The organism is Halomonas sp. AOP7-E1-9, from assembly GCF_052376035.1.
Taxonomy (GTDB): Bacteria; Pseudomonadota; Gammaproteobacteria; order Pseudomonadales; family Halomonadaceae; genus Vreelandella; species Vreelandella citrativorans.
Genome location: NZ_JBQSVC010000024.1, coordinates 1 through 56730 on the forward strand (window position 1 = coordinate 1; position 56730 = coordinate 56730).

General features: G+C 56.8%; 52 protein-coding genes and 2 pseudogenes. 34 read left to right on the top strand and 20 right to left on the bottom strand.

The genetic code is table 11. The annotated features are described in order from the left end of the window. Positions 1 to 246, top strand: a 246-nt coding sequence (locus tag ACT3R4_RS12980; protein ID WP_496201868.1) for a hypothetical protein, incomplete at its 5' end; no start/stop codon positions are given. A 149-nt stretch (positions 247 to 395) separates the two neighbouring features. Next, positions 396 to 833: a hypothetical protein gene (locus ACT3R4_RS12985; RefSeq protein ID WP_441679264.1), complete on the top strand. Its 438-nt coding sequence runs from the start codon at positions 396 to 398 to the stop codon at positions 831 to 833. Positions 834 to 845: 12 nt separating this feature from the next. On the opposite strand, the gene ACT3R4_RS12990 is transcribed toward ACT3R4_RS12985, so the two are convergent. Continuing rightward, positions 846 to 1766: a hypothetical protein gene (locus ACT3R4_RS12990; RefSeq protein ID WP_441679265.1), complete on the bottom strand. Its 921-nt coding sequence runs from the start codon at positions 1764 to 1766 to the stop codon at positions 846 to 848. 123 nt (positions 1767 to 1889) lie between these two features. Here ACT3R4_RS12990 and ACT3R4_RS12995 point away from each other — a divergent pair, with 123 nt between their 5' ends. After that, positions 1890 to 2459: a putative glycolipid-binding domain-containing protein gene (locus tag ACT3R4_RS12995; RefSeq protein WP_441679266.1), complete on the top strand. Its 570-nt coding sequence runs from the start codon at positions 1890 to 1892 to the stop codon at positions 2457 to 2459. A 50-nt stretch (positions 2460 to 2509) separates the two neighbouring features. Then, positions 2510 to 2998, top strand: a complete 489-nt coding sequence (locus ACT3R4_RS13000; protein ID WP_441679267.1) for a GNAT family N-acetyltransferase — start codon at positions 2510 to 2512, stop codon at positions 2996 to 2998. A gap of 104 nt (positions 2999 to 3102) precedes the next feature. Here the strand turns inward: ACT3R4_RS13000 and pgi are convergent, their stop codons facing one another. The 4 genes from pgi to ptsP all read right to left on the bottom strand — a co-directional run bounded on the left by pgi (position 3103) and on the right by ptsP (position 10579). Beyond that, positions 3103 to 4767 (bottom strand): glucose-6-phosphate isomerase, encoded by a 1665-nt coding sequence (gene pgi / locus ACT3R4_RS13005; RefSeq protein ID WP_441679268.1) that lies wholly within the window; start codon positions 4765 to 4767, stop codon positions 3103 to 3105. Between the two features lie 213 nt (positions 4768 to 4980). Further along, positions 4981 to 6720 carry a PTS fructose-like transporter subunit IIB gene (locus ACT3R4_RS13010; protein ID WP_441679269.1) on the bottom strand — a complete coding sequence of 580 codons (1740 nt, stop codon included), beginning with the start codon at positions 6718 to 6720 and terminating at the stop codon, positions 4981 to 4983. Next, positions 6717 to 7685, bottom strand: coding sequence for a 1-phosphofructokinase (pfkB, locus tag ACT3R4_RS13015; protein WP_441679270.1), 969 nt, complete (start codon positions 7683 to 7685; stop codon positions 6717 to 6719). Before pfkB ends, ACT3R4_RS13010 begins: the two co-directional genes overlap by 4 nt. Next, on the bottom strand, positions 7685 to 10579 hold the full coding sequence (gene ptsP / locus ACT3R4_RS13020) for a phosphoenolpyruvate--protein phosphotransferase (RefSeq protein ID WP_441679271.1): 2895 nt from the start codon (positions 10577 to 10579) through the stop codon (positions 7685 to 7687). Before ptsP ends, pfkB begins: the two co-directional genes overlap by 1 nt. 208 nt (positions 10580 to 10787) lie before the next feature. Between ptsP and cra the strand changes: the two genes are divergently transcribed. Further along, positions 10788 to 11768 carry a catabolite repressor/activator gene (gene cra, locus ACT3R4_RS13025; RefSeq protein ID WP_441679272.1) on the top strand — a complete coding sequence of 327 codons (981 nt, stop codon included), beginning with the start codon at positions 10788 to 10790 and terminating at the stop codon, positions 11766 to 11768. A gap of 18 nt (positions 11769 to 11786) precedes the next feature. Here the strand turns inward: cra and ACT3R4_RS13030 are convergent, their stop codons facing one another. Together ACT3R4_RS13030 and pyk are read right to left on the bottom strand one after the other, a co-directional pair. Continuing rightward, positions 11787 to 12260 (bottom strand): methylglyoxal synthase, encoded by a 474-nt coding sequence (locus ACT3R4_RS13030; protein ID WP_172118287.1) that lies wholly within the window; start codon positions 12258 to 12260, stop codon positions 11787 to 11789. Positions 12261 to 12263: 3 nt separating this feature from the next. Next, the gene (gene pyk, locus ACT3R4_RS13035) at positions 12264 to 13742 is read right to left on the bottom strand and encodes a pyruvate kinase (protein WP_193055091.1); all 1479 of its coding nucleotides are present in this window, start codon (positions 13740 to 13742) and stop codon (positions 12264 to 12266) included. A 254-nt stretch (positions 13743 to 13996) separates the two neighbouring features. Here pyk and gap point away from each other — a divergent pair, with 254 nt between their 5' ends. The 6 genes from gap to ACT3R4_RS13065 all read left to right on the top strand — a co-directional run bounded on the left by gap (position 13997) and on the right by ACT3R4_RS13065 (position 20275). Next, positions 13997 to 15001, top strand: coding sequence for a type I glyceraldehyde-3-phosphate dehydrogenase (gap, locus tag ACT3R4_RS13040; protein WP_172118285.1), 1005 nt, complete (start codon positions 13997 to 13999; stop codon positions 14999 to 15001). 177 nt (positions 15002 to 15178) lie between these two features. Next, positions 15179 to 15349 carry a hypothetical protein gene (locus ACT3R4_RS13045; RefSeq protein ID WP_172118284.1) on the top strand — a complete coding sequence of 57 codons (171 nt, stop codon included), beginning with the start codon at positions 15179 to 15181 and terminating at the stop codon, positions 15347 to 15349. A gap of 179 nt (positions 15350 to 15528) precedes the next feature. Continuing rightward, positions 15529 to 17034: a glucose-6-phosphate dehydrogenase gene (gene zwf, locus ACT3R4_RS13050; protein ID WP_441679273.1), complete on the top strand. Its 1506-nt coding sequence runs from the start codon at positions 15529 to 15531 to the stop codon at positions 17032 to 17034. A gap of 1 nt (position 17035) precedes the next feature. Further along, positions 17036 to 17701, top strand: a complete 666-nt coding sequence (gene pgl / locus ACT3R4_RS13055) for a 6-phosphogluconolactonase (RefSeq protein ID WP_441679274.1) — start codon at positions 17036 to 17038, stop codon at positions 17699 to 17701. A gap of 34 nt (positions 17702 to 17735) precedes the next feature. Further along, positions 17736 to 18398: a bifunctional 4-hydroxy-2-oxoglutarate aldolase/2-dehydro-3-deoxy-phosphogluconate aldolase gene (locus ACT3R4_RS13060; protein ID WP_172118281.1), complete on the top strand. Its 663-nt coding sequence runs from the start codon at positions 17736 to 17738 to the stop codon at positions 18396 to 18398. A gap of 281 nt (positions 18399 to 18679) precedes the next feature. Beyond that, positions 18680 to 20275: a solute:sodium symporter family transporter gene (locus ACT3R4_RS13065; protein ID WP_172118280.1), complete on the top strand. Its 1596-nt coding sequence runs from the start codon at positions 18680 to 18682 to the stop codon at positions 20273 to 20275. Between the two features lie 139 nt (positions 20276 to 20414). Here the strand turns inward: ACT3R4_RS13065 and ACT3R4_RS13070 are convergent, their stop codons facing one another. The 8 genes from ACT3R4_RS13070 to edd all read right to left on the bottom strand — a co-directional run bounded on the left by ACT3R4_RS13070 (position 20415) and on the right by edd (position 28893). Continuing rightward, a complete protein-coding gene (locus ACT3R4_RS13070; RefSeq protein ID WP_441679275.1) occupies positions 20415 to 21299 on the bottom strand; it encodes an SMP-30/gluconolactonase/LRE family protein in 885 nt (294 codons plus the stop codon). Beyond that, a complete protein-coding gene (locus tag ACT3R4_RS13075) occupies positions 21299 to 21907 on the bottom strand; it encodes a 2-dehydro-3-deoxy-6-phosphogalactonate aldolase (protein WP_441679276.1) in 609 nt (202 codons plus the stop codon). Before ACT3R4_RS13075 ends, ACT3R4_RS13070 begins: the two co-directional genes overlap by 1 nt. Next, a complete protein-coding gene (locus ACT3R4_RS13080; protein WP_441679277.1) occupies positions 21904 to 22896 on the bottom strand; it encodes a 2-dehydro-3-deoxygalactonokinase in 993 nt (330 codons plus the stop codon). Before ACT3R4_RS13080 ends, ACT3R4_RS13075 begins: the two co-directional genes overlap by 4 nt. A gap of 49 nt (positions 22897 to 22945) precedes the next feature. After that, positions 22946 to 24094 (bottom strand): galactonate dehydratase, encoded by a 1149-nt coding sequence (gene dgoD / locus ACT3R4_RS13085; RefSeq protein WP_192527687.1) that lies wholly within the window; start codon positions 24092 to 24094, stop codon positions 22946 to 22948. Between the two features lie 69 nt (positions 24095 to 24163). After that, a complete protein-coding gene (locus tag ACT3R4_RS13090; RefSeq protein ID WP_441679278.1) occupies positions 24164 to 24880 on the bottom strand; it encodes a FadR/GntR family transcriptional regulator in 717 nt (238 codons plus the stop codon). A 150-nt stretch (positions 24881 to 25030) separates the two neighbouring features. After that, positions 25031 to 25993, bottom strand: a complete 963-nt coding sequence (locus tag ACT3R4_RS13095) for a carbohydrate kinase family protein (RefSeq protein ID WP_441679279.1) — start codon at positions 25991 to 25993, stop codon at positions 25031 to 25033. Between the two features lie 42 nt (positions 25994 to 26035). Continuing rightward, complete coding sequence (gene glk / locus ACT3R4_RS13100) at positions 26036 to 27004, bottom strand: glucokinase (protein ID WP_441679280.1); 969 nt, start codon at positions 27002 to 27004, stop codon at positions 26036 to 26038. After that, entirely contained in the window at positions 27001 to 28893 is a 1893-nt protein-coding gene (gene edd, locus ACT3R4_RS13105) for a phosphogluconate dehydratase (RefSeq protein WP_441679281.1), read from the bottom strand. The genes glk and edd overlap by 4 nt, the downstream gene beginning before the upstream one ends. A gap of 417 nt (positions 28894 to 29310) precedes the next feature. Between edd and cobT the strand changes: the two genes are divergently transcribed. The 8 genes and pseudogenes from cobT to ACT3R4_RS13145 all read left to right on the top strand — a co-directional run. Then, positions 29311 to 30357, top strand: a complete 1047-nt coding sequence (gene cobT, locus ACT3R4_RS13110; protein WP_441679282.1) for a nicotinate-nucleotide--dimethylbenzimidazole phosphoribosyltransferase — start codon at positions 29311 to 29313, stop codon at positions 30355 to 30357. Next, the gene (gene cbiB / locus ACT3R4_RS13115) at positions 30354 to 31319 is read left to right on the top strand and encodes an adenosylcobinamide-phosphate synthase CbiB (RefSeq protein ID WP_441679283.1); all 966 of its coding nucleotides are present in this window, start codon (positions 30354 to 30356) and stop codon (positions 31317 to 31319) included. Before cobT ends, cbiB begins: the two co-directional genes overlap by 4 nt. Next, positions 31316 to 32437 carry a threonine-phosphate decarboxylase CobD gene (gene cobD / locus ACT3R4_RS13120; RefSeq protein WP_441679284.1) on the top strand — a complete coding sequence of 374 codons (1122 nt, stop codon included), beginning with the start codon at positions 31316 to 31318 and terminating at the stop codon, positions 32435 to 32437. Before cbiB ends, cobD begins: the two co-directional genes overlap by 4 nt. After that, positions 32421 to 32957, top strand: coding sequence for a bifunctional adenosylcobinamide kinase/adenosylcobinamide-phosphate guanylyltransferase (locus tag ACT3R4_RS13125; RefSeq protein WP_441679285.1), 537 nt, complete (start codon positions 32421 to 32423; stop codon positions 32955 to 32957). Before cobD ends, ACT3R4_RS13125 begins: the two co-directional genes overlap by 17 nt. Then, the gene (gene cobS / locus ACT3R4_RS13130; protein ID WP_441679286.1) at positions 32954 to 33724 is read left to right on the top strand and encodes an adenosylcobinamide-GDP ribazoletransferase; all 771 of its coding nucleotides are present in this window, start codon (positions 32954 to 32956) and stop codon (positions 33722 to 33724) included. The genes ACT3R4_RS13125 and cobS overlap by 4 nt, the downstream gene beginning before the upstream one ends. Further along, complete coding sequence (locus ACT3R4_RS13135; RefSeq protein WP_441679287.1) at positions 33661 to 34314, top strand: histidine phosphatase family protein; 654 nt, start codon at positions 33661 to 33663, stop codon at positions 34312 to 34314. The genes cobS and ACT3R4_RS13135 overlap by 64 nt, the downstream gene beginning before the upstream one ends. Further along, positions 34266 to 34700, top strand: a complete 435-nt coding sequence (locus ACT3R4_RS13140; protein WP_441679288.1) for a bifunctional adenosylcobinamide kinase/adenosylcobinamide-phosphate guanylyltransferase — start codon at positions 34266 to 34268, stop codon at positions 34698 to 34700. The genes ACT3R4_RS13135 and ACT3R4_RS13140 overlap by 49 nt, the downstream gene beginning before the upstream one ends. Positions 34701 to 34907: 207 nt before the next feature. Beyond that, positions 34908 to 35261 (top strand): annotated as a pseudogene (locus ACT3R4_RS13145) (transposase); the annotation flags it as partial. On the opposite strand, the pseudogene ACT3R4_RS13150 reads toward ACT3R4_RS13145, so the two are convergent. Together ACT3R4_RS13150 and ACT3R4_RS13155 are read right to left on the bottom strand one after the other, a co-directional pair. Further along, positions 35258 to 36208 (bottom strand): annotated as a pseudogene (locus tag ACT3R4_RS13150) (IS481 family transposase). The pseudogenes ACT3R4_RS13145 and ACT3R4_RS13150 overlap by 4 nt on opposite strands. 109 nt (positions 36209 to 36317) lie before the next feature. Next, positions 36318 to 37208 (bottom strand): NAD-dependent epimerase/dehydratase family protein, encoded by an 891-nt coding sequence (locus tag ACT3R4_RS13155; protein WP_441679289.1) that lies wholly within the window; start codon positions 37206 to 37208, stop codon positions 36318 to 36320. A gap of 279 nt (positions 37209 to 37487) precedes the next feature. Here ACT3R4_RS13155 and ACT3R4_RS13160 point away from each other — a divergent pair, with 279 nt between their 5' ends. Continuing rightward, positions 37488 to 38099, top strand: a complete 612-nt coding sequence (locus ACT3R4_RS13160) for a Yip1 family protein (protein ID WP_192527669.1) — start codon at positions 37488 to 37490, stop codon at positions 38097 to 38099. A 75-nt stretch (positions 38100 to 38174) separates the two neighbouring features. On the opposite strand, the gene ACT3R4_RS13165 is transcribed toward ACT3R4_RS13160, so the two are convergent. Further along, positions 38175 to 38939 carry an ABC transporter ATP-binding protein gene (locus ACT3R4_RS13165; protein WP_087106105.1) on the bottom strand — a complete coding sequence of 255 codons (765 nt, stop codon included), beginning with the start codon at positions 38937 to 38939 and terminating at the stop codon, positions 38175 to 38177. Continuing rightward, entirely contained in the window at positions 38936 to 39991 is a 1056-nt protein-coding gene (locus ACT3R4_RS13170) for a FecCD family ABC transporter permease (RefSeq protein WP_441679290.1), read from the bottom strand. The genes ACT3R4_RS13165 and ACT3R4_RS13170 overlap by 4 nt, the downstream gene beginning before the upstream one ends. Before the next feature lie 407 nt (positions 39992 to 40398). On the opposite strand from ACT3R4_RS13170, the gene ACT3R4_RS13175 reads away from it, so the two are divergent. Genes ACT3R4_RS13175 through cobJ form a run of 9 tightly spaced genes read left to right on the top strand, consistent with a single transcriptional unit; the run spans position 40399 to position 52283 of the window. Beyond that, a complete protein-coding gene (locus ACT3R4_RS13175) occupies positions 40399 to 42111 on the top strand; it encodes an AAA family ATPase (protein ID WP_441679306.1) in 1713 nt (570 codons plus the stop codon). Continuing rightward, positions 42108 to 42701: a cob(I)yrinic acid a,c-diamide adenosyltransferase gene (cobO, locus tag ACT3R4_RS13180; RefSeq protein ID WP_441679291.1), complete on the top strand. Its 594-nt coding sequence runs from the start codon at positions 42108 to 42110 to the stop codon at positions 42699 to 42701. Before ACT3R4_RS13175 ends, cobO begins: the two co-directional genes overlap by 4 nt. After that, on the top strand, positions 42701 to 44089 hold the full coding sequence (locus tag ACT3R4_RS13185; RefSeq protein ID WP_441679292.1) for a cobyrinic acid a,c-diamide synthase CobB: 1389 nt from the start codon (positions 42701 to 42703) through the stop codon (positions 44087 to 44089). The genes cobO and ACT3R4_RS13185 overlap by 1 nt, the downstream gene beginning before the upstream one ends. Further along, entirely contained in the window at positions 44076 to 45188 is a 1113-nt protein-coding gene (cobW, locus tag ACT3R4_RS13190) for a cobalamin biosynthesis protein CobW (protein WP_441679293.1), read from the top strand. Before ACT3R4_RS13185 ends, cobW begins: the two co-directional genes overlap by 14 nt. Further along, the gene (cobN, locus tag ACT3R4_RS13195; RefSeq protein WP_441679294.1) at positions 45188 to 49018 is read left to right on the top strand and encodes a cobaltochelatase subunit CobN; all 3831 of its coding nucleotides are present in this window, start codon (positions 45188 to 45190) and stop codon (positions 49016 to 49018) included. Before cobW ends, cobN begins: the two co-directional genes overlap by 1 nt. Next, positions 49015 to 50190 (top strand): ferredoxin-like domain-containing protein, encoded by a 1176-nt coding sequence (locus ACT3R4_RS13200; protein ID WP_441679295.1) that lies wholly within the window; start codon positions 49015 to 49017, stop codon positions 50188 to 50190. Before cobN ends, ACT3R4_RS13200 begins: the two co-directional genes overlap by 4 nt. Continuing rightward, complete coding sequence (locus ACT3R4_RS13205) at positions 50174 to 50803, top strand: precorrin-8X methylmutase (RefSeq protein WP_441679296.1); 630 nt, start codon at positions 50174 to 50176, stop codon at positions 50801 to 50803. Before ACT3R4_RS13200 ends, ACT3R4_RS13205 begins: the two co-directional genes overlap by 17 nt. After that, on the top strand, positions 50800 to 51537 hold the full coding sequence (locus ACT3R4_RS13210) for a precorrin-2 C(20)-methyltransferase (RefSeq protein WP_441679297.1): 738 nt from the start codon (positions 50800 to 50802) through the stop codon (positions 51535 to 51537). Before ACT3R4_RS13205 ends, ACT3R4_RS13210 begins: the two co-directional genes overlap by 4 nt. Next, positions 51534 to 52283 carry a precorrin-3B C(17)-methyltransferase gene (gene cobJ, locus ACT3R4_RS13215; RefSeq protein ID WP_441679298.1) on the top strand — a complete coding sequence of 250 codons (750 nt, stop codon included), beginning with the start codon at positions 51534 to 51536 and terminating at the stop codon, positions 52281 to 52283. Before ACT3R4_RS13210 ends, cobJ begins: the two co-directional genes overlap by 4 nt. Here cobJ and ACT3R4_RS13220 read toward each other — a convergent pair whose 3' ends face one another. Beyond that, positions 52284 to 53021 (bottom strand): cobalt-precorrin-6A reductase, encoded by a 738-nt coding sequence (locus tag ACT3R4_RS13220; RefSeq protein WP_441679299.1) that lies wholly within the window; start codon positions 53019 to 53021, stop codon positions 52284 to 52286. On the opposite strand from ACT3R4_RS13220, the gene cbiE reads away from it, so the two are divergent. The 5 genes from cbiE (at position 53020) to ACT3R4_RS13245 (ending at position 56698) form a co-directional block, all read left to right on the top strand. Next, positions 53020 to 54228, top strand: coding sequence for a precorrin-6y C5,15-methyltransferase (decarboxylating) subunit CbiE (cbiE, locus tag ACT3R4_RS13225; protein ID WP_441679300.1), 1209 nt, complete (start codon positions 53020 to 53022; stop codon positions 54226 to 54228). The two genes, ACT3R4_RS13220 and cbiE, sit on opposite strands and share 2 nt — an antisense overlap. After that, positions 54225 to 54632: a cobalamin biosynthesis protein gene (locus ACT3R4_RS13230; protein WP_441679301.1), complete on the top strand. Its 408-nt coding sequence runs from the start codon at positions 54225 to 54227 to the stop codon at positions 54630 to 54632. Before cbiE ends, ACT3R4_RS13230 begins: the two co-directional genes overlap by 4 nt. Next, positions 54629 to 55426, top strand: a complete 798-nt coding sequence (cobM, locus tag ACT3R4_RS13235) for a precorrin-4 C(11)-methyltransferase (RefSeq protein WP_441679302.1) — start codon at positions 54629 to 54631, stop codon at positions 55424 to 55426. The genes ACT3R4_RS13230 and cobM overlap by 4 nt, the downstream gene beginning before the upstream one ends. Next, positions 55423 to 56187 carry a precorrin-6A synthase (deacetylating) gene (cobF, locus tag ACT3R4_RS13240; protein ID WP_441679303.1) on the top strand — a complete coding sequence of 255 codons (765 nt, stop codon included), beginning with the start codon at positions 55423 to 55425 and terminating at the stop codon, positions 56185 to 56187. Before cobM ends, cobF begins: the two co-directional genes overlap by 4 nt. A gap of 70 nt (positions 56188 to 56257) precedes the next feature. Next, positions 56258 to 56698: a YtoQ family protein gene (locus tag ACT3R4_RS13245; protein ID WP_441679304.1), complete on the top strand. Its 441-nt coding sequence runs from the start codon at positions 56258 to 56260 to the stop codon at positions 56696 to 56698. Positions 56699 to 56730 lie beyond the last annotated feature (32 nt).

Sequence of the window (56730 nt, forward strand, 5' to 3'; positions counted from 1 at the left end):
CTAGATCGAATTGACGGGAAGATCTACGCCGAGTTCGGCGACCAGTCGTTCTCGCTGCTGCGTGAAGATGGAGGTGTGGTCGCGCCAGACAGCTTGCGCCTGAGCTTTAACTACGAACCAGACAAGAACCCACGCGTAGGCACCTGGAAAGCCGATTTTGTCGCCCCCATGCACGACGTTAACGAAGTCATGCTGTTCATGCCTAATGTTGCGCCCATTGGTCCGATTGTCATTCGGGATCGTTAAACAACCGGTTCTACATCCGTCCGTTATACAGAGTGTAGCCGTACTGCTTCATTGCCTTGGTAAGAAATTACCAAGGCAATGTTGTATCGGGTACCAGGTTTTTGGGCCAAATTTGGCTTATGCTGGAGGTTTAAATGTAAGGTAAGCCTATGAAACCTTTCTCCATTCTTTTGATTCGATTACTCGCTATTTACCTCGCCATTACGCCTTTGCTAAGCGTATCGCCGCTGCTGTTTAGCCCCGGCTACGATGCGGAGCTAGCCCAGTGGCTGCCATGGCTCGCAGCCACTGCTGTTATTCCTATCATCGCGGGTATCGTACTGTGGTTTTCTGCGGTAACGCTGGCCAATAAATTTCTTGGAGATGAGCCTGCTTTAACGATTGCCGAGGAGGGCCTGGTACGCGCAGGCAGCTTCTTGATCGGTGTGTATCTTTTCGTTCAGCATTTAAGCACAGCGATAGGCCAATGGGCATGGGGAGGCATAGTGGCCTATGGTTCGCTAGCAGCGGTGGTGCTCAGCATTGGCCTAATAGTTGGCGCTCGCTTTCTAGCCAAGCTGTATAGAAGGTTGAAGTATTTCGAGTAATGGAGCGAATGGTCACACTTCCACGCTAATGCTACCCGTGACTACGCTGGCACTGTTCACGGTAGTAGGTAGCATTTGGCCTAGCGAAGAGTAGAGTGCATTGGAGGTTGACTGGGCCAGTGTCCGGTCAAGTTTTCTCATATCTTCTTCCGCCTTTTTTAGTTCTCGGCGGGCTTCTTTATCCTCTTGACGTAGGCGAATCTTTAGCTCATTCATCGCTTCCTGAAGCTCTTTTTTTGTGTCGATCAAAATACTGCGTAGAGCGTGTTCGCTGGCACTAATTCCTTGAGAACGGCGATCATCCTGCGGTTGCGAAGTGATGATTACGGCCGGCTCGTTTGGCGCGTTATTGGTCGTGGTGGCTGCATCTTGGGCATGCTCGCTCTGCTCATCCTCCTGGTTCACCATGGCCGCCTCCGCACTGGCGAGCGTCGCGTTGGCGGCTTGAGCGTCAGCTTGTGCATCGGCGCTGCCGTTTTCAGCACTGTCAGGAGAAGCGGTAGGGGTGACACTTGTTGGCTGGGCGCTCGTTACCGTAGGCGTGACAGAAGGGCCAGCGCTACCACCGCCGCTATCATTTAATTGCCGCGCTGCCACACCTAGCTCGCGGGCGATGCTTTTAAGCTCTTTAGCCATGGATTTGAGCTGTTCTGGTGATGCAAAGCGCATCATCGCTTTAAGTGTTTCCAGCCGCTGCTTTAAAAAGCCGACTTTCTGCGAAGCATTTTGCATCGCTGACTCTTTCGGGCTGGGCAGGGCCGCCAGTTGCTCAAACGCCTCTTTCTGCTTTTTAAGGCGTTTAGTCAGTGCATCGTCAGCATCCGGTGCTGCCACCATCGGGCTCTTTTGGCTCGCGACCCGAGACACCTTCAAAGCGGAAGACGATTCGTGACGGGTACCTATCAACATAAAATTGGAAAATCCGATCTTCATGGTCGATCCTTCGTTGTTATTAATAGACGTTATCGGCCATTTATAAGTTAACTTTAGTAAGGTTGAACTGGCTTGAGGGATACCGCCGCATAGGGTGATTGATAGGAGTAAGGTTCGGAATTTATGACGATGCCAACCAACGATACGATTGTCTGGCAGCGGTTGGACCTGCCAGGACATGAGTTATGTAGCGTGAGCAGCGGCGAAAAAGGCCACCTGCTGACAGGATCTTCCATCTTCGTAGCCAAGGGACACAAGTGCTTGCTCTCCTACAGAGTCGTGTGCGATGCGGCTTGGAAAACGCAAGAAGTGCATGTGGTCGGTAACATTAATGATGAGCCGATTGATGTGGTACTTATGGTCGAGCCTGGCAATGTGTGGACGTTGAACGGGGTTGAGCAACCTCAGGTTGAAGGGTGTATTGACGTTGATCTCGCCTTTTCACCAGCGACGAATTTGCTGCCTATCAGACGATGCAATATGGCTATAGGAGACTCCGAGCAGGCAGTCGCTGCTTGGTTAACATTTCCAGAGATGACGTTAGAAAAGCTCCCTCAACGCTACACACGGCTATCAGAATCAATATTTCACTACTCATCCAGTGGCGGAGCATTTGAAACGGAGTTAACGGTAACGTCATCAGGTTTTGTATCTAACTACCCGCTGTTGTGGCGAGAAGAGCATGGCGAATAACCATCGTAGCTTCAATGATGGCCGGGCCTGGACAATGAGCCTTCGGTATTGTGGCAGCAAGCTTATATTCAGCTTCCATAAATCGGTTTGGGCGGTATAAAGCAATGCACATTGCCAGGTTGAAAGCGGCACAGAGTGATCGTGATTTTATTTGGCGTGCTTATGAAAGCGCCTACCAGAATGTTGTCGAGCGTCAATTCGGCACGTGGGAGGCCGAGCTTCAAATGCCAGCTTTTGATGAAAAATGGCGCCAGGGTGGTTTTGAGGTCTTGGCGTTAAACGGTAAGTCTGTAGGTGCTGTATGGGTTACAAATGAAGGGGAATTTCTTCAGCTTCGGGATCTGTTTCTTTTAGCGGAATATCAAGGGCGGGGAGTTGGTGCACACATTGTGCGCCAGGAGCTTGAAAAGGCCAGAGTGCTGGGCGTGCCTTTACGGCTTCGTGTTTTAAAGCAGAGCTTGGCCATCGCCCTGTACGAGCGGTTGGGTTTTACAATATGCGGTGAGGCATCAACGCAGTACTGGATGGAAGCGAACTAACACGCTGTTTTCGTCGATACAGCATCAATACAGATTACGTATAAAAAGCCCCGGCTATTACGCCAGGGCTTTGAATAAACGCTTTCCTCTATGTCTAAAATCCGCTAACTCTTTTTCCTGGTCGATTTTTTGGCGTTTTCAGCTTGTTGACTGTTGGTGCTGGCGCCGTCACCCGGAAAATGCGCCCGCACCAACTCTAACAACCCTTGGGTCGAGGCATCAAAGTCGGCTGCGTTAGTGTCGATACGCTCGCTGATTTCACCGGCGATGCGCTTGCCTAGCTGAACACCCCATTGATCGAATGAGTTGATGTTCCAGATCACGCCTTGAACAAAGACCTTGTGCTCGTAGAGTGCGATTAGCGCGCCGAGATTGCGGGGAGTGAGTTCATCCAACAGTAACGTACTGGAAGGGCGGTTGCCGGGGCAGCTGTAGGGGTCGTGCTGGCTTAACTCTTTACCGTCGCCCTGGCTGCCTTCCATAAAAGCGTTAGCCTGGGCGAGCATGTTGGTTAATAGCGCAAAGTGGTGGTCTTCCATGCCAGGCTCCGGTTTGAGCGAGGCGATAAAGTCGATAGGTACGTAGCGCGTGCCCTGGTGCAGCAGTTGGAAGAAGGCGTGTTGACCATTGGAGCCGGTTTGACCCCATACAATCGGGCCGGTTTTATAGTTGACCGGGTGGCCGAAAATATCCACCGATTTGCCGTTGGACTCCATATCCAGCTGTTGCAGGAAGGAGGGCAGCTGGTTAAGCGCTTGGTCGTAAGGCACGATGGCTTGGGTTTCTGCGCCAATAAAATTGATATACCAGATGCCGATAAGCGCCATGAGCACCGGCATGTTCTCGGAAAAAGGCGCCTCAATAAAGTGGCGGTCCATCTCGTGGGCACCTTCCAGCAGCTCAATAAACCCTTCAAAACCGATAGATAACGCAATCGGTAAGCCGATTGAGGACCACATGGAGTAGCGCCCACCCACCCACGCCCAGAACTCGAACACGTTCTCTTCACGGATGCCGAATTCCATGGCCGCTTTGCGGTTGGTCGAAGCGGCGACAAAGTGGGCACCTACATCCGCGTCGCTTCCGGCGTTCTCCAGGAACCAGCGCCGCGCTGTTTTTGCATTGAGCAGCGTTTCCTGGGTGGAAAATGTCTTGGTCGAGACGATAAACAGCGTGGTGGCCGGGTCCAGGCGCGAAAGCACCTTCTGGATATGCGTGCCGTCCACGTTGGATACAAAGTGAAAGTGCATCTCCGGATGACGATATTTAAGTAGCGCGCGCACCGCCATATTGGGGCCAAGGTCCGAGCCGCCAATCCCGATATTAACGACATCCTTGATCGACTGGCCGCTGTAACCTTTCCATTCTCCGCTGCGTACCGTTTCAGAAAACTGTTTGATCTGTTCGCGGGTGCGGGTAATTTCCGGCATGACGTCTTCGCCGTCGACATACACCGGTTCGTCACTCAGGTTACGCAGCGCGGTATGCAGTACCGGGCGGTTTTCGGTAACGTTGATAATATCGCCAGAAAACATTTGTGCCCGGCGCTGCACCAGCGCGGAGTGGTCAGCAAGCTCTATCAGTTTGGTGAGCACTGCGTCGGAAACATGATGCTTTGAATAGTCCAGAAACAGACCGCCTACCTTGAGGTTCATCTTCTCAAAGCGCTTCGGGTCGTTAGTGAAGTAGTCCCGGATGCGGTCGTTATGGGTGTTGTCGCGCAGGCGTTCAAGCGCCTGCCACGTAACGCTACGGGTGAGTTGAAACATAGAGCGCGTATCCGTTGTTGTTGAGTGGCAAATATTAACTGGGGTAAATGGCGGTGATATCGATTATGTAAAAATACTACATAAAAAAGCGATAAGGGCAACTATCCGTTGAGCGTGGCGATAAAACAGGTAATAAAACAGCAATGACGTCAGCAGCCTTTATACAGGGCTAACCACGAGCAGGCATTGCGCCTGCTCGTGTTGAGCTAACACTTAGCTGGCGACGGCCACTTGAGCGGCGCCGCGTTTAATAAAGGCGTAGCTCAGGCCAGTGATGAGTGAGCCTGCCACAATGGCGCCCAGGTAGAGCAGTGGCGGGGTGATTGCATTAGGAATCAGCAGGACGAAAATACCCCCGTGCGGGGCCATTAATTGGGCACCCACCAGCATCGAAAGCGCACCTGTAACGGCGCCCCCAGCGATACAAGCGGGAATAACGCGCAGCGGATCTTTGGCCGCGAACGGAATCGCGCCTTCACTAATAAAGCACAACCCCAGTACGAACGAAGCCTTGCCGGCTTCACGTTCCGGCTCGGAGAATTTGTTGCGTGCCACGAAGCTTGCGATACCCATGCCAATGGCCGGTACCATGCCTGCCGCCATAATCGCGGCCATGGGGCCGTAGGTGCCTGAGGCCAAGAGGCCCACACCAAAGGTGTAGGCCGCCTTGTTAACCGGGCCGCCCAAGTCAAAGCACATCATGGTGCCCAGCAAAATACCCAGTAATACAGCATTGGTGGAGTCCATCGACGCCAGGAAGTTGGTTAACGCATTAAGCAGCGCGGCAACCGGTTCGCCCACGATGTAAATCATGACCAGGCCTGTCACAAGGCTCGCGATCAGCGGAATAATCAGGATGGGCTTAAGTGACTCGATGCTCGAAGGCAGCTTCACATGGCGAGTGACCGCAAGGGCTACGTAACCGGCTAGAAAGCCTGCCAGAATACCGCCAATAAACCCCGAGCCAATGTCCGCCGCCAGCATGCCGCCAATCATACCCGGCGCAATACCAGGGCGGTCGGCAATTGAGTAAGCGATATAGCCTGCTAATACCGGAATCATCAACGCAAACGCGGTGCCGCCGCCAATCTGCATTAACGCAGCGGCCAGGGTGCCTTCCTGCTCGAACGCCTCGATGCCGAACATAAACGACAGGGCGATTAGTAGCCCGCCCGCCACTACCATGGGCAGCATAAACGACACGCCGGTGAGCAGGTGTTTATACACGCCTTTCTCTTTCAGGCTTTTGCCATCGTTTGAAGCCGTATTAGCCGTGCCTGCACTTTCCACACTGGCCTGGGTTAGGGCGTTTTCAATCGTTGCCTGGGATTTTTTAAGCGCTGTACCGGTCGAGGTGCGGTACACGCGTTTACCGGAAAAACGCGTTGGATCAACTTCAATATCGCAGGCCAGAATGACAACGTCGGCGGCGGCGATTTCGTCTTCCGTTAGCTTGTCCTGGGCGCCGACTGAGCCCTGGGTTTCCACACGTATTGAGTGGCCCATGGCGTTGCCCGCCTCAGCCAGCGCTTCTGCGGCCATAAAGGTATGAGCAACACCGGTGGGGCAGGCGGTGACGGCCACAATGGTTTGGCCGCCGGCAGCGGCTGGCGCTTTTGTTTGAGAGGTAGCCGCCGGGGCGCTATACAACGGTGCTTCGCGTTTAGCGGTGGTTAAAAACGCGTCCGGGTCAGGCAACGCTTGAGCAATCGGTGCCTGGTAAAGGCGTTTGCCTTCAAATCGCTCCGATGCGGGTACGTGCTCGGCGGCTACGACAATTAAATCGGCATGGGCAATTTGTTCGGCATTGGCGGCCTCGACCGGTGCTAGTTCTCCGTGCATTTCTACATGCACTTTCCAACCCAAGCGCTGAGCGGCTTGTTCAAGGCGACGGGCGGCCAAAAAAGTCGTTGCCATGCCGCTGGGGCAGGCTGTAATTAGAATAATATTCATTGTGACGTTCCCTCGGTGCGGCTGGCGTGCAGGCGCTGGACCTGAGTATGTTGTAGGAGTACGGCAAAGTCGTCCGCGTGGGCATTGCCCACGCCAACATGGCGAACAGATTCGGTGGAAAGCGCCGTGGCAAAACGCAGTGTTTCTTCGTCACTTTGCTGGCTGAGCACGCCGTGGAGCATGCCAGCCACAAAGGTATCGCCGGCACCCACGGTATTGGCTGCCTGAACGCGGGGCGGCGTTGACTGCCAGGTGCCCTTGGCGTTCACCCAAATAACGCCGTCGGCCCCGGCAGAAAGTAGCGCTTGGCCAATACCTGCCTGATAAAGGCGGCAGGTGGCGCTTACTCGCTTGGCGTGATCATCCAGTGCCTCACCGGCCCAGTGGGCAAGTTCCAATTCATTGGGTTTAACGGCTTCGGGGGCTACCGCAATCGCGCACAGCAGGGCTTCGCCACTGGTATCCACCCATAACGGCACGCCGGTAGCTTTTAGTTCCGTCAGCAACGTGGCAAAGCTTGTCAGGCTTAAGCCAGGGGGCAGGCTACCTGCCACAAGAAGGGCATCGGCAGGCTCAGCGTTTAGCTGCTGTTTAATGCTGTTCAGAAGCGCGGTGACTTGTGTGGCGTCTACGCCGATACCGGGGCCGTTAATGTCGGTCACCCGGCCGCTTTTTTCCGCCAGCTTGGCATTAATACGGGTTTCCCCCGGCACGCGGACAAAGGCATCCGTAACGCCCAGCTGGGTAAACGCCCGTTGGAAGGGGCCATCGTTATCGCGCCCGAGAAATCCGCTCACCACCACGTGATGGCCCAGCGAGGCCAGCACTCGTGCAACGTTAACGCCTTTGCCCGCGGCTTCCAGCTGTGCGTTCCTGGGGCGGTTAACCGTGCCCAGCGTTAACTCTTCAAGGTCAAATGCCAAATCCAGCGCTGGGTTGAGCGTAACGGTAATAACCCGGGCCATTAGTGTGCCTCCAGCGCGTCGCGCACAGCGGCGCTGGTCGCCTGGCTTAGGGCCAGTTGCGCACTGGCTTGGGCATCGGCCAAGTCGAACTCGCGCAGGCGAGCTTTCACCAGCGGAATTTGCCGGGCGCTAACTGAAAGCTCATCAACGCCTAACCCCACTAACACGGGAATAGCCGCCGTATCCGAGGCCAGTTCACCGCAAACGCCGACCCATTTGCCTTGGGCATGAGCGGCGTCAACGGTCATCTGGATCAAGCGTAGGACCGCCGGGTGCAGGCCATCCGCTTGGGCAGAGAGCTCTGGATGACCGCGGTCAATCGCCAGCGTGTACTGGGTTAAGTCGTTGGTGCCAACCGAGAAGAAGTCCACCTCGGCGGCAAGCGTTGGTGCCAGCAGTGCGCTGGAGGGGATCTCAATCATCACGCCTAGCTGCACGTCGTTTGCGCGCTCATCCGCGGGAATTTCCGCAAGCAAACGGTCAAAAATGGCTTTGGCGGCGCGAAATTCAGCCACGTCCTTGACCATTGGCAGCATAATCCGCAGCGGCCTGGGCGTCGCTTCTGAACCCGCTACCGGGGCGGCTGCCATGAGTAGCGCGCGCAGTTGGGTTTCGAGTACGTCGGGCTCGGTTAACGCTAGGCGAATGCCACGCAAACCCAAAAACGGGTTGTCTTCCTGGGGGACTGGCCAGTAGGGCAGGGGCTTGTCGCCACCCACATCCAGGGTGCGTGCCACTAACGGGCGGCCATTCAGGGCGTCGATGGCCTGCCGATACTCGGCGGTTTGCGTGGGAAGGTCGGGTGTGCTTGAGTGGGCCATAAACAGGAACTCGGTGCGCAGCAGGCCAACGCCCTCGGCACCACGCTCAACCGCATCTTCTGCATGAGCGGTGTTGCCCAGGTTAGCAGCCACCTCCACGTAGTGGCCGTCGCGGGTTTGGGCGCGTTCATAACGCCGCTCCCAGGCATCGGCTTCGCGGGCCTGTAAATCAAGCAACTGCTGCTCGGCGCGGCGTAAGCGCTGCTCAGAAGGCGAAGGAGTGACGCGGCCTCGCTCGCCGTCCAGAATCATCATGCTGGCATTGGCTAAGGCCATTACCGCTTTGCCCGCGCCCACCACCGCGGGTATGCCCAGCGCACGGGCCAAAATAGCGCTGTGGGCAGTGGCGCCGCCACGTTCGGTCAAAAGACCGCGCACGCGGGAGGTATCCAGGCGCGCTACGTCGGAAGGACCGATATCGTCCATCACCAGAATGTAGGGGTGGTTGGGTGGCTCGGGAAGTTGGGTGTCGCACAAAACACTCAATACGCGACGACCTACATCACGCAGGTCGGCGGCACGCTCAGCAAGCAGGCGGTCGGCAAGCATTTCTTGCGCGTGGGCGGCGGTTTCAATCGCTTCCCACCAGGCCGCCTCTGCTGAACGGCCTTCACGAATGGCATCTTCGGCGGCGCGGTGCAGCTCGGGGTCATCCAGCATCTCTTCATGCATGGAGAGGATATCGGCCACTTCGCCACCCGGCGCATTGCGCACCAGGGCTTCCAGCTGGGCAATGCCCTCCTGGATGGCATTGTGCAGCCGGGTCAGTTCGCGGTCGGGATTGTCAGCCTGTTCCGGGTAATCAAAGTGCTGAGGGCGAATAACAAACACCGGCGCAATCGCAAGCCCGGGGGAGGCCGCAATCGCCGTATGCGGTGTATCGGCTGTCAAAGGCGTAACGGTTTCCTCGTGAGCAGGGTGGGTCGCCAGCTGCTCTCGGCCGCTGTCAAAAGGCGCTACCTTTTCACCCAAGCCGCCTTCAATTGCATCCGCGACGTTGGCCAGTGCCTGTGGCGCTTCACTGCCTTCGCCAGAAAGTACCAGCCACTGGCCACGGCGTGCGCCCAAGCCGATGACTTTGGTCAGGCTCGCTGCGGAAACGCTGGCGGGGCTGCCTTCTTCCAGGCGAACGTTAATCGCAACGGCCTGTGCTCGAGCTACCTGCACCAACTGTTTAGCCGGACGGGCGTGCAGGCCGTGGGGATTTAATACCCGCACGCGCTGGGTATGCGTATTGGCTGTTTCACCTGCAAGCTGAGCCAGCACTTGGGCGGCACCTGCCTTTAGTAACGCGCGGCTTGGGGTGTTTTCGAGCACCTTCTGAAGTTGCTCCAACAGGGAGGTGTGCGCGCTTCCCTGTGCTGCCAGGCAAAACAGGCCGTGAACAGCATGGCCGTTCTCTTCCATGTGTGCTTCGACCGGTGTCGCCACGCCCAGCGCAGGCTGTTGGACGCCGCTGGCGCTGCTGGCAAGCCAAAAACCGTCGCCCAGCCAAACCGGCGGTTTCGCCGCAATATCGGCAATAAAGTGGTTATCTACGCAGCCACTTTGGCGTAAGCGGGCGGCCGCTGCCAGGGCCAGTTCCTGAACACTCTGTGCGGGAAACTGCAGGCAAAGCGTGTCGCTATCCAGTCTGGGCGCGGGTGCAGATTTAGACAGCAGGCGAGCGACGTCCTCGGTGGAGCGGGCTGCGGCAAGCGCTTCAGCAACGCCGTCACGGTCCAGTACGTGCGTTAGGGCGCGCAAAATATCCAAATGTTCATCATTTTGTGCGGCAATCGTCACCAGTACATAGACGCGGTTGCCATCGTGCCATTCGATGCCTTCTGGAAATTGCAGTACTCGAACGCCAGTCCGCTTAACATGCTGGCGGCTTTCGGGCGTGCCGTGGGGAATGGCGATAGCATTACCCAGATAGGTAGATGACTGCGCCTCACGGGCATGCAGGCCCTCGCGATAGGCAGGATCAACCAGCCCCGCGTCAGCCAGTACCCGGGCGGCCTCATCCAGCGCCGCTTGCCAATTGTTGGCGTGGCGGTCAAGCAAGATGTCATTAGGACCGAGTGTGAGCATGCAATTCTCCTGTAAGGACGAGTCCGGTAACGGCTCGACGACGACGTAAAGGACACAAATGCCGAGTAACGGTATTGATCGATGCCTACCGTCTATGATGATAATGCTGAAACGATTCAGCTAAAGGCGCAAGGGGTGTGTTTTTAGACTTTGGTGGGGGTCTCGTCAAGGCGCTGTTACACTTTGCAGGCTTATAAGGAGAAAAAACATGACATTAGCCGATATTGCGCGGCTTGCAGGTGTTTCACGCACCACGGCCAGTTATGTCATTAATGGGCAGGCTGAACAGCGTCGTATCAGTGCCGCCACGATTGAAAAGGTCATGAGCGTTGTTCGTGAGCATCAATATCAGATTGATCCACAGGCGGCGGCGCTGCGCCGAGGTGCCAGTCGGCTGATTGGTTTAATCGTGCCTGACCTTGAAAACATCAGCTATGCACGCTTGGCGAAGCGCTTGGAGCGTGGTGCGCGCGAGCAAGGATATCGGCTGCTGATTGTAAGCTCGGATGACTGTGCCGAAAGTGAGCGCGCCCTGGCGCTTGCCCTGCGTGCTCAGCGCTGTGAAGTACTGATTACTGCCAGCTGCCTGGCCGACGTTGACCCATTTTATAGGGAATTGGTTAACGACGGCTGGGCCGTGGTGGGCATGGACCGAGGGCTGGATAGCCACTACTTTTCCAGTGTTGTTAGTGATGATCACGATGCCGCTGAGCGTTTAACGCTCTCGGTACTTAACCAGGATACGCGGCGAGTTGCCTGGCTTGATGCCATGCCTGAGTTGTCTATTAGTCGTGAGCGCCGGGCCGGTTTTGAGGCCGCGTTAAAAGATCGCGATATCGAGGAAGTGTATTTGAGCGCTGAGCGCTACGAGCGTAGTGAGGCGATGGAACTTGCCCAACAGCTGCTTAGCGAGCCCAAGGGGCTGGATGCACTGGTGACCGCATCGTATACCTTGATGGAGGGCGTTTTAGATGCGTTTTTAGAACGTGGAGGGCTTTCCAGGCATATCCGGCTTGCCACTTTTGGTGATCACCGCCTGCTGGATTTTTTGCCTCAGCCGATTAATTCGGTGCACCAGGATTATGATCGGATAGCGGAATTGACGCTTAACAGTGCGCTGAAAGCTGCCCGAGGTCAGGGTGGCGTCGGGCAGCAGGTCGTTAAGCGGCATCTTTTTCAGCGTGGGTAAGGGCGCTAAATCCTTAAGTTAAACCCTGGCGCTGGCCCAAGCGTTAGCATCGGGTATCGACATATCGTAGCGCTCACTTAGATAGGGCGATGAGAGCAGGAAGTCCGCGCTGGCTGCGTTGTTGGCGACAGGTACATTCCACAGCGTGGCAAGGCGTAGCAGTGCTTTAACATCGGGGTCGTGGGGCTGTGGCGCAAACGGGTCCCAGAAGAACACCAATATATCGAGCTTTTGCTCGGCGATGCGTGCGCCGATCTGCTGGTCGCCGCCTAGCGGCCCGCTCATTAACCCTTCAACGCTCAAGCCCAGTTGCTGAGTTAACCGGCCTGCGGTGGTGCCCGTACCCATTAAGTGATGCTGGCGCAGCGTCTCCTGCCAGCGTTCCGCCCACTCCAGTAGTTCACTCTTTTTGCCATCGTGGGCGATAAGCGCAATACGCTTTTGAGCGGGTAAGGTACGTAGCGCTTGGCGAGGCGGTCGGGCATCGTTCATTGTTTATTCTCCTGATGTTTCCTGCTCAATAGCGATAATCTTCATGGTGTTGGTGCCGCCATGAGCGTTCATATGATCGCCGCGAGTCAGAATGATATGCCCACCCGGGCGTGCCAGACCATAGGCTTTAAGCAATTTCAGCGCCTGTTGGTTTACTTCGGTGGGCTCCATTTGGGTGGTGTTGAAGGGGAGCGATACCACGCCACGGTAAAGTGCCATGCGGCGCTGGGCAACGGGACTATGCGCCAAGCCAACAATTGGCAGGCCAGAACGAATGCGCGAGGCAATCAGTGGTGTGTAACCGGTTGATGTCATGCAGGCAATCGCGCTAACGCCGGTTAAATGGTTCGCGGCGTACATGGCCGAAAGGGCGATGGTTTCATCCATGCGCTCAAAGCCTTCATGCATGCGGTGGCCAGACGACTGTGCCAGCCGCTCGCGCTCGGCGCCTAAGCAAACGCGGTCCATGGCTTCAACGGTTTCTACCGGAAATTCACCGGCTGCCGTTTCTGCTGAAAGCATAACGGCGTCGGTCGCATCCAGCACCGCATTGGCCACGTCGAACACCTCAGCGCGTGTGGGCAGCGGGGATTCGATCATCGACTCCATCATTTGGGTGGCGGTAATCACGGCGCGGTTAAGCGAGCGGGCATGTTTGATGATGCGCTTTTGGGTGCCTATGAGTGCTTCATCACCAATTTCTACACCCAGGTCGCCACGCGCCACCATAACGGCTTCAGAGGCAATAATGATGCCGTCCAGCGTTTCATCATCTGCCACTGCCTCGGCACGCTCCAGCTTGGCGACCAGGCCAATCTCTTTGCCTTCTTCGCCCAGCAGTGCGCGTGCTTCCCGCATATCGTCTGCTGAACGCGGAAAGGAGACCGCCAGATAATCCACGCCGATTTCCACTGCCGTTTTTAAATCGGCCTTATCTTTGTCGGTTAAAGCGGGAGCAGAAAGGCCACCGCCCTGTTTGTTGATGCCCTTGTTGTTGGAGAGCTTGCCACCCACATGAACACTCGTGTGTATTTCCTGGCCCGCAATGGAGGTCACATCCAGAACAACGCGGCCGTCATCCAGCAGCAACCGGTCGCCGGGGGCTACATCATCAATAAGTGATGGGTAGTCACAACCAACGCGTTCACTGTTGCCCGCATTGGTATCCAGCGCCATGTCTAGAATAAACGCTTCGCCTACTGATAAATGAATAGGGCCTTCAGCAAAACGCGCGATGCGAATTTTAGGACCTTGTAAATCGCCTAGTGCTGCAACACATTTACCTAAGCGCTGGGCGATATCGCGAACATCTTGTAGGCGTCGACGATGATCATCGGCAGAGCCGTGGGAGAAGTTAAGTCGAACGACATCGACGCCTGCCGTGATCATCGCCTCAAGAATACCTGGCTGGTCGCTGGCAGGGCCTAGTGTGGCAACAATTTTGGTACGGCGAAGCGGCAAAGGTGAATTCGATAGGCTCATGAGCAGGCTCTCCTTAAATATTAAAAAAAAGCAAAAAACCAGTGTTGTCAGACTGCAAGGTGACTGCTTAATTGTCGGCGTGAAGTGTAGACGACCATAGTGATAATATAGTAATTTTACTACAAATAGGTTATTCAATAGCCAGTAAAGCAGCGTTGTAAGCGATTTTGTTCTTTTTAAAACGCTTTTGCGTGTCTTTTTGGTAATTTTTTTACTTGAATGAAGCCATCCACCACCGAGCATGAGGTGTCAGCATGACGATCAGAGTTGCTATTAATGGGTTTGGACGGATCGGCCGTAACGTCTTACGCGCCCTGTATGAAAACGATTACCGTGACAAAATTCAGGTAGTGGCGATTAATGACCTTGGCGATCCTTCGCTAAATTCGCATTTACTACGCCACGATACGGTGCATGGGCATTTCCCCTTCACTGTAGAGCACGACGCAGAAAGTATCAGCGTTGACGGCGACCGGATTGCGATCTCTTCCGAGCGCGACCCTGCCAGCCTCCCTTGGGCATCCATGAATATCGATTTGGTCATGGAGTGCACGGGGCTGTTTACCAAGCGAGAAGCCGCTGCCAAGCATTTGGAAGCGGGCGCTAAACGAGTACTGATTTCGGCACCCAGCCCGGATGCGGATGCAACGATTGTTTTCGGTGTTAATGATGACGTGCTGACTGCTGAGCATAAGGTTGTCTCCAATGCCTCCTGCACGACTAACTGCCTGGCACCGGTCGCCAAAGCGCTGAACGACACTATAGGTATCGAAAACGGCCTGATGACGACTGTTCACGCTTATACCAATGACCAGAATCTTTCGGATGTTTACCATACCGACCCGTACCGCGCACGCAGCGCCACTCACTCCATGATCCCGACCAAAACCGGAGCCGCCGCTGCGGTGGGTTTGGTGCTGCCTGAGCTGGAAGGTAAGCTGGATGGGCTGGCCGTGCGCGTACCGGTGATTAACGTGTCGCTGGTGGATCTAACCTTTAACGCAGGGCGCGATACCAGCAAGGAAGAGATCAACCAGATCCTCGAAAAGGCCGCTGCCAACTCGAGCGTACTGGCTGTCAATGCTCAACCGCTGGTATCCATCGACTTTAACCATGATGCGCATTCATCAACATTTGATGCCAATCACACCCGTGTGAATGGTCGCTTGGTAAAAGTAATGGCGTGGTACGACAACGAGTGGGGTTTCTCCAACCGTATGCTGGATACCGCCATTGCGATGCAGGCAACCGCAAAATAGTTATTTTTGAAGTGCGCTGTTAATGTTTGATTTAAAGGCCGAAAATTTATTTTCGGCCTTTATTTTTAATAAAAAGAATCTTTTTTAATAGGACTGCATCCAAAACGTCTCCTCGCGTGTATCCCCTATACAGCCACCATTTACGGCGGTTGATAATAATCCTCAAGGAGACTGAAAATGACCACTCATCATTTCACGCGTACCGCACTAGGCGCAGCGCTGATCGCATCCTTCAGTCATGCCGCACTAAGAGGCCTATGGCTGGCAAGCGAGCCAGCGCATAAGTGCCCCAGCTATGGAGGTCATTCTTCCTATGGTGGCGGCATCAGTGGGGGTATCCAGTGGTAGCGGCAGGTGCTATCAAGCACGTAGAGTGTGTTTATAGCGAAATAAAAGCGCGTCGAATCGCTCCAAAAATATTTTATTGTAGTAAAATTACATTAAATATTGCGCATGATGCCTTTTTTTAGATAGATTTTAGGTAATCTAACCACGTAGACGGTCGTGGATAATAAATAGGAGCAGAGATGAGCCAGTCATATGCCTCCCCAGGCGCCCCATTAGGTGAACGTGACCATGCCATTGATCTAGCGCTTTTCGGGGCGTTGGGCGACCTCGCCATGCGCAAGCTGTTTCCTGCTTTATATCATCTTGACCGTGAAGGCCTGATGCCTGAAAGCACCCGCATTATGGGGCTGGCGCGTCAGGAGCATGATGTGGCGTCGTTCAGGCAACTGGTTGGCGGCGCATTGCGTAAACGGCTCAAAAGCAGCGAACTAGAGGACTCAAGCTTTGAGCGCTTTCTAAATCGTCTGGATTATCGTCAGCTCGATTTTTCAACAGTAGAGGGCTTTGAAGCCATTCGCGAATGGCGAGAAGGCTCAAAACAACCGATGGTGGTGTACCTTTCTGTTGCCGCGCGTATTTATGGCGATATTTGTCACCATCTTCAGGCCAGTGGAAGTCTGGACGAAGACTCCCGCGTCGTTGTTGAAAAACCGATTGGCTACGATCTGACATCGTCTGAACAGATCAACAATGCCATTGGTGCCGTATTTCCTGAGTCACGGGTATACCGCATTGACCACTACTTGGGTAAAGAAACGGTTCAGAACCTGATTGCGCTGCGCTTTGCCAATCCGCTCTTCGGCACTCAGTGGAACCAGAATCATATTTCCCACGTTGAGATTACCGTGGCCGAAAAGGTCGGTATTGAGGGGCGTTGGGGCTATTTTGATGATGCAGGCCAACTGCGTGACATGGTGCAGAACCACCTGCTGCAGCTGTTATGTCTGATCGCCATGGACCCGCCCTCTAACCTGGATGCGGATGCCATTCGTGATGAAAAGGTAAAAGTGTTGAAAGCGCTGAAACCTTTTACAGGGGAGGCGCTAGGGCGCGATGTGGTACGCGGGCAATATATTGCCGGCACCAGCGATGGCCAAGCGGTGCCTGGTTACCTGGAGGAAGAGGGCGCTAATACCCAGAGCCAGACGGAAACCTTTGTTGCGATGAAAACCGAGGTGTCTAACTGGCGTTGGGCGGGTGTGCCTTTTTATCTTCGCACCGGTAAGCGGATGCCCGAAAAGCTTTCGCAAATTGTGATCCATTTCCGCCAGCAGCCGCACTATATCTTTGATCCGGACCAGCGCGATATTGCTTCTAACAAGTTAATTATTCGCCTTCAGCCGGAAGAGGGAATTGCCCTACAAGTACTTACCAAAGACAGTGGCTTGGATAAAGGCATGCGTTTGCGCCCAGGGCCCTTACATCTTGATTTTAATAGTGCCTTCCCTAAATCACGTATTCCCGATGCTTATGAGCGCCTCTTGCTTGAAGTCATGAAGGGCCAGCAATATCTGTTTGTACGCCGTGATGAGGTGGAACACGCTTGGCGCTGGTGCGATCAGTTAATTGCCGGTTGGCAGAGTCGTGAAACCCCACCGAGGCGCTATCCGGCGGGCTCCTGGGGGCCGGTTGCCTCCATTGCGATGATTACCCAGGATGGTCGCAGCTGGTACGAGGATTATTAACATGAGCCAACAACGTCAAAAGCTGGCGGAACAGCTAGCTGAAGCGGTCGCGCAGGCCTTGAGTGAAGATCTAGACCGCCAGGAGCGCGTGCTTCTGGTCGTGTCCGGTGGCTCGACCCCGGTGCCTTTTTTTAAAGCCCTGGCTGCCAAGCCGCTAGCCTGGTCGCGTATCGATATCACGCTGGCAGATGAGCGCTGGGTGGATGAACAAAGCAGCGACAGCAACGCCAGGCTGGTGCGTGAAAACCTGCTGCAAGGCGCTGCCGCCGCGGCGCGTTTTGTGCCGCTAACCGCAGAAGCTTCAACGCCGGAAGAGGGCGTCGCGGCGGTAGCCGAACAGACCGCATCGCTTAGCTGGCCAGCCAGCGTGGTGATACTTGGTATGGGCGGGGATGGCCATACAGCCTCGCTGTTCCCGGATAGCCAGGAACTCGGGTTAGCGCTTTCTACGGATGAGCCGTTGGTGGCGGTGAGAACCCCTAGTCAACCACAGCCGCGGATTACCTTTTCAGCGTCCCGGCTACACCAGGCACATCGGCATATTTTACATATTACCGGTGACGATAAGCGTGCCGTACTGGCCAATGCCTTGAACGGCGATGATGTGCGGCAACTGCCAATACGTGCCTTTTTGTCATGCCCCTTGGCTATTTACTGGGCACCTTAACAATCAATTAATAATAGATTTCCGGAGACTTACGATGTCGATAGATAAACAGTTACCTTCAACGCGCACCGCTGAACTTGACAGCATTTGCCTTAAAGCGGAAGTGATTCCGGTGATCACCATTGATCGCCTTGAAGATGCCGTGCCGCTTGGAAAGGCCCTGGTAGAGGGCGGTTTAACGGTTCTCGAAGTCACCCTGCGTACCGACTGTGCGCTGGAAGCCATTAAGCGCATGCGTGAAGCGTTACCCGGAGCAAGCATTGGTGTGGGGACCGTACTCACCCCTGCTCAATATCGCCAGGCCGAAGAAGTAGGTGCTGACTTTGTCGTAACGCCGGGCACGACCGAGGCACTTTATCGTTACGGTATCGAAAGCTCAGTACCCATGCTGCCGGGTGTTTCGACCATATCAGAGCTGATGACCGGCTGGCAGTTCGGTTATCGCCGCTTCAAGTTCTTCCCGGCGGAGTCCAGCGGTGGCGTTAAAGCACTCAAGGCCTTTGGTGCTCCGATCCCTGGCGCGAAATTCTGCCCCACGGGCGGCATCACGGTCGAGAATGCGGCATCCTACCTGTCACTGCCCAACGTCATGTGCGTAGGTGGCTCCTGGCTCACGCCCGCCAGGTTGGTTGAAGCCGAAGATTGGGAAGGCATTCGCAAATTGGCTCAGGAAGCCGCTGAACGTTTTCATCATTAATGGAGCGCCTGGGTTTGTACGCCCAAGGCTATTTCAAGGGCTATTCCAAAGACTATTTCAAGGGCTATCCACAGGTTTAGGCGATTTCTAAAGGTCTTCCTGCCCAATCACCGGGCAACGTCATGTTGCCCGGTTTTTTTATGCAAAATAACACGTTAGGTAAGACCAAAGGGGGATAAACGTTAATCCACCGCTCCGTTAGAATCTCTACGGAGATATGTCAGACATTTATTCGCACTGCGCATGTACAACACGATGACTAAATAATGGAGCAAGCCAACATGCATATGCTGACCCTGGCGTCTTTCCTGTTTTTTACAGGGCTGGTCGCTTTTATTACGTGGCGTATCACACGCCGGGATGATCACTCCAGTACCACTGGTTATTTCCTGGCAGGGCGCTCGCTGACCTTCCCGCTGATTGCGGGTTCGTTGCTAATGACCAACCTCTCCACTGAGCAGATGGTAGGCCTAAACGGGGCTGCGTTTGCCGATGGGCTAAGCGTTATGGCATGGGAAGTCGTTGCAGTTATCGCGTTGGTCGCGCTGGCGCTGTTTTTCCTGCCGCGCTTTTTAAAAAGCGGTATTACTACACTGCCGCAATTGCTGGAAATCCGCTTTGATAAAGGCACCCAGCTGATTACCAACGTTATTTTCCTTATTGCCTATGCCGTTATTTTGCTGCCGATCATTCTCTATTCTGGTGCGATTGGCTTGCAGGGGATGCTGGACCTGCAAGGGCTAACCGGTATTCAGTCATCAAGCACACTGCTTTGGCTAACCGTATGGATTGTGGGCATTATCGGTGCGATCTATGCCCTATTTGGCGGGCTACGTACGGTTGCCGTTTCCGACACGCTGAACGGTATTGGGCTGTTAGTGGGCGGTTTTGTGGTCGTCTATTTTGGCCTTCAAGCGGTGAGTGGCGGTACGGGCATCATGGAAGGCTGGAGCATTCTTAAGCAGAGCGACCCGGATAAGCTCAACTCGATTGGTGGCTCAGAGCAGCAGGTGCCGTTCTTCACGCTGTTTACCGGGGTCTTTCTGATTAACTTGTTTTATTGGAGCACGAATCAGCAGATTATCCAGCGAACGCTTGCCGCCAAAAACCTGGCCGAAGGCCAAAAGGGTGTGCTGCTGACAGGGCTTTTTAAACTGCTTGGCCCGCTGTATCTCGTGTTACCAGGTATTATTGCCTATAACCTGTATGCTGATCAGGGTGTGCAGGCTGATGAAGCCTATGGGCACTTGGTGTTTAACGTTCTACCGCCTTATTTAACGGGTTTCTTTGCGGCGGTTATGGTCGGGGCGATTCTGTCCTCGTTTAACTCCGCGCTTAACAGTACCACCACCATTTTCAGCCTGGGTATTTATAAAGGCGTGCTGAATAAAGACGCTACTGAGCAGGAGGTTGTTAAATCGGGCAAGATCTTTGGTTGGATCATGGCGATTATTACCATGATTATCGCGCCACTGCTGGCCGGGCAGGATAGTCTATTCGGCTACCTGCAGAAGATGAACGCCATTTACTTTATTCCTATTCTGGCTGTTGTGTTGGTGGGGCTACTGACCAAACGGGTACCTCCCATGGCCGCCAAAATAGCGCTGGTGGGCGGCTGTTTATTGATCGCTGCTGGTTACTTTGTGCCGCCATTTAATCTCTTGCCTGAGATTATGAATGAGTTCCACTTCGTCGCATTGGTGTTTGCCTTGTTAGTGGTGATGATGCTGATTGTTGGCAAGCTACGTCCGCGCGAAACGGACTGGGTGCAGGAGCATGTCGGCGGTGTTGATTTAACGCCCTGGAAAGGTGCACTACCCTCAGGTGTCGCGCTGATCATTTTAGTGATCATTATTTATATAAGCTTTGCTGGATAATTGTCGATTAGGCGCTAAAAGCTAGCCCTGTTAGCAATAGCCCTGTTAGCAATAGCGCTGTCATCAATAGCCCAGTAACAGAAAGGCCCCGTTAGTATCAACTAGCGGGGCCTTATCGTTTTAGCGGCTGTTGTTGAATTTATGCAAGCCGTAGCGGCGGTTCGGCGAGCCCGGCTATGTCGATTTGCACGGAAAATAGCGCGCCAGCGTTCGGCTCTTTGGCAAGCTGCTCTGAAGTGAAACCCTCTTGAGCCGTCGTGATATACAGCGTTTTAAGCTCTGGGCCTGCAAACACCGGGCAAGAGGGTTGGCTGGCTGATAGGTGCACTCGGCCAATAGTCTCACCGTCAGCGTTTAAGCGCACAACCTCGCCAGCACCCCAAAGCGCTAGCCATAGGCAGCCCTGGCTATCCATCACGGCGCCGTCGGGGCTGCCAATATGACCGGAAAAATCCGCAAAAGGCTCGGGTTCTCCGAGCGGCCAGCCTTGGTCATCCAGCGCCCAGCGCATCACAACGCCGGTTGGTGTATCCGTAAAGTAAGCGGTGGTGCCATCGGGTGAAAAGCACAGCGCATTAGGAATGCTAAGCCCGGTACGCAGCTGGCTTAGCTTGCCGCGATGCAGTCGGTAGAGGCTGCCCGCCTGGTGCTCAGCCTGTTTTCCCATGCTTGAAAACCACAGGCTGCCATGCCTGTCCACACGTGCGTCATTGCTGCGCGTAACAGGGTTATCGGCTTCAACATCGGCAAAGTGGGTAATGTTGCCGCTTTCAGGGTCGAAGTGGCTCAATGAGCGCTCACCCACTAGTAGCAGGCGGCCATCCTCAAGCGGCGCGGCCAGAGAAACCATATCGTCTAGCGCTACATGATCATGCTGCTGGCTGGTGTGAGAGAGCCAGTGCAAGCGCTTGCCAAGAATATCGCACCAGTAAAGCCGTCCGCTGCTGGCTTGCCACTGCGGGCCTTCTCCAAGCAGGCAGCCGCTATCTACTGCGACAGTTGCCTGCCATGTGGGTAATGACATTATTCTTCTCCGGCTTTCTTCCAAGCGTTAACTAACGCAATCGCCTGTTGGGCAACCGCCTTGGCGCTTTGCCCGGGTTTATAAAGTGCGCTGCCCAGGCCAGCACCATCTACACCGGCTGCTCGCCAAGCGGCGAAGTTATCGATGCCAACACCGCCTACGGCGTACAAACGAGTGCCTACAGGCAGTACGGCGCGCACGGCTTTCATACCTTCCAGCCCGACCTGGATGGCAGGAAAAAGCTTAAGCCCTGTCGCGCCAGCGTCAAGTGCATCGAATGCTTCGGAAGGGGTAACAATGCCTGGCCAGCTCGCCATCTCAAGACGATGCGTTTCTTCAATCACATTGGGACGACAATTAGGCGAGACAATTAAACGCCCACCAGCGGCATGAACGTCTCGCACTTGTGCGGGGGTAAGCACGGTGCCCGCGCCAATGACCGCCTGCTCGCCAAAGGCGTTGACTAAGCGGCGAATGCTCTCTAGTGGCTCCGGCGAGTTAAGCGGCACTTCAATCTGGGTGATGCCTGCGTTAAGCACCGCATCAGCAACGTCGATAACGTCATCGGGCGTTACGCCTCGCAAAATTCCGATCAGGGGTAACGTCATAGAGCTCTCTCTGCATTATTTGTTAGCGCCTGGTGGGCGAGTCGAAGACCTGCCAGTACGGCGGTGTCGCCCTCAACGTGATGGGTCTGAAAACCGAGCGCATTAAGGGCCAAATGGTAACGATGACAAAGCGCTGGATTACCAATCAAGGTAACCGTTTCATCGGTAGATAATGATTGGCAGGCGCCCGCTAGCTCAAGGCCAATCGCAAGGCCAGAAAGCCGTGCCGAGAGCACGCTTGCCCGGGTGTTACCCATGGGCAGGCGGCTATCAAGTAAATCCTGCGCCCGCAGGCCGAACAGGCGGCTGCTAAACGTCTCTGGGGCCGCGTTTATCTCGCTGACGGCGGCGATGAACGCATCGCGGCAGGCGGGCTCGTTTAGCGCATCGCTGCCAATGGAGTGCTTTAGAACCGACTGATTCGCCAGTAGCTGATAAAGCTCGCCTGTTAGATAGGTGGTGAACTGTGTTACCACGCCTGACTCAATGCTCGCCCATTTGGAGTGGGTGCCCGGCAGGCAGACCCGACCTGAAAAATCGGGCGCTTCGGCCGCCAGGCCAGCAAGCTGGGTCTCTTCTCCGCGCATGACATCAAAATGCTGAGCCGCGCTGTGGGTTTGGCTCAGACCGGGCAGCAGATGCACACGCAGCTGGCCACCAACCAGCCTAGGCATCACCGCGCCGTGGCTAAGCTGGTCAAGCGAGATAGGCACCGGCAGGTAAGCGGCTTCCAGCCAGCCTTGTCGAGCGCCTGCCATGCCGCACACCATTACCGCTATGTGGTCGTTGGCAGGTAGCCAATCGCCCACCAGGCGCAACAGTTCAGCCTCGTATTCATCTGGCGTGAGCGAAAGCATGCCCTTATCGCTGCTGGCGTTGGCGATCACCTGGTCTTGCTTATCGAGCCCCCAGGCACGCAGGTTGCTGGAGCCCCAGTCCACCGCGATCCAGGCGAGCGTTTGCGGTAATGCATCAGAATCGGTACGCATGTGACGATATCTCCACGAATAAGGTTCTCCACGATTCAGAAAGCAGGGCTTACCACTCAGCGATAGAACCGTCGTCGTGCGTCCATACCGGGTTGCGCCAGCGGTGGCCTATTTTTGCGCGCTCTTCAACATAGGCTTCATCAATTTCTACGCCCAGGCCGGGGCCTTGGGGAATAGCGCAAAAACCGTCGGTGATACTGAGGGCTGTTTTGTCTACCAAGTAGTCCAGCACGTCATTGCCCTGGTTGTAGTGAATCCCCATGCTTTGTTCTTGAATGAAGGCGTTATGGCAGACAGCATCCAGCTGAAGTGAGGCGGCCAGGGTTAACGGCCCAAGCGGGCAGTGGGGCGCCAGCGCCACATCGTAGGCAGAGGCGAGGGTGGCGATTTTCAGCCCTTCGCTAATGCCGCCACAGTGGGAAATATCTGGCTGGATAATATCGATCATGCCATCGGCCAGCAGGTCGCGGAACTGAAAGCGGGTATGCAAGCGTTCGCCGGTCGCCAAGGGGTAGCTCAACCCGCCCGCAATATCTTTCAAGCAAGGCAAGTGTTCCGGTGCAACGGGCTCTTCAACAAACATGGGATGGTAAGGCTCAAGCTCACGCAGTAATGCTTTGGCCATGGGGCGATGGACGCGGCCATGAAAGTCGATACCGATACCCACATCCGGCCCAACGGCCTCGCGCGCCTCACGCACTCGGGCCACGGCTTCATCGACCTTGCGATGAGAGTCGACGATTTGCATTTCGGGCGTGCCGTTCATCTTGAACGCGGTAAAGCCTTTTTCGACCAGCGCCTTGGCACCAGCGCCCACATCGCTCGGGCGGTCGCCCCCGGTCCAGGCATACATGCGCATTTTGTCACGCACCGCTCCCCCCAAGAGTTGGTGAACGGGAACACCTAAATCACGTCCTTTAAGGTCCCACAGTGCCTGGTCAATACCCGCAATGGCGCTCATCAAAATGGGGCCGCCGCGATAGAACCCAGCACGATAGAGCGTGTTCCAAAGGTGTTCGATCCGATGAGGGTCCTGGCCAATCAGGTAGTCGGAAAGTTCGTGAACAGCCGCTTCCACCGTTGCGGCACGGCCTTCGATAACCGGCTCGCCCCAGCCATAACAGCCTTCATCGGTTTCGATTTTAAGAAACAGCCATCGGGGAGGGACTTGCCATGTTTTAAGACGCGTAATTTTCATACGATGTAATCCTCACGGTTAGCCGAGTGGGTACGGCAAACGTTATTGCAGAAGTTGGTTTCAGCCCAGCTAGACGATGCCCAGGTCGATAGCGGTGCGCCGCAATACCTCGCGCGCAGCGGTGTCGGCCGCGTTAATGTCGCCGGCTTTAATCGCATCCAGTACGTGGCGGTGCCGGGTTAAACTGTCATCGAGTGTTTTAATATCGTGTTGCGAGCGATATACCAGCGCCATGATTGAAGGGCGTAATAAATGGCCCATTTGCCGCCACACCAGGTTATGCGTCGCTTGGTAGATCACATCGTGAAAGGCAACATCGAACTCAATGTGCTGGGCGCGCGCGTCAGGATTGCCTGCCGAACAGCGCATACCTTCAAACGCCGCTTCCAGACGTGTAATGTCATCACCGGTGGCCGCTTGGGCCGCTAATCTCGCAACCGTGGGCTCTGCTGAGAATCGAAAAGCGTAAATTGCGCGCACGAGCTGAGGGTCCAGGTTGACGAGCCCTGTCATCCATTCGCTCATCAATGGGTCAAGCAGGTGCCATTCACTCATTTCACGAACCAGCGTGCCTCGGCCCGCCGTGCGCTCTATAAGCCCGGCGGCCGTTAGGCTTGCTAATGCGTTGCGTACCTGATTGCGGCTGACGGCAAAGTGTTTGCCGATATCCAGCTCCTTGGGAAAGACGTCACCGGGCTGCCAGTGGCCGGTTAATAGCGCCCTGGCCAGTAAGCGTGCCAAGTGTTCAGCGCCACCGTGGTGGGCGGGCAGGGTATCCAGCGTCATGGGATGTCTCTATGAATGACGGTAATAGCGTGAGCTTATTAAATGTCAGACATTTTAACAACCAGACGAAAGTTGGTTTTAGGTGGGCCTTTTTTAAAAGGACTGTTTTTAAAGTACCGTTTTTAAAAGGACGAGTCTTGGAAACTGCTTTTAACGCGGCCGAAGTGCGGCAATATCATCCTGAGTGGGTAGCGCGGCGTACGCGCCAGGCCGAGTAACGGCATGAGCCCCACAGCGGCAGGCAGTCTCCACGGCAGCGCGTAAGAAAGCGTTATCATCGTGCCAACCTGGGGCAATGCCGTGGCGAGAAAGCTCTGCCAGTAGGCCACCAATAAACGCATCGCCACCCGCTGTCGTGTCCACCGCTTGTACACTGGGCGGCGCAATGTGCTGTGCCATGGCAGCACTTTTAAGCACCACATCGTTAGGGCCGTCAGTAATCAAAATGACGTTGACGCCTGCGGCCAAACGCTGGTTAAGCCAGGTGTCCTGAGACTGCTCGCCGCGCAGGTAATCAAGCTCCTCAAGCGATATCTTGAGCAGCTCGGCAGTGTCTAAAAGCTGCATCACCAGGCCAATATCGGCGGCGGCATCTGCCCACAAATTATGTCGCAGATTGGCGTCAACGCTCACCAGACAGCCAGACTGCTTGGCCATGTTTGCCAAGGCGAGGGTGGTTTCGGCAATGTCAGGGTCGGTTAGGCTATTGCTGCACAGATGCACGATGGCTGGCGTTTCAAATACTCCTTGGGGCAAATGATGAATGCGATAGAGCAGGTCAGCGGCCGGTGGGCGGTAGAAGTCAAAGGTGCGTTCGCCGAGGGCATCTCGGGAGACAAACGCGAGTGCCGTACGGGCCATTTTAGTTCGCATAACGCCATCGGTATTAACACCGTGGCTATCCAGTTCCCGAATCAAAAAATGGCCAAATGTGTCATCGCCGACCATACCTAAAAAGTGACTAGGCACCCCAAGTCGAGCACAAGCGACGGCAACATTAGCGGGCGCACCGCCAGCGTAAGGAGTAAAGGTTTCTTGGCGGTCGTTAGCATCGCCTAAGCGGCTTGAAAGCATATCCACCAGCGCTTCGCCAAACGCAATAACAGAAATCATGGGTTGTCCTTGTTGTTTTTGAGGTTGCTGCCGCCCTGCGCGTTAAAACACTTCTTCGTTATGTAGCGCTTCGGCAGCGCCTAGCAGGCCTGTCCATGGGTGAGTGACGACCCAGATAGGAATATCCGCATTATAGGTGTGCATACGCCCTTTATTGATAAAGGCCGTATGTAGCTCGCTGTTGGGCAGCCAGTCCAGCAGGCGTGGAACAATACCGCCACATAGATAAACGCCCCCGCGAGCGCCCATCGTCAGTGTTGCGTCGCCACACACATCCCCCAGGATTTTTAGAAACCGCAGCAGCGTGCGGCTGGCTATTTCATCACCCTGCTGGGCAGCCTGAGTCACCTCGGCAGCAGTGGTAAATGCTGGCGCTATGCCTTCAAGGGCGCAGTCAGCCGTATACAGGTCAACAATGCCTTGGCCACACAATAGGCGCTCTACGCTGACGCGCGGGTAGTGCTTGTGTAGCTCATCCAGCAGTTCACGCTCTCGAATATCGGTGGGGGCAAACGTAACATGGCCGCCTTCGGTGGGCAGCGGAATCCATGCGTGCAGGCCAGGGAAAACGCCCGCCACGCCCAGCCCCGTGCCCGGGCCAATTACCAGGCGCGCTGCATGTTCTTGAGGCGTGCCGGGCTTCACTTCCACCAGGTCGTGATCTGGCACGTGGGGGATGCCCAATGCCTGAGCGGTGAAATCATTAATGACTTTAAACAGCGAAAGGTTCAGCGTCTGCTGAACCTCGCTTTTTAAAAACTGCCAGTGGTTGTTGGTCATTTTGACCTGCTCGGCATGCACCGGGCAGGCAAACGCTAAGCAGGCCTCGGTGGGCGCGTTACTACCGGTCGCGCCCACTTGGCTCAAATAGTCCTGGGCGGCTTCCACCACCCCTGGGTAGTCGGCGCAGGGTAGGTTGAGAATGTGCTGGGGCGTTTTCTCCCCCGGGGTGACCAACGCAAAGCGGGCGTTGGTTCCCCCGATGTCGCCAATGAGAGCAGGTCGGCTCATTGGTCCTCCTGCTCGATTTTTTCCAGCTCTCGGGAAAGAACGTCAGCTTCAAAGCCGCCAAACACGCCTGCGCCTTCTTCGGCTTTGGTGGCCAAGTGGCGGAAGCCACCGAAAAGCTCGCGACCCATGCCAAAGTGGTTCTGCTCAAGATTGGCCTGCGCGCAAGGTCTGGCATCAAACGTGGCGGCATCCATCAGTACGTTAAGTTCGCCGGTTTCGGCATCCAGGCGCACAATGTCACCATCCTGCAGTTTGGATAGAGGGCCGCGGTCAATGGCTTCAGGTGTGACATGGATAGCGGCAGGCACTTTGCCTGAAGCGCCCGACATGCGGCCATCGGTCACTAGGGCCACTTTAAAGCCACGGTCTTGTAGCACGCCTAAAAACGGCGTGAGCTTGTGCAGTTCGGGCATGCCATTGGCTTTAGGGCCCTGGAAGCGCACCACCACGATGACATCGCGGTCCAACCGACCCGATTCAAACGCCGCTTTTACCTGGTTTTGATCATCAAATAGCTGAACAGGCGCCTCAACGATGCGGTGTGCCTGCTTCACTGCGGAAATTTTAATCACGCCGCGGCCCAGATTGCCGTCGAGTACGGTAAGTCCGCCAGTTGGCGAGAAAGGATTGCTGACCGGACGGAGTACCTCTGAGTCGAGGCTGGATTCAGGGCCTTCGCGCCAAGTGAGCTTGCCATCTTCAAGGAAAGGCTCTTGCGTGTAGGCGGTCATGTCCGTACCAAAAACGGTAGGAATGTCGCCATGCATAAGACCCGCTTGGAGAAGTTCGCGAATCAGCAGGCTCATACCGCCTGCCGCCTGGAAGTGGTTAACATCCGCCTGGCCGTTGGGGTAAATGCGGGTCATGCTGGGTACCACTGCTGAGAGCTCGGTGAAGTCGTCCCAGTTAATGGTAATGCCCGCCGCGGCTGCCATGGCCACCAGGTGCAGCGTGTGGTTGGTTGAGCCGCCGGAGGCCAGTAGGCCGACAATTGCGTTAACAATCGCTCGCTCATCAATTTGCTTATAGAACGGGCGGTAGTTGCCGCTTTGTTCGGTATTGCGAATGGCCTGTTCCGTGGCGTAGCGGGTGAGCGCTTCACGCAGTGGGGTGCCAGGGTTAACAAAGGAGGCGCCGGGCAGATGGAGGCCCATCATTTCCATCATTAACTGGTTGGAATTGGCGGTACCGTAAAATGTGCAGGTGCCGGGGCTATGATAGGACTGGGATTCGGATTCCAACAGCTCGTCTCGGCCAACCTTGCCTTCAGCATAAAGCTGGCGAACGCGGGCTTTTTCGTCATTCGGGAGGCCGGTGGTCATGGGGCCACCAGGCACAAACATGGCCGGTAGATGGCCAAAGCGTGCAGCGCCAATAAATAGCCCAGGTACAATTTTATCGCAGATACCGAGGTAAAGCGTTGCATCAAACATGTTGTGAGAAAGTGCGACCGCCGTCGCCATGGCAATCACATCGCGGGAGAACAGCGACAGCTCCATGCCGGGCTGCCCTTGGGTTACGCCGTCGCACATGGCGGGTACGCCGCCTGCGAACTGGGCGGTTGACCCCATGCCCCGCGCGGCTTCTTTAATAACCGCAGGGTAGTCTTCGAAAGGCCGGTGAGCAGAAAGCATATCGTTATAGGACGATACGATGCCCACGTTGGCGCTATTGGTTAGCTTGAGTCGGCCCTTGTCGACAGGCACATCGCAGCCGGCAAAGCCGTGCGCCAGGTTCCCGCAGGAAAGCTCGCCACGATGAACGCCTTGCTTATGTTGGTCCGCCATATGCGCTTCGTAGAGCGCACGCCGCTGCCGAGAACGTTCACGGATACGTTGAGTAACCTTGGCAACGGTAGGATTTAACGTAGCAGGTGTTGGGCTCGGCATAATGACCTCTGCATGATAGAAACGGCACGATTTGTGTAGTTATTTTACATATTTTTATGCTGTTTTAAGTAAATAAAAAATAAAACAGGTTATTCGTTTGGTTTTATTACTATATCCAAGACCTTGCGGCTCATAATCTCTTTAGATTCAGGCAATGGCACAGTCTCTTGGCGGCTCGCTTAAGCAAGTCTAGTATAATCCAATTGCCTCTATCGAGTTCCGCCTGCCATGCTTGATGGGCGGCTCCATCATTATTGAGCTGGCGCACAACCCTTCCTGGATGACTGGCTGTTCATCGCTACTGTTAGCGGCTAAAAAGCCAGGTGCGCGGCGATGAAAGAGCAACGTTAAAGCCCCAACGTTTGTTACTATTTGAGGCTTAACTGTCTGTTTTCTTTTACGCTACCGGAGCTCGCTATGCATTCCCTAATTGCCCAGATACAACCTGTTGATTGCGCTGCTGGTGATAGGGCAAGGGCGTATCTGGGCACGCTTACCAAGCCGCCTGGAAGCCTTGGAATGCTAGAGCAGTTGGCGATTCAGCTTAGCGAAATTAGCGGTGAACGTGCGCCTACCCTTACGCCGCCTGGGGTCGTGGTGTTTGCCGCGGACCATGGCGTTGCCGCCGAAGGCGTTTCTGCCTTTCCCCAAGCGGTTACGGCACAGATGGTCGCCAACTTCGCCAGCGGAGGTGCGGCAATCAACGTGTTTGCCCGGCAGGTGAACGCCAGGCTTGAGATCGTCGATGTGGGTGTCGTTAGCGATGTTGATATGCCGGGCGTGGTCGTCAATAAGATACGTCGCGCCTCGGGAAATATCGCGACCGAAAATGCCATGCTCCCTGAGCAAGCTCAGCTGGCAATTGAGGCAGGCATTAATGCCGTGAGGCGCGCTCACCAGGCGGGTTGCCGTAGTGTAATAGTAGGCGAGATGGGCATTGCCAACACCACCGCAAGTAGCGCCATGCTAGCGGCCTTGACCGGTACGCCGGTTGCTCAGGTAGTGGGCGCAGGCACAGGGCTTAACAGCCAGCAGCAAATACATAAGGTGAATGTTATTGAGCGAGCGCTTGCGGCGCGGCATTTTGAGGCGAGTCAACCGTTAAGCGTGCTGACCGCCTTGGGTGGGCTTGAAATAGCCGCGATGACCGGCGCCTATTTGGCTGCGGCCGCTTATCGCCTGCCCGTCATTGTCGATGGTTTTATTGCTAGCGTGGCCGCACTGACTGCCTGCCGAATTTGCCCCGCTGTAAGCGGCTATCTTGTATTCGGTCATCGCTCTGAAGAGCCAGGCCACGGGGTAGCGCTGGAAGCGCTTGAGGCAACACCGTTACTCGCGCTGGGCATGCGTCTGGGCGAGGGAAGTGGTGCTGCGCTGGCTTTCCCTTTGCTCCAAGCGGCTACCGCCATGATGGCTGAAATGGCGACGTTTACCTCAGCCGGTATCGCGGACAAAACAGCGTGACCCTGCTACTGCTTATTACCCTCGCTATCGGGTTGGATTTACTACTAGGCGACCCTCGCTCGTTGCCGCACCCGGTCGTTTTCATTGGTCGCATGATCAGCTTTTTAGAAAAGCGCTGGAATCGAGGCACTGATTCACAGCGAGAGCGCCGAGGATTTCTACTCACCGCAACCGTCGTCATTGGCGTATGGGGTGTTAGCTGGTCAGTGCTTGCGCTGTTAACGGCGATTAACGTTTGGCTTGGGTTAGTTGCAGAGCTCTGGCTGCTGGCTACAACGCTTGCCATTAAAGGGTTGGCGGATGCAGGCCGAGCCGTCGCGGTACCGCTGGCTAACGGCGATTTGCCGGGCGCACGCCAAGCGCTTTCCATGATTGTAGGGCGCGATACGGCAGCGCTCGATGAGGCTGAAATCACTCGGGCGACGGTGGAAACCGTGGCTGAAAATACCGTGGATGGTATTACCGCACCGCTGTTTTTTGCCATGATAGGTGGGGCGCCGTTAGCTCTGGCGTATAAGGCGATTAACACGCTGGACTCCATGGTAGGTTACCGTAACGAGCGCTTTGAAAATTTTGGCTTTGCCTCGGCCAAGCTGGACGATATTGCCAACTGGCTGCCTGCCCGAATCACCGCGTGTTGCCTTTGGTTAGGCGGCATTTTATTGGCCTTGGTGGCCAACAAGCCGCTACGCTGGCGAGGCGCGCTACGTGCCACTTTCCAAGAGGCCCCGCGTCACCCAAGCCCCAATGCCGGCTGGCCAGAGGCCATGGTTGCCAAGCTATTGGGTGTGCAGTTGGGTGGGCTTAATACCTATCAAGGCGCTATTTCTCGGCGCGCAACGCTTGGCGAGCCACTGGCGCCACTAAACGTGACGCACATTGGGGCGACCATTCAACTAATGCATGTAGGGTGGCTGCTGTTTATGGTGCTGATGGGGTTGCTATGGGTGGGGGTAAGGTGAGCTATAAAGCAGAGCAGTGCGTCTCTCACTGGCCAAGCCATGGTGGCCAGCCAGCCGCACTTTTAAAGCGCTTTGGGCTACCCGATGCGCACCCGATAGAAGACTTTAGCGCCAACCTTAATCCGCTTGGTCCGCCTGAGTGGGTGGCAAACGCGCTCACTACGTCGATTGCGTCGCTAGCCCATTACCCGGCACCTGATTATCGCGTGGCTCGAGAGGCGATAGCCGCCTACCACGGCGTTACGCCCGAGCAGGTACTGCTGACCAATGGGGGCGCCGAGGCGATTTTTTTAGCGGCAGCCCGGTATGCAGGCAAACGCGCCGCCATCGTGACGCCTGGCTTTGGAGAGTATGCGCGCGCCTGCCGCGCGCACCGTTTGCCAATTACTTATATTGCGTTATCCGCTCCAACGTTTGAGCTTGATCTCGACGCATTAATGGCATCGCTAAAAGACATCAGCGTACTGTTTTTATGCCGCCCCAATAACCCTACCGCTACGTTGATTCCACTGAGTACCATGCAGGCGTTATTGGCCCGCACGGCAGCGATAGGTTGCGATGTGGTGGTTGATGAAGCGTTTGTCGATATGACCGTGGAGGAGGGGGAGAGAGCGTCGTTAACGCCCCTGTTGGCCGAGTATCCGCATTTGCTACTGCTACGCTCGATGACCAAGTTTTATACGTTGCCGGGGTTACGCGTAGGCTACGTGCTGGCGTCTTCGGCGATCATTCAAACGCTGGTGGTGCATCAACCGCCCTGGAGTGTAAATCAGATGGCGGCTGCGTTGGTGGCGCCGCTTCTTCGGGATGCGGTGTTTGCTGAGCAAACTCGCAGCTGGCTAAACCAGCAGCATCCGCTGATGGCGGCATCTCTGCCTACAAAAGAGCTTGATGTCGTCACCAGCACGACGAATTTTTTTCTGGTAAGGCCTAATAACACTTTGCGTGAAAGGGGGCTTACCAGTAACGTACTTTTTGAGCATCTGTTGCGAAACGGCATACTGGTTCGTCATACGCATAACTTTGCAGGTCTGGACGGTGATTGGGTGCGCATTGCCCTGCGTGGCGCAACAGCGAACCAACGATTATTAAAGGTACTGAATGATTGTCTTTGTTAGTGGCGGCGCTCGCTCGGGGAAAAGCGCAGTGGCCGAGCAGCAGGTAATAAAAGCCGCCAAGGGGAGCAGTTGCTACTACATTGCTACTGCGGAGGTTTATGACGCAGAGATGGCGGCTCGAGTGGCACGCCATCAAAGCGCACGGGATACGCGTTGGATCACGATAGAGGCACCCATTGCCATTGACCAAGCGATCGCACAAGTGCCCGATGGCGCCGCTGTATTGTTGGACTGCCTGACACTCTGGGCCAGTCAGGTGCGTTATGCGGGTGGTTTAACTGACTCCCAAGGCAAGGCGCTGTTAGCAAAGAGCGTACAAGATGCGCGTTCGCGAGGCATTCACCTGGTGCTGGTGTCCAACGACCTCAATGAGGATCTGCCTTCACCTGATAAAGAACTCTGGAGTTTCCTGACATTTTTACAGTCACTGCATTGCTGGCTGGCGGCTGAGGCAAACTCGGTGCTTGAAGTGGTGGCTGGGCATGCCATTGAGTGGAAACCCAAGAGTGACCCTTCATGAAAAATGCTTTTTATGGTGGCGCGCTTGCCCTGCAGTTTTTAACCCGCTTACCAGTACCGATTGCTTGCCCCTGGACACCTAAAACCCGCCGCTGGGCTATCCGTGCCTATCCTCTGGTGGGGCTATTGTTGGGTAGTTTGTTAGCGCTGCTGGCGCTGTTGCTTCAAAACGCGCCCACGCCAATTGCCGCACTTGCGCTGCTCAGCCTATGGGTGGGCTTGAGCGGTGGCTTGCACCTGGATGGAGTAATGGATTTAGCCGATGCGCTGGGCAGCAATCAACCGCTGGCGCGCCGCTGGGAAATCATGAAAGACCCCCAAATTGGCAGTTTCGGCATCTTGGCGCTGCTTTTTTTGCTTGCCTGGAAAGGTGTCCTGCTTTGGACATTGCTGCAATACGACGCCCCGCTTTGGTGGTTGGTGGTGCTCCCCGCGCTAGGGCGGTGGGGCGGCACGATGCTGCTGGTATTCACGCCATGTGCTCAACAAACAGGGCTGGCCTGGGCCTGGAAACAGTCGCTTGACCTGCGTGATGTACTGCTGGCGCTGGTGCCTTTGCTGCTGCTCGCGCTTGTTTGGCCGGGCATTATGGCAATGTGCCTTGCGACGGGCTTATTTGTAGTAGCCAGCCGATGGGCGCTGATGACACTGTTCCAGGGTATTAATGGTGATATGGTGGGCGCGACGATAGAAGGAGGTGAGTTGTGGCTGATGGGGTTAATGTTGAGCTGGTGGTGGTACGCCATGGCATTACCGCCTGGAATGTAGAGCGCCGCTATCAGGGGCAGCGCGATATTCCGCTGTTATTTCCTGATGCTGAAGAGGGGCTTTTAGCACTTCGCGAAGCGCTAGCAAGCGAGCGTTTTGACGCGATCTATTCAAGTGACCTTCACCGCTGTCAACAAACGCTTGAATGGATTCAAGCGGCCAAGCCGGGTGTGCCGCTACGTTTGGAGCCTCGCCTACAAGAATTCAATTTTGGTGATTATGAAGGCAAGGTTTACGATGAACTTAAAGACTTGCCGCATTATCGTGCCTGGGTGGATAGCGTCGGCGAGCTACAGATCCCAGGTGGCGAGTCCGCGGCTCAGCTACGTGAGCGCTTGGCGCTTTGGCTTGCCGATGTAGCGAAAGATGCCTTGGCGCATGGGTATCAAAAGATTCTGGTCGTAACGCATGGCGGCGTTATCCGCGAGCTTCGCCGCCGCTTTGAAACGATTGAGTTTTGGGATGGCGTGGTGACTCAGGCCCAAGGAAGACGCTGGCAATTGACGTATCACCCCGGCGATTGTGGAAAAGGAGAGTGGCTATGCAACTGTTCATCGGCGGTGCCTGTGCCGGTAAGCGAAGCCTTGTAAAAACACGTTTTCCAAGTGCTGTCTGGTGGCGATTAGCGCCTGGGCAGCGCTTACGTGAGTGCGCCGGGGTAATGCTGCCCAGCACACCATTAATACTGCATGGCGTACTGGAGTGGCTCTCAGCCTCCATGGACTCAGATGCAGGAAGCGATGGCTGGCGGTCACAATGGTGCGATGATTTAAATGAGCTTCTGCAGTTTGCCAAGGCGCAGCAAACAGCGCTGGTTATTATCGCCAGCGATATCGGCCGAGGCATTGTGCCCATCGAGCGCCATCAACGCCGCCTGCGTGATTTAAACGGCTGGTTTAGCCAAGACGTAGCGGAACGTGCCGAGCACGTTTGGTATGTGCGCCATGGGTTGGTGCAGGGATTACCTAATAAGTAGCAGCACGTTTTTCTTTAGTACGTTAGTTTTATCCTGCTTTTGTAAGAGATCTCTTACTTTTTTGTAGGATATTGTCGCTTTGCGCGCTTAAAGGGTTGTTCTTCAGTGAGTTACCGCTACTCTGGACGTTTTTCTTTTTACTACGTTCCAGGGAGTGGCGGTAATCCTCCCGAAAAATAATCGCGTTGATAAGTGGGATTTTGTAACCTGGAAAAGGTCAGATTGCCGGGCCGTTCAGGTCGACCTCGCAAACGCAGCCGTTACATCGTGGCAGACAAGGGGTACGACAGTGACGTGTTACGGCGTTATTGCACGCGTTACGGCATGCGCCCGATTATCCCGCAGCGCCGCATGCATCGGCGCCCGAAACCAGGTCTGCCCCATCAGTTTGATCGGCCCAAGTATCGCCAGCGTAACGTGGTGGAACGCCTATTTGGCTGGTTAAAGGAAAAACGTCGACTCAATACCCGTTACGGTAAGCTGGTCAGTAGCTTTAAAGCCATGGTGACACTGGCCTGCATCGAGCGATGCATGAGAGCCGACTTTTCAGACAGAACCTAACTGTTTGGTCCCGCAAAGAAGTGGTTCGGGTCATCATAAAATCTTTGAGGCTCTTTTTGCCACTGTTCAAGAATAAATCCGACGGGTGTCTTGCCTTTGAGCGCCCTGAGAGGGCGAGCACTGTTATAAGCCCATAGATAATCCTCCAGGTGAGACTGAAGCTGAGCCAGCGAGGTGTAGTGAAACGTCCGGATGGTGGCTTCCTTGAGCGTCCGATTCATCCGCTCAACCTGGCCGTTGGTCCAGGGATGGAAAGGCTTTGTCAGCCGGTGCTCGATCCCGTGACGGTAACAGACGACATCGAAGGTATGCGGCTTATAGGCTTCTGTGCCTGCCTTCTTCGCAAACTAAACCCCATTATCGGTCAGCACGGTGTGGACTCGGTAAGGCAACACCGCCAACGTCGCTTCGAGAAAGTCAGCGGCGATCTGCCGGGTCATCTGGCGATACAGGCATGCATGAACGAACTTGGATGTCCGATCCACCGCGACGAACAGATAAGCCTTTCCCTCGCCGGTACGGACCTCACTGATGTCGATATGCAGGTAGCCGATCGGATAGCGCATGAAGGGCTTCTTCTCACGCTTATGGAGGCTATCCCTCGGCAGCTGGCTAATCCCGTGCCGCTGATAAAGGCGGTGCAGGCTCGACCGGGTCAGCGAGGGGATTTCCCGCTGAAGCGCATGGAGGCAGTCATCCAGCGGTAGCAGCGTCTTTTGCCGAAAGGTGACAGCGGCGGCTTCTTCCAGTGGCGTGAGCGACGTGGAACGAGGGGCTGTCGGCCCCATGCGGGTATCCTCCACGGTATCTCGGTGACGCCACTTGCGTACGGTCTTGGGGTTGATGCCGTAGCGTCGACTCAGCGTCGTGACCGACCCCGTCGATCGCTGTATTTCTGTTCGGATGGCGTGCGTGGTCGTGGCGCGTTTGTGAAGAATCTGAGCCATGGGTCATCCTCCGATAATGGTTCATAACGTAGACCATTACTCTTCGGGACCAAACACCTAACCAACTCTACTTATCGCTCCGGTTATAAATGGGGGGATTACCCTCAGCTCATTCCCCCAGCTCACCCCTCCAGGAATGGCGCGGTGAGAAACCGACCAAGCGGCGGGCTTTTGCATTGCTGTAAAAAGTCTCAAATTCACCCATTGCCTGCTTGATGGGCACGCCTGGATAGAAGCGTTCCACCACTTGAGCGTTGCTCAATCCTACTGACAGATCATTATTGGCGACGTTAAACACCTCGTAACCCAGGCCGTCTGTTTTCAGGCAGCAGTCGACCATCTGCCCTAAGTCGCGAGCGTCAATGTAAGCGAAAATATTGCGGCGACGCAGTGCCGGGTTGTCCATATAAGCCGGGAAGTTCTGGCGATATTCGTGAGGCTCGATCACGTTATTAATGCGCAGGGCATAAATATCGATGCCCGAGCGCTCCTGGAAAGAGCGTGCGGTTACTTCGTTAACCACCTTGCTCATCGCGTAGCTGTCTTGCGGTACTGTTGGGTGCTCTTCATCTATCGGTAGGTAATCAGGTTGCTTCACTCCGTCGGCAAAGCAAATGCCGTAAGTGGTCTCGCTGGAAGCAAAAATGACTTTGGGAATATCCAGTCGAGTCGCCGCATCCAACACATGGTAGGTACTTAACGTGTTAATGCGGTAGGTTTCGTTGTCCGGCCGGTGGAGAATGGCGGGTATGGCGGCAAAGTGGACGATGGCATCGTAGCGTGGCATGCCGGTACCAGGTTCTAGCTCATCGAAATTGGCATAGGCTTGGCACGCATTAAATACCTGGCCCGCGTCGGTCAAATCGACCTTTAGCGTAGTGATGCCCGGCACGTCGGAAGCTACCCAGTCCAGATTGGTGACGCTGTGGCCTTGGTCGCGAAGGTACGCCGTTACATGACGACCCGCCTTGCCGCTACCACCGGTAAACAAAATGCGCATGTGGATTTTCCGTTTATTGTAAGAGTCCGTTATAAGGACCCACACCTTAGCAAAGAAAGCGTTACACCGCCGAGTTGGTTTTACCACCACACTATGCGCGATGTAGCAGAGCAATTGATGAATTGCAATCGATGGCAAATAGCCTTATCACAGCATAATCATTGTGCTCCATAAATAAGCCTTGTGATCTACACTCAGTTTAAGCTTGGGTATTTGATCGGCGCCTGAGCCTGATGCTTGATCCCAACAGCAGTGCATTTGCATAAACGGGAGGTCGTTATGATCCACCATGTTTGGGGGCTCCTTCATCATCCTGACGCAGAGTGGCATAAGATTAGTGGCGAGCATGAGTCCGTTAGCCATCTCTATGTCCATCATGTCCTTGTTTTGGCGGTTATTCCTGTGGTCTGTGCGCTGATAGGCACGACCCAGATTGGCTGGACCTATGGCGGTAGTGATACCTATAAAGTCTCTATTACAGATGGCCTGGCGCTAGGCGTTGCGTTTTATGCGCTGATGTTAATGGCCGTTGGTGTGGTCGGCAGTGTGATCCACTGGTTAGCCCGCAAGCTGGAGAGTCGCCCTAGCCGCCGCAACTGTATTATTTTCGCGGGGTACATTGGTACACCGATGTTTCTGAGCGGTGTTTTCGCTCTTTATCCGGCTTTGTGGTTTTGCATGCTGGGCTTGGTGATAGGGCTACTTTATAGCGCTTACCTACTCTACAAGGGAACGCCCAGTTTCCTGGGTATTAGCCATAAGCGTGGTTTTATTATATCCACTGCAACGCTATGTATCGGAGTGTTGGTATTAGAAGTGCTGCTTGCGGTGATTGTTCTGCTGTGGAGTATGGGGTCGGAGTACAGTGTGGTGTGGTGGTTTTTTGGATAGAGAGTGCCTATGGGGCAGTTATGACGGCTTAGCCCTGGATTTTAGCGTTTACTGTATGGCTTGTAAGAAAATCTACTAAATAGCGCTTCTAAAACGCATGATCCGTTTGCCGTCAATGGGATCATCCAGCACGTGGGCATACACCCCGAACGTCTCTTGTAAACACTGGGTGGTTAGCACGTCATGTGGTTGGCCGCTGGCAATTAGTCGTCCGCCGTCCATCACGCCAATGCGGTCGCACTCCATGGCCTGGTTAAGGTCGTGCAGGGTGATCACAACGGTAATCGGCAATTGTCTGACCAGCTCAAGAATGGAGAGCTGATGGCGGATATCCAGATGGTTGGTGGGTTCGTCCAGCAGTAGAATTTTTGGTTGCTGGGCCAGTGCCCGGGCAATATGAACGCGCTGGCGCTCACCGCCCGAAAGGGTATGCCAGAGGCGGTCCGCCATGTGCGCCATATCCACGTCATCCAGTGCCTGGCCGACAATCGCATCATCCTCGGCGGACCAGGGGCGCAGCGCGGTGAGAAACGGCGTACGACCCAGTGCAACCACCTGACGCACATGAATTCTATCGGTGGTTTCCGCTTGCTGTTCAACCATCGCGATAGACTGCGCAATATGGCGTTGGCGCATTTTGGCGATCGGCTGGCCGTCCATGTGAACATGGCCTGTTTTGGGTTTGTTTAAACCTGCCAGCAGGCGAAGCAGCGTGGTTTTTCCGGAGCCGTTGGGGCCAATTAAGCCAAAGGTTTGGCCGGGCGCAACGTCCAGGAAAACATCCTTTAAAAGCGTGCGCCCATGCACGCTCCAGCCTAGCTGTTCAGCGGTTAGTTTCATCGGTTCCTCGTGCCGCGAACAAGAATCATCGCAAAGGCCGGCGCGCCGATCAGCGAGGTAATAACCCCAATGGGCAGTACCTGGCCGGGCACCAGGATGCGCGAAAGAATATCCGAGCCAATCAAAAACACGGCGCCAGCAAGTGCTGAAGCGGGCACCAGTCGCGTGTGTTGGGTGCCCACGATAAAACGCATGGCATGGGGAATGACCAAACCGACAAAACCAATAGCGCCCACCATCGACACCATAATGGCTGTCACTAGCGCTACCGCAATAATTAAAAGCCCTCGGGTTGGGCGAACGGCGATGCCCATGGACGCCGCGCTGTCGGCGCCGAAGGTAAAGGCATCCAGTGCGCGGCGGTGCCAAAGGCAAATCAGCAAGCCGCCCAGGGCTGCAGGGAAAGCGATAACGACATCACCCCAGCGCACACCGGAAAGATTGCCCAGTAGCCAGAACAGGATGCCGCGGGCCTGCTCGGCGCTGGCCGACTTGGTAATGATGAAGGCGGTCAGCGCGTTAAACAGTTGAGAGCCTGCAATGCCCGCCAGAATAATGGCCCCGGCGGCTTGGGTGCTGCGCCCACCGCCAGTCCCGCTGCTGGCTGCATGGGCAAGCAGTACCACCAGCCCAAAGGCAAGTACTGCTCCAGCAAACGCCCCAGCAGATAAAGTGAAAGTGCCCGCACCAAGCCCCGCTACGGTAACGGCTACGGCACCGGTTGAAGCCCCGGCAGAAATACCCATCAAGTACGGGTCCGCCAAGGGGTTACGCAGCAACGCTTGAAGCACCACACCGGCCAGCGCCAGCGCGGCGCCGCAACACGCAGCCACAATGGCGCGGCTTAAGCGATAGTTCCAGATAATACCGGCATCAATACGATCAACGGCGTAGTTAGCACCCAGAAGATGATTGGCCAATACTTTGAGAATCGTATCCACGGGAATCGAGGTTTCACCAATCGCCGTGCCGGCGAGCAGTGCTACCAGCAATACCAAGGGGGCAAGCCAAAACCAGTGCGCCTGAGAGCGCGGCGCTTGGGTACTTTGCATCGCAACCGCTTTCATAGCGTAAAAGAGGTAGCAGGTAGGGCGGGGAAGGGCTTCATGGGATGGTGTTCCGGGTGCCGATGGATATAAAACTCGACAGACTGCCGAAGACGTGACGATAAAGCACGAAAAACCTTTGCGATTGATGACTTGCTTAAGCGGGGAGGTGGCTACACCCTGGTGCCATCCTCTATAATGCGCGGTTATTGTAGTCATTTTATCGGCGTTTGGCTCTATCGTTATTCTCTTGTCAGTGATGAATAACTTTCACGTGTGTTGCAGTGTCCATGCGTCACTTAATGTATTAGGTTTACCCGCTTGTAAAGTAGGCGCTTTACTCGCTTGTTAGGGCGCTGAGTAGCGCAATATCTCCTTGTTAAATCAAGTTAATGTTCCTTCTGCCCATGGTGATGCCTGTGGTTGAGTTTCCCTTTACCGCCGTCGTCGGCCAGGCATCGCTTAAAAAAGCGTTGCTTCTGAACGTGATTAACCCGCGCATTGGCGGGGTGCTGATTAGCGGCCCGCGAGGCAGCGCAAAATCGACCCTCGCCCGCGCGTTGGCCGCACTACTTCCAGAATCAGGTCCGGGCGGCACGTCGCCGTTTGTCACGCTGCCGCTGGGCGCCAGCGAAGACCGTCTGACCGGCAGTCTGGACCTGCAAAAGATATTGAACGAGCGTGAAGTTACCTTTCACGAAGGGCTGTTGGCCAAAGCCCATGGCGGCGTTTTGTACGTCGATGAGGTCAATTTGCTCGCCGACATGCTGGTTGATCTGCTGCTGGATGTGGCCGCAAGTGGGGTCAATATCGTCGAGCGCGACGGTATCAGTCACTCCCACGCGGCACATTTTAGCCTGATTGGCACCATGAACCCGGATGAAGGCGAATTACGCCCGCAGTTGCTTGACCGCTTTGGGCTCTGCCTTGAGCAGCCAGCCTCCGTCAGTATTGAAGAACGCATCGCCATCGTGCAGCAACGCGACGCTTTTGATCGTGACCCCGAACGCTTTATCGCCGACTACGCTGATGAGCAGTCAGCCCTGCGTGAACGTATCGAGCAGGCGCGCCGCACGCTTGCTGCCGTTACCGCACCTGACTGGGTTTACGCGCACATCGCCAAGCGCTGTGAAGAGGCAGGCGTTGAAGGCCTGCGTGCCGATGTTACCTGGCACCGCGCCGCCCAGGCCCATGCCGCCTGGCGGGGAAGCGATACGATCACCCAGAACGATGTCGATACCGTTGAGCCTTGGGTACTGGCCCATCGGCGTACGCGTGAAGCACCAACACCGCCGTCTTCTCCACCGCCTTCGTCCACGCCAAATGAAAAGCCTTCTGGCGGTCAGTCGTCTGCTAATGGCTCAGGCGAGCAAGGGCAGTGGGGCGCCATGCCGCCCGTGGCGCAGAATATGCGGGATAGCCAGCCGCTTGATCTCCCCGCGCTACGCTTGGCTCCAGCCACCCACCGGCCTGTGGCTAAGCAGCCGCACTCACAGGGTGGTAGGCGCAAGGGCGATGACTTGGGCCAAGGGCGAACCAGGGCTGCGCTGAGCCCTCGGCCAGACTGGTTCGCCACGCTGGTCGCCAATCGCGGTCAATGGCCTTGGCGGCAGTTGCGTAATCAAAAAGCGCGCACTGGGCAGCCGGTGCTGCATTTGGTGCTGCTGGACACCTCCGGCTCGACGCTGGGTAAGCGCCTGTTGGGCCAAGCCAAGGGCTGGGTCGATAGCCTGACCCGCCAAGCGTACAGCGCGCGCGAGCAGATGGCCGTATTGGGCTTTGGCAACGATGCGGTGACAGCGTTATTCACCCGCCAACGCGCCCCCAAAAGCCTGGAAGCGACGCTGAACAGTGCCGATGGCGGGGGCGGCACGCCACTGCGTAAAGTGGTAGAGGAGGCAGGGCGGTTGATTCGCCAGTGGCAGCGCCGTGAGCCTGGCCTGCATATACGCACTTACTTGATCACCGACGGACGCACCCGCGAATCCGTTGCAGACCTGCCAAAACTTGGCGACTGTGTGGTGATGGATACCGAATACTCATTTGTAAAACGTGGCCAGGCCGTGCGCCTTGCCCAGCAGCTGGGCGCCCACTATTGGGCCCTGCCCACCCAGGAGTCAGCATGAGCGATGGCAATCACCAAAACCGCATGCAGCGCAAAAAAGAGGTGGTCGACGAGCGCATCAGCCGCGCTATTGATGAGCGCGGGGTGTTAATCCTGCTCAAAGGCAACGGCAAGGGTAAAAGCAGCTCGGCGCTCGGTACATTGGCGCGCTCGCTGGGGCATGGTCAGAAAGGCGCGGTCATTCAGTTCATTAAAGGGCGGCGCGAAACCGGTGAATACCTGTTCTTTCGTGACCACCCAAGGCTTGATTGGCACATTATGGGCCAGGGCTTTACCTGGGAAACCCAGGACCGCGAGCGCGATATACAAGCCGCCGAAGCCGCCTGGGAAATCGCCAAGGGCCTGTTGGAAGACCCGGCCTACAACATCATCGTGCTGGACGAAATGAGCTACATGTTCAAGTACGGCTACCTGGACCCGGTGCCGGTGGTCGAGGCACTCAAACGCCGCCCAGCGCATCAGAATGTGATTATTACCGGGCGCACCATGGCGCAGCCGCTTCAGGAAGTAGCAGACACTATCAGCACCGTGCAGGATGAGCGTCACGCGTTTCGCGGCGGCGTTAAAGCCCAGCCGGGGATCGAGTACTGATGAGCACACCTTCCGCCCGCTGCCCCGCGCTGTTTATCTCGGCACCCGCCTCGGGCCAGGGTAAAACCACGGTAACCGCTGGGCTTGCGCGGCTGCTGCGTAATCAGGGCAAGGTGGTGCGGGTATTTAAAACCGGCCCGGACTACCTAGACCCGCAAATACTCGCTCAGGCCTCGGGCCAGCCGGTTGATCAGCTCGACTTATGGATGGCAGGCGAAGCCTACTGCCGCCAGCGCTTTTATGAAGCCGCTGTTGAAGCCGATTTGATTCTGGTGGAAGGCGCCATGGGCCTGTTTGACGGCGAGCCTTCCAGTGCCGACTTGGCCGCGCTGTTCGGCATTCCCATGGCCATCGTGATGGATGTAAAAGGCATGGCTCAAACCGCCGCCGCGCTGGTAACAGGGCTGGCTGGCTTTCGCGACGATATTCATTTCGCCGGGCTGATCGCCAATAACTGTGGCTCGCAGCGCCACCGTGAGCTGATTGAAGGCGCACTGCCTGAAGCCATACCGTTTTTAGCTGCCGTACCACGCGACCCTGAACTGGCACTTCCCGAGCGCCATCTGGGCCTGGTGCAGGCGGAAGAGATTCGCGACGATCTGGAAATTCGCTTTGAAGCCGCCGCGCAGGCGCTGGAAGCCGCAGGCCTGCTGGATGCGCTCGCCACGCTTTCGCCGGTCAGCTTTAGTGCTTCTACTGAGGCGCTTCCCGCTGTGCCGCAAGTGCTAACAGGGCAGACGATAGGCGTAGCCCGCGATGCGGCGTTCAGCTTTATTTATCAGGCCAACCTGGACCTGCTAGCGCAGATGGGCGCGCAGGTGCGCTTTTTCTCGCCGCTGAGCGATGCTGAACTGCCTGAGTGCGATGCCCTTTGGCTACCTGGCGGCTACCCGGAGCTTCACGCGCAGGCGCTTGCGGCGAACAGCGCCATGCGCGATGCCATTAAAGGCTTCTTTAGCGCGGACAAACCCATCCTCGCCGAGTGTGGTGGCATGCTGTATAGCCTGGAAACGTTAACCGACTATGCTGAGAACCCTCACTCCATGCTCGGTTTACTGCCGGGGCACGGTGCCATGCGCGGGCGTCGCGGCTGCCAAGGTATGCAGACTGCTGAGCTGCCCGAAGGGCCGGTTCGCGGCCATGCGCACCATCGCTCGATGGCCGAGCAAACGCCCGAGCCGATTGCTTACGGGCGCCGCCAGCGCCACCCCGCGCCCGGCGAGCCAATTTACCGGGCCGGGCGCCTGACGGCGACCTACTTACACCTGTTTTTCCCAAATAATCCTGCGGCGGTAGCGCGTCTGTTTAGCCACGCTCTTGGCAACGATTCAGCGCAGGCAACGGCCGCAAGCTCCCAAATTAAGGAATCCTCGCATGCAGTTAAATAAAATTCCCGCCACGGTTGTGACCGGTTTTCTGGGCAGCGGCAAGACCACCTTGCTGGCTAATATTCTACGCCAGATTACCGGCAAGCGGATTGCGGTTATCGTCAATGAGTTTGGCGAGCAGGATATCGACTCAAGCCTGCTGCGTAGCTGTGCGCTTGATTGTGACGCAGAAAGTGACGAGGGTGAGCAAATCGCCTCCGGTGAAGACGGCAGCATTTACGAGCTGGCCAATGGCTGCATCTGCTGCACGGTGGAAGAAGAGTTTTTGCCGGTGATGAAACAACTGGTGGCGCGGCGTGATGATATCGACCACATCCTGATCGAAACCAGTGGGCTGGCCTTGCCCAAGCCGCTGGTGCAGGCGTTTAACTGGCCGGAAGTGCGTCAGCACTGCACCGTGGATGCGATTATCACCGTTATCGACGGGCCTGCCGTCGCTGCGGGCCGGTTTGCCAACGATGAAGAAAAAGTTGCCGCCCAGCGGCTGGCCGATGACAGCCTTGATCACGACCCCAGCCTGCGCGAACTGCTGGATGACCAGCTAAGTGCGGCGGATTTAGTGCTGGTCAGTAAAACCGACCTGCTGAACGCTGACGAAAAAGCTCGCGTTGAAGCGCTGGTACAGGCGCGGGTGCCCGCATCGGTCAAAACGCTGTTTATCGACCAAACGCTAGCGACTGACACGGCCCAGCTGGAAGCCCTGATGGGCATAGGCGCGGCCAGTGAAGAGCATATCGACAAGATTACCAACCATCACGACAAGCACCATGCCGAAGGCGCCCACCACGATCACGCCCACGATAACTTTGATTCCTGCGTGATTACGCTGGGCGAAGTCGATGGCGATGAGCTGGCGGCCAAGCTTCAACATCTGCTGAAAACCCAAGAGATCTATCGCGCCAAGGGCTTTGCGGCAATTCCCGGTAAGCCCATGCGCCGAGTCATCCAGGCCGTCGGCGAGCGCCTGGACGGCTATTTTGATCGCCTGTGGGCTCAGGACGAGGCGCGCCAGACTCAGCTGGTGATTATCGGCAAAACGCTGAACAGCGATGAAATTCATAAAGCGCTTGCCAGCGCTGAGAAGCCGGTAAGCGCCTAATGCATCTTTTCGCTGCCAAACCGGGAGGCTTTGTTGATGATGAAGGCATCATCGACCTGCAGCAAAGCCCTGCCGAGGTTGTGATTATGTCCGCCGCCGATAGCAACCTCTCGGCGTTGGCCCAGGCGGTTGATCGCCTGGGCGATGACTACCCCTCGGTGCGGCTGGCGAACTGGATGAACCTGGTGAAACCGGCGGCGTTTGATCTTTACGAAGACCGCGTGCTGGAAAAAGCCCGCTTGGTGGTGGTGTCACTGCTGGGCGGAAAGGGCTATTGGCAATACGGCTACGAACGGCTTCTGGCCTGGGCGGCTGCGAAACCGGAGCGCCAACTGATTCTGGTGCCCGGCTGCGATGCCCCCGATGATGCCCTGCTAGAAGACTCCAGCATTGCCTTTGACGATGCCTACCGCGTATGGCGCTACTTACGCGAAGGTGGCGTGGATAACGCCGAGCAGATGCTTCGATTTATCGCCAATGAATGTTTAGCGCACGAGCATCTGTGGCAAGAGCCTAAAGTGATTCCGGCGGCGGTGATTTACGCGCCTCAAACGAACGGCCAGCAGGCGGTCAGCCTAAGCGAGTGGCGTGACCAGCGTATTGCAGAGCGCCCGGTGTGCCTGCTGCTGTTTTATCGCAGCCACCTGCAGGGCGCGAATACGGCTGTGCTCGACGGCATGATCGACGCGCTGAAAGCCGAAGGGCTTGAGCCGTTAGCCGTCGCGGTGGCCTCTTTAAAAGAAGGTCCCTGCATCGCGTTTGCCAATCACCTCATTGAGCAAACCGGCGCCATGCTGGTGGTCAATACCACCAGCTTTTCGGTAAACCGTACCGCCGATGACGCCAATGCAGCAGATGAGCTGGGCAGCCATCTTCATGAGAGCCTTTTTGTCGGGCGGCCGGTGGTGCTTCAGGCGATACTCGCCAGCAGTACGGAGGATGACTGGCAGGGCATGGCCGCCGGGCTGCATAGCCGCGATGTCGCCATGCAGGTAGTGCTACCCGAAATGGACGGGAGAATTATCACCCGCGCCGTCGGGTTTAAAGCCGAAGCGCACTATAACGCTCGCGCCCAGCTCTCTGTCACGCACCACACGCTGCACCCAGAACGTGCTGCCTTTGTGGCCAAACTGGCCCGGCGCTTTTGCGCGCTACGCCAAACGCCCAATGCCCAAAAGCGCATCGCACTGATTATGGCCAACTACCCCAATCGCGATGGGCGTATCGGTAACGGAGTAGGGCTGGATACACCGGCCTCTACGCTGCAAATTTTAAACGCCCTGAAAGGTGCCGGTTATCCGCTAAGCCAATTGCCGGAAAGCGGCGATGCGCTGATTCGCCTGCTCCAGGACACCGTTACTAACGATCATGACAGTCTGGATCAACGCGCCTGCTGGCAAAGCATCAGTGTTGAGGATTATCTGGCCTGGTTTCAAACCCTGCCCGCCGCGCTTCAAAAAACGATATGGACCCGCTGGGGCGCGCCACAAGACGACCCCAAATGCCGCCAGGGGCGGCTAATGATTTCAGGCATCCGCTTGGGCGAAACCTTTGTGGGTATTCAGCCGGAGCGCGACTTTATTGATGACCTGACCCAGTCCTACCACGATATGGAGCTGGCGCCGCCGCATAGCTACCTGGCGTTTTATCTCTGGCTGCGCGAGCACTATCAGGTCGAGGCGGTTATTCATGTGGGCAAGCACGGCAATCTGGAATGGTTGCCGGGTAAAAGCACCGCGCTAAGCGCCGAATGCTGGCCGGATATTGCGCTCGGGCCGATGCCGCATTTCTACCCGTTTATTGTTAATGACCCCGGCGAAGGCGCTCAGGCCAAGCGCAGAAGCCAAGCGGTAATTATCGACCACTTGATGCCGCCGCTGGCGCGCGCCGAACTTTACGGCCCCATGGCTGAGCTTGAAGCGCTTACCGATGAGTATTATCAGGCGCTGGATATGGACCCGCGTCGCGAAGCGCTGATTCGAGAACAGATATTGGCCCACTTGCGGGCAACCGGCATCGATCAGGAACTTGCCCACGCGGTGAATAGCAGCTGCGACAGCGAAATTCTCAATGAGCTGGACACGTTTCTGTGCGATATCAAGGAAGCTCAGATTCGCCACGGCCTGCACATACTGGGCACGCTGCCGCCCGAGGAAAAACGCGCGGCCACGCTGGTAGCACTGCTAAGGCTGCCGCGTGGTGAAGCGGTGGCAAGCCGCGGTTTGCTGCACAATCTGGCCGCTGACTTGGTGCTGGGTGAGGACTTCGACCCGCTGGCGGCGGGCAGCGAGCCTTGGCTTGGCCCTAAACCGGCCGTGCTTGCAGGCAAACTAACGGCTGCATGGCGAACCGGCGCCGATACCCGCGAGCGGCTGGAGCTGCTCGGTGAAGAGCTGGTGGCCGACTATGTGTTGGCCCAGGGTAATTTGGCTGCGCTTGCCCAAACGTATCCTGCCACGGCCGAACAGCTTACGTTTGCCCGCGAGCAGCTGTGGGCCGCCATGCAGCAGGGCGTAAAGATGGAGATTGGCTCGCTGCTGGATGGGCTTGAGGGGATTTTCGTACCCGCCGGGCCGAGTGGTGCACCCAGCCGAGGGCGGTTGGATACGCTGCCCACTGGGCGCAACTTTTTCAGCGTGGATAACCGCTCAATCCCATCGCCTGCCGCCTGGACGCTGGGTGAAAAGTCCGCTCAGGCATTTGTCGAACGCTATCTGCAGGATCACGGCGACTACCCGCGCCGTTTGGGGCTCTCCATTTGGGGGACCGCGACCATGCGCACCGGCGGCGACGATATCGCCCAGGCCTTTGCGCTGATGGGCGTGCGGCCCAAGTGGTCATTGGGTTCTCAGCGGGTGATCGATTTTGAAGTGATCCCCTCAATGCTGCTTAACCGCCCACGGGTAGATGTCACGCTGCGCGTATCCGGATTCTTTCGTGATGCCTTCCCCAATGTGATTCGCCTGTTTGATGCCGCCGTGCAAGCGGTTGCCAACTATGCAGAGCCGGGGGATAGCAACACCATTCGCGCCGCCGTGCTTGATCGCCAGCACGCGCTTGAAGCCCAAGGGTTAAGTGCCGAAATGGCTGCACAGGAAGCGAGCTACCGTATTTTTGGCAGCAAGCCCGGCGAGTATGGCGCAGGCCTGAACCGGCTGATTGAAAACCGTAGTTGGGGCGATGCCGATGACCTGGCTGAGGCCTATTTGGGTACCGGCGCCTACGCTTACGGGCAGTTTGCGGATTCCGGCACCGCTGCACGCGGCGCCTTTGAGCAGCAGATTAAAGGGCTGGATGCGGTAATGCAGAATCAGGATAACCGTGAGCACGATATCCTCGATTCCAACAGCTACTACGCCTTTCAGGGCGGCATGGCCAACGCTACGCGCGCGCTGAGCGGTCAGGCGCCGGAGATTTATCACGCCGACCACGCCAACCCCGCCGTACCCAAAATTCGTACGCTCAAAGAGGAGCTTGCCCGGGTCATTCGCTCGCGCGTGTTGAACCCCAAGTGGATCAACGCCATGCGCGAACACGGCTACAAGGGCGCGTTTGAAATGGCCGCCACGGTCGACTACCTGTTTGCTTACGACGCCACCACGGACCTGGTTGCGGATTACCAGTACGCCCAGGTGAGCGAAGCGCTGGTGCTGGATGAGGCTAATCAGCAGTTTTTACGTGAGCATAATCCGGCAGCGCTTGAAGAGATGGCCGAGCGACTGTTGGAAGCCGCCCAGCGCGGCATGTGGCAGGAACCCGGCGAGCACGGCGATGCACTGCAAGACCTGCTGCTGGAAATGGACGAAGCCCAGGAAACTGCCAGTTTATGAGCACTAGTCCGCTAATCAAAGGCTGGTGCCCAAGCGCCTGGCGGCCCATGGAAACTGGCGACGGTTGGTTAGTACGCGTGCGCCCGCCACTTGGCCAGCTTTCCCAAGCGCAGGCACTCGCGCTGTGCGACGCAGCGGAAACCTATGGCAACGGGCTGATTGAGTTAACCAGCCGAGCCAATATTCAGCTGCGCGGCGTTACGGAAGCCACATGGCCGCCGCTAATGGATTTTTTGGTCGCGCACGAATTGGTCAGCGCGGACCCTACCATTGAGCAGCACCCCCAGTGCCTGCTGGCGCCCGGCTGGCAGGCGGGCGATGACACGCATCAACTTGCCTGCTTATTACAGGCGAGAGGCAGCGAACTGGCCGCGATGCCCAGCAAAGTCGGTATTGCGATTGATGCAGGTGAATTAGCGGTATTGGGAGATACCGCCGCTGATTTTCGAGTTGAGCGGGCAATCGACGGCGGGCTGATAGTGCGCGCCGAAGGCCATGCCTGCGGTACCCCGGTGGGCTCTATTGAGGCGGCCTTTGAGCATTTAATACGCCTGACGCACTGGTTTGTAGAAAGCGGCGGAAATGACGCCGGGCGGATGCAGCGGCATAAAGTGCCGCTTCCCGCGTGGTCACCTGCTAAAATGCGCCCCGCGAGCGCTTGTGCCATGGTGAATGCAACGCAGGGCGCGGTACTGGCGCTTGGCAAGTATCAAGCGGGCATGGTTTACGGGCTGCCGTTTGGGCGCGCAACCGCTGCTGCATTGCGAGCGTCCGTAACGCCCGCGGCGGTGAGTCATGTACGCGTAACGCCGTGGAGACGTTTATGGGTCAAGGGCGCAAGCGGGCCGGTTGAAGGCTTAATCAGCGATAACCAGGATACGCGCTTATTGATGGATGCCTGCCCCGGCGCGCCTTACTGCGCTCAGGCAAGCGTTGCTACCCAGCCGCTGGCTAAACGTGTAGCGCCCGACGTTAAAAGACACAGCGTTCATATATCCGGCTGCGCCAAGGGGTGCGCCCGCCGTTCATCGGCCGACGTGTGCCTGGTCGGTCAGGCAGGCCGATTTAATCTTATTGTTAAGGGTGATGCCCAGAGCACGCCCGTTAAGATAGGCCTCACCGAGACTGAGGTCGTCGAATATTTGGAGAGTTTGGGTGCCCTATACGTATGAAACAAGCGGCCCGGCGATTTACCGGGAATCCTTCGCGATTATCCGCAGCGAGGCCGACCTTGCGCGCTTTTCTGCTGAGGAAGAGACCGTTGCCGTGCGCATGATTCACGCCGCCGGGCTTGTCGAGTTGGCCGCGCATATTCACTTTCAAAATGACGCGGTCAATAAAGCGCGTTCAGCACTCGAATGCGGCGCGCCAATTCTTTGTGATGCACGCATGGTTTCTGAAGGCATCACCCGCAAGCGGCTGCCAGCCAATAACGAGATTATTTGCACCCTGAACGATGAGCGCACACCACACCTCGCCCAGGAAATGGCGAACACCCGTTCGGCTGCAGCGCTTGAACTATGGCGCCCGCACCTGGCAGGCGCCGTGGTCGCGATTGGTAACGCACCCACCGCGCTGTTTCATCTTTTGAACATGTTGGAAGACCCGAGCTGCCCGCGCCCGGCGGCAGTAATCGGCTGCCCGGTAGGCTTTGTAGGCGCCGCTGAATCCAAGGAAGCGCTATGGGCGACGCCCGCCATTCCCAGCTGCATCGTTCGTGGCCGCTTGGGCGGAAGCGCGGTGACGGTCGCGGCCATTAACGCCATGGCGGATCGCGTCGAATGACTCAGGCATCCACACAGGGCACGGTTTACGGTGTTGGCCTGGGGCCGGGCAGCCAGGACTTGATGAGCGTGCGCGCCGACCGGCTGATTCGCGGCGCCACGCATGTTGCCTATTTTCGTAAAAAGGGCCGCAAGGGCCATGCGCGCAGCATTGTTGAAGGGCTGTTAGCTCCCGGCATCATTGAGTTGCCGATGGAGTACCCGGTCACCACAGAGATTCCTTTCGACGACCCGCAGTACAACGCGCTGCTCTCGCAGTTCTATTCGCGATGCGTGGCCCAACTGATCGAGATAGCTAACGCCGGTGACAACGTGGTGGTGCTCTGCGAAGGCGACCCGTTCTTCTACGGCTCGTTTATGCACCTGTATACGCGCCTGCTCAACCAGGTGCCGGTGTCGGTAGTGCCGGGGATTACCGGTATGTCCGCCGCCTGGACGGCGACCGCGCAGCCCATCACTTGGGGCGACGATATCCTGACTGTGCTGATGGGTACACTGCCTGAAGAGATGCTCGCCAAACATATCGCCGACACCGATGCACTGGTGGTCATGAAGATTGGGCGTAATCTAAACAAGCTGCGCCGGGCGCTTAAACAAGCGGGCCGGGAAGACCAGGCGTGGTTGATTGAGTACGCTGCCATGGAGCAGCAGCGCGTGCTGCCGTTGGTAGACGTTGGCGAGAGCGTACCTTACTTCTCGATAGTGCTGATTCACGGTAACGGGAGGCGCCCATGAGCGGCTGGCTAAAAATTGTCGGCCTGGGCCCAGGTGCGGAGGCGATGATTACCCCGGAAGTCTCCGCCGCGCTTTTGGATGCCACCGACGTTGTCGGCTATGTGCCTTACGTTAACCGCGTAGCACCGCGGGAAGGGCTTACGCGCCACAGCTCGGATAACCGCGAAGAGATTCGCCGCGCCGAGCAGGCCCTACAGCTGGCGCTTGAAGGCCACCGAGTCGTGGTGGTTTCCTCCGGCGACCCCGGCGTTTTTGCCATGGCCTCGGCGGTGTTTGAAGCGCTGGAAGCGGGCGATGCCGCGTGGCGCGCACTGGATATTCAGGTGCTGCCGGGTATTTCGGCTATGCTCGCGGCCAGCGCCCGTGCGGGCGCGCCGCTGGGCCACGACTTCTGCTGCATCAATTTATCCGACAATTTGAAGCCCTGGGCGCTGATCGAAAAGCGCCTGCGTTTGGCCGTTGAAGCCGATTTTGCGATGGCGTTTTATAATCCGCGCTCAAAATCGCGCCCGGTAGGGTTTGAACGCACGTTGGAGGTGTTGCGCGAGGCGTGCGAACCCGAACGGTTGATCATCTTCGCCCGCGCGGTTTCCACGCCGGAAGAGTCAATCCGCGTAACGGCCTTAAAAGATGCCACCCCGGAAATGGCCGATATGCGCACACTGGTGATTGTCGGTTCAAAACAGACGCGGTTAATTGAGCGAGATGGTGAGCCGTTGGTTTATACGCCGCGTTCAGCGCTTTGATCAAGAGCGATCATTAAGCCAGGCAAGCACCTCATCAACGCTATGCACTTCATGGCGAGCGGGCAGCGCCGGGCGGTCAATCATGATAACTGGCACGCCGAGCGCGCGGGCGGCGCCAAGTTTGGAAACAGCACCTTCGCCACCAGCGTTTTTGCACACGATGCGCTCGATACGTTGGGTTTTGAGTAGCGCTAAATCGCCCTCCAGCGTGAACGGGCCTCTATCCACCGTGGTGGTGAAGTGGGCAAGCGGCGGCGGGGCGGTTGGCTCGTCGACCAAACGCAGCACATAGTGGTGTTGAGGCTGCACAGCAAACGCGGCCAGGTGCATGCGGCCAATCGCAAGCAGCACGCGCTGGGGCGGGCCTTCGAGGGCGCTAACCGCCTCTTCGACACTTGCCACGTGTTGCCAGTTATCGTGAGTGGTGGGTGCCCAGGCGGGGCGGGTCAGAGCAATCGCCGGTACGCCGGTTTGCTGGGCGGCGGCCAACACGTTATGGCTCATCTGTGTGGCAAACGGGTGGGTTGCATCAATAATATGGGTGATGCGCTGTTGGGTAATAAAAGCCGCCAAACCGTCGGCGCCGCCGAAACCGCCCACGCGGGTGGGCAGCGGCTGCGCTTTAGGCGCGTTAACGCGGCCCGCATAGCTGAACATGGCTGGGATACCGCGCTGGCTAACGGCGCTGGCCAAAGCGCTTGCTTCACTCGTACCCCCAAGAATCAGGACGTTTATCATGGCTTTAGTTAACAAGGCTCCGTGGCTCACACTGTTAGGTTGGGGGGAGAGTGGCACAGCGGGCCTGACAGCGGCAAGCCGTGAGCAGCTTGAACGTGCCGAAATCGTGTTCGGCGCCCGCCGCCATCTGCGGCTTCTTCCTCCGTTAAACGCGGATATTCGCGAGTGGCCGGTGCCGTTTCTTGATGGCATCCCCGCACTTCTCAACGAGCGCGGCCGCCGGGTAGTCATGCTGGTTTCCGGCGACCCGTTCTGGTTTGGGGCAGGCACTAGCCTGGCGCGCCACTTGGAGGCCAGCGAATGGATCGCCGTGCCATCGCCCTCGACCTTTAGCTTGGCGGCGGCCCGGCTGGGCTGGCCGCTTGAGCGCTGCACCTGCCTGGGCCTGCACGCCAAACCGCTTACCCGCATTCGACCCTACCTGCAAAGCGGTCAGCGCTTGCTAGTGCTGTTACGCGATGGCAGCGCGGTAGCTGAATTGGCCGCGCTGGTGAAAACATTCGGCTTTGGGGATTCCCAACTAAACGTGCTGGAAGCTCTGGGCGGTGAAGATGAGCGCATCCGCACGCTGCGCATGGACGACACGTTACCCGACGATATCGCCCATCCGGTGGCGGTCGGCATCGAAGTCGCGGGCAGCGGCCCCGCAATTCCCTTAACGCCTGGCCTGGCCGATAGCTTTTTTGAGCACGATGGGCAGATCACCAAGCAAGCCGTGCGTAGCTTAACGCTTTGTGCACTTGCCCCCCAGCCCGGCGACCGGCTGTGGGATATCGGCACTGGCTCTGGCTCTATCGCCATTGAGTGGCTGCTGGCCCACCCGGATAATCAGGCCATCGGCTTTGAGCAGCATCCGGAGCGCGCCGCCCGGGCGCGGCGTAATGCAGAAAGCCTCGGCGTTGACTGGCTGGAGGTAAACGAAGGCCGCGCACCGGAGGTGCTTGAGAAGGCGCCGCTGCCCGATGCGGTGTTTATCGGCGGCGGGCTTTCCCTGGCGCTGCTGGACGCTTTATGGCAGGTGTTGCCCAACGGCACGCGGGTAGTAGCCAATGCGGTCACGCTGGAATCCGAAGCGTTGCTGGCGCACTGGCAGCAACAGGCGGGTGGCGAGCTGCTACGACTGGAGCTTGCCCACGCCGCACCCATGGGCACCCGCCGGGGCTGGAGAGCCAGCTACCCGATTGTGCAGTGGCGTGGCGTTCGATGATCAAGCAAACAGTGACTAAGCAGGCGCTGAAAGTCGCAGGGTTCGGCTTTCGCCAGCAGGCAACGCTTGAATCACTGGAACAGGCGCTGGATCAACTGATTGCTGAGTACGGCCCTGTCGACCAGTTGGCGGCAACGCACAGTATGCTGCCACTGGTTGAAGCGCTGGGCAGCGCCCGCAACATTTCGGTAATAAGCGTGGCGGATGCAGAGTTGGTCAGCGTTACCACGCTGACCCATTCCGCCTACAGCCTGCGCGAAAAAGGCACCGGCAGCGTGGCGGAGGCCGTAGCGCTTCTGGCCGCAGGCAGCGGGGCGCGGCTTTTAGGCCCACGCACAGTTTCAAACGATAGAAAGGCCACGGCCGCGGTGGCCACCACAGCGGCGCAAGGAGTTGGATTATGACGGTTCATTTTATTGGCGCAGGCCCCGGCGCGCCGGATTTATTGACGCTGCGCGGGCGCGATTTAATTGCCGCCTGCCCGGTGTGCCTGTATGCGGGTTCACTGGTGCCCGAGCAAATTCTTGGGCACTGCCCAGAAGGCGCCCGCATCATCAACACCGCGCCGCTGTCACTCGATGAGATTATCCAGGAAATTCAAACCGCCCACGCCGCAGGCCAGGATATCGCCCGGCTGCACTCGGGTGATTTATCAGTGTGGTCCGCGATGGGCGAACAGCTGCGCCGCCTGCGCGAGCTTGATATTCCCTACAGCGTCACCCCCGGCGTGCCTTCCTTTGCGGCGGCGGCGGCAACGCTCGGCCAGGAACTAACGCTTCCCGGCGTAGCGCAATCCGTGGTGCTGACCCGCACCCCGGGCCGGGCAAGCGCAATGCCGGAAAACGAGACGCTGGCCAACTTCGCTCGCACGGGCGCCACGCTTGCCATTCACCTCTCCATTCACAATCTGGCCCAGGTGGTGGAAAGCCTGACGCCCCATTACGGTGAAGAGTGCCCGGTAGCGATTGTATGGCGAGCCAGCTGGACGGATGAGCACGTGGTGCGCGGGCGCTTATCGACGGTGGAATCCTTAATCGACCACACACTCCAGCGCACGGCGCTGATTCTGGTAGGGCCGGTACTCGAATCCGACGACTTCCATGAAAGCAGCCTGTACGCGATAGGCTACGACCGGCGCTTTCGCCCGCAGTCCGCCGATTCGCCGTTTGCCAGCAGCGATGAAGAGGGCAGCGCATGATCACGCTCTCGCTGATCGGCATTGGCACCGGCAACGTCGACCACGTAACGCTCGCGGCGGTTCGCGCCCTCAACGAGGCCGAAGTGATTCTGCTGCCGCGCAAGGGCGAAGCGAAATCAGACCTTATCGACCTGCGCCGCGTACTCTGTGGCCAGCTGCTTGATGAAGCGGCCAATACCCGCATCGTTGAGTTCGATTTACCCACCCGCGACGGCGAACGCCAGTACCTAAGCGCAGTAGACGAGTGGCATAACGCCATTGCCAACGTATGGGCAGAAATGATGGATAAGCACCTGCCAAACGGTGGCCACGTCGGCATGCTGGTATGGGGCGACCCCTCGCTTTACGACAGCAGCCTGCGCATCGCCAAGCGCCTGACGGATAGCGGCCGTGCGGTTGAGGTCAAGGTAGTACCCGGCATCACCAGCCTGCAAGTGCTCACCGCCGAGCATAAAATCCCGCTTAACGCGCTCGCCGAACCCATCCAGATCACCACCGGCCGCCGCCTGCGTGAACGCGGCTGGCCCAGCGATGCCGCTACGGTGGCCGTGATGCTCGACAGCGGCGGGGCGTTTACCACGCTGCCACAAGCTGATACTTACATTTGGTGGGGCGCGTACCTGGGCATGGATAAGCAGTGCCTGATCAAAGGCCCGTTAAGCGAAGTAAGCGACGAGGTTGTTGAGCGCCGTGGCGCGCTGCGTGAAATTCACGGCTGGATTATGGATATTTATCTGCTGGCCAGACAGCCTCTGCTATAGTGCTGGTATTAATATGGAATGATTTTCCATAAAATAGCGCTACTGACCAACTAACCTTTGAGGAATGACCATGAGCTTTTACGTCTACCTTTCCGGCGAGATCCACACCGACTGGCGCGACGAGATTCAGCGCGGCGCAGAAGCCGCAGGCCTGGACATCGTCTTTACTGCCCCCGTAACCGAACACGACGCCAGTGACGCCGCAGGCGACCACTTGGGTGAGCAGAGCAACCAATTCTGGCGTGACCACCAGTCTTCCAAGGTCAACGCCATCCGCACCCGCACACTGATCGAACAGTCTGATCTGGTCGTCGTGCGCTTCGGCGACAAGTACAAGCAGTGGAATGCCGCGTTTGATGCAGGCTACTGCGCCGCACTCGCCAAGCCCTATATCACTTTGCACTCTGAGGATATCGTTCATCCGCTGAAGGAAGTGGATGCCGGTGCACAAGCCTGGTGCACCACCACCGAGCAGGTCGTTGAAACCCTCAAGTACGTGCTGAAAGATTAACGCATGCCACTCCCCTGCAGGCCAAGCCTGGC

Bases quoted from the DNA above. Each gene is read 5' to 3' on its own strand.
- ACT3R4_RS12985 (WP_441679264.1), top strand. From the start codon at position 396: ATGAAACCTTTCTCCATTCTTTTGATTCGATTACTCGCTATTTACCTC.
- ACT3R4_RS12990 (WP_441679265.1), bottom strand. From the start codon at position 1,766: ATGAAGATCGGATTTTCCAATTTTATGTTGATAGGTACCCGTCACGAA.
- ACT3R4_RS12995 (WP_441679266.1), top strand. From the start codon at position 1,890: ATGACGATGCCAACCAACGATACGATTGTCTGGCAGCGGTTGGACCTG.
- pgi (WP_441679268.1), bottom strand. From the start codon at position 4,767: ATGTTTCAACTCACCCGTAGCGTTACGTGGCAGGCGCTTGAACGCCTG.
- ACT3R4_RS13010 (WP_441679269.1), bottom strand. From the start codon at position 6,720: ATGAATATTATTCTAATTACAGCCTGCCCCAGCGGCATGGCAACGACT.
- pfkB (WP_441679270.1), bottom strand. From the start codon at position 7,685: ATGGCCCGGGTTATTACCGTTACGCTCAACCCAGCGCTGGATTTGGCA.
- ptsP (WP_441679271.1), bottom strand. From the start codon at position 10,579: ATGCTCACACTCGGTCCTAATGACATCTTGCTTGACCGCCACGCCAAC.
- cra (WP_441679272.1), top strand. From the start codon at position 10,788: ATGACATTAGCCGATATTGCGCGGCTTGCAGGTGTTTCACGCACCACG.
- ACT3R4_RS13030 (WP_172118287.1), bottom strand. From the start codon at position 12,260: ATGAACGATGCCCGACCGCCTCGCCAAGCGCTACGTACCTTACCCGCT.
- pyk (WP_193055091.1), bottom strand. From the start codon at position 13,742: ATGAGCCTATCGAATTCACCTTTGCCGCTTCGCCGTACCAAAATTGTT.
- gap (WP_172118285.1), top strand. From the start codon at position 13,997: ATGACGATCAGAGTTGCTATTAATGGGTTTGGACGGATCGGCCGTAAC.
- ACT3R4_RS13045 (WP_172118284.1), top strand. From the start codon at position 15,179: ATGACCACTCATCATTTCACGCGTACCGCACTAGGCGCAGCGCTGATC.
- zwf (WP_441679273.1), top strand. From the start codon at position 15,529: ATGAGCCAGTCATATGCCTCCCCAGGCGCCCCATTAGGTGAACGTGAC.
- pgl (WP_441679274.1), top strand. From the start codon at position 17,036: ATGAGCCAACAACGTCAAAAGCTGGCGGAACAGCTAGCTGAAGCGGTC.
- ACT3R4_RS13060 (WP_172118281.1), top strand. From the start codon at position 17,736: ATGTCGATAGATAAACAGTTACCTTCAACGCGCACCGCTGAACTTGAC.
- ACT3R4_RS13065 (WP_172118280.1), top strand. From the start codon at position 18,680: ATGCATATGCTGACCCTGGCGTCTTTCCTGTTTTTTACAGGGCTGGTC.
- ACT3R4_RS13070 (WP_441679275.1), bottom strand. From the start codon at position 21,299: ATGTCATTACCCACATGGCAGGCAACTGTCGCAGTAGATAGCGGCTGC.
- ACT3R4_RS13075 (WP_441679276.1), bottom strand. From the start codon at position 21,907: ATGACGTTACCCCTGATCGGAATTTTGCGAGGCGTAACGCCCGATGAC.
- ACT3R4_RS13080 (WP_441679277.1), bottom strand. From the start codon at position 22,896: ATGCGTACCGATTCTGATGCATTACCGCAAACGCTCGCCTGGATCGCG.
- dgoD (WP_192527687.1), bottom strand. From the start codon at position 24,094: ATGAAAATTACGCGTCTTAAAACATGGCAAGTCCCTCCCCGATGGCTG.
- ACT3R4_RS13090 (WP_441679278.1), bottom strand. From the start codon at position 24,880: ATGACGCTGGATACCCTGCCCGCCCACCACGGTGGCGCTGAACACTTG.
- ACT3R4_RS13095 (WP_441679279.1), bottom strand. From the start codon at position 25,993: ATGATTTCTGTTATTGCGTTTGGCGAAGCGCTGGTGGATATGCTTTCA.
- glk (WP_441679280.1), bottom strand. From the start codon at position 27,004: ATGAGCCGACCTGCTCTCATTGGCGACATCGGGGGAACCAACGCCCGC.
- edd (WP_441679281.1), bottom strand. From the start codon at position 28,893: ATGCCGAGCCCAACACCTGCTACGTTAAATCCTACCGTTGCCAAGGTT.
- cobT (WP_441679282.1), top strand. From the start codon at position 29,311: ATGCATTCCCTAATTGCCCAGATACAACCTGTTGATTGCGCTGCTGGT.
- ACT3R4_RS13125 (WP_441679285.1), top strand. From the start codon at position 32,421: ATGATTGTCTTTGTTAGTGGCGGCGCTCGCTCGGGGAAAAGCGCAGTG.
- cobS (WP_441679286.1), top strand. From the start codon at position 32,954: ATGAAAAATGCTTTTTATGGTGGCGCGCTTGCCCTGCAGTTTTTAACC.
- ACT3R4_RS13140 (WP_441679288.1), top strand. From the start codon at position 34,266: ATGCAACTGTTCATCGGCGGTGCCTGTGCCGGTAAGCGAAGCCTTGTA.
- ACT3R4_RS13155 (WP_441679289.1), bottom strand. From the start codon at position 37,208: ATGCGCATTTTGTTTACCGGTGGTAGCGGCAAGGCGGGTCGTCATGTA.
- ACT3R4_RS13160 (WP_192527669.1), top strand. From the start codon at position 37,488: ATGATCCACCATGTTTGGGGGCTCCTTCATCATCCTGACGCAGAGTGG.
- ACT3R4_RS13165 (WP_087106105.1), bottom strand. From the start codon at position 38,939: ATGAAACTAACCGCTGAACAGCTAGGCTGGAGCGTGCATGGGCGCACG.
- ACT3R4_RS13170 (WP_441679290.1), bottom strand. From the start codon at position 39,991: ATGCAAAGTACCCAAGCGCCGCGCTCTCAGGCGCACTGGTTTTGGCTT.
- ACT3R4_RS13175 (WP_441679306.1), top strand. From the start codon at position 40,399: ATGCCTGTGGTTGAGTTTCCCTTTACCGCCGTCGTCGGCCAGGCATCG.
- cobO (WP_441679291.1), top strand. From the start codon at position 42,108: ATGAGCGATGGCAATCACCAAAACCGCATGCAGCGCAAAAAAGAGGTG.
- ACT3R4_RS13185 (WP_441679292.1), top strand. From the start codon at position 42,701: ATGAGCACACCTTCCGCCCGCTGCCCCGCGCTGTTTATCTCGGCACCC.
- cobW (WP_441679293.1), top strand. From the start codon at position 44,076: ATGCAGTTAAATAAAATTCCCGCCACGGTTGTGACCGGTTTTCTGGGC.
- cobN (WP_441679294.1), top strand. From the start codon at position 45,188: ATGCATCTTTTCGCTGCCAAACCGGGAGGCTTTGTTGATGATGAAGGC.
- ACT3R4_RS13200 (WP_441679295.1), top strand. From the start codon at position 49,015: ATGAGCACTAGTCCGCTAATCAAAGGCTGGTGCCCAAGCGCCTGGCGG.
- ACT3R4_RS13210 (WP_441679297.1), top strand. From the start codon at position 50,800: ATGACTCAGGCATCCACACAGGGCACGGTTTACGGTGTTGGCCTGGGG.
- cobJ (WP_441679298.1), top strand. From the start codon at position 51,534: ATGAGCGGCTGGCTAAAAATTGTCGGCCTGGGCCCAGGTGCGGAGGCG.
- cbiE (WP_441679300.1), top strand. From the start codon at position 53,020: ATGGCTTTAGTTAACAAGGCTCCGTGGCTCACACTGTTAGGTTGGGGG.
- ACT3R4_RS13220 (WP_441679299.1), bottom strand. From the start codon at position 53,021: ATGATAAACGTCCTGATTCTTGGGGGTACGAGTGAAGCAAGCGCTTTG.
- ACT3R4_RS13230 (WP_441679301.1), top strand. From the start codon at position 54,225: ATGATCAAGCAAACAGTGACTAAGCAGGCGCTGAAAGTCGCAGGGTTC.
- cobM (WP_441679302.1), top strand. From the start codon at position 54,629: ATGACGGTTCATTTTATTGGCGCAGGCCCCGGCGCGCCGGATTTATTG.
- cobF (WP_441679303.1), top strand. From the start codon at position 55,423: ATGATCACGCTCTCGCTGATCGGCATTGGCACCGGCAACGTCGACCAC.
- ACT3R4_RS13245 (WP_441679304.1), top strand. From the start codon at position 56,258: ATGAGCTTTTACGTCTACCTTTCCGGCGAGATCCACACCGACTGGCGC.